Genomic DNA, 57,671 nt, shown 5'->3' on the forward strand with positions numbered 1-57,671 from the left:
ACAAACTTAGAAACATTTATGCATGCAGATCGTTATGTATTTGTAACTCCAATGTGGAACTTTAGCTATCCACCAGTAGTAAAAGCATACTTAGATAACTTAGCAATTGCAGGTAAAACATTCAAGTATACTGAAAATGGTCCAGTTGGCTTATTAGAAGGTAAAAAAGCACTTCACATTCAAGCGACAGGTGGCGTTTATTCTGAAGGAGCATACGCAGCTGTAGACTTCGGCCGCAATCACTTAAAAACAGTATTAGGATTTATTGGTGTAAATGAAACTGAATATATTGCAGTTGAAGGTATGAATGCAAACCCTGAAAAAGCACAAGAAATTAAAGAAGCAGCAATTGCTAATGCTCGTGAATTAGCAAAACGTTTCTAATATAGAATGGTTAAAAAGTCCAAACACTTGTTGTTTGGACTTTTTTTCTTCTTTTTCCTTCGTTTGTCTAGTATAATGAAGGTCGGAATGATAATAGGTGGGGGTTCTGTATGATTCAAACGTTTTTTAAAATCTTTTATTTAATTTTAATCGTAATTGCGATTACACCAAGAATGTGGCGTCTTAAAAGACAAGTAAATACGATGTCGCCACAAGAAAAAGATAACGCTGTGTACAAAACGACAAATTGGTTTGGTAAGAAAATGGTACGTGTAGCTGGGGGAACAGTAGAAGTTAAAGGACTTGAAAATGTTCCGAAAGATAAGCCGGTACTAGTTGTAAGTAATCACCAGAGTAATATGGATATCCCTGTTTTACTAGGTTATTTAAATAAACCAATTGGCTTCGTTTCAAAAGCGGAGATTAAAAAGTTTCCAGTTGTACCAACTTGGATGGAACTTATGAATTGTGTATTTATGGATCGTAGCGATCGTCGCCAATCACTTCAAGCGATTAAAGATGGAATTGAACTATTGAAGAATGGACATTCTATCGTAATTTTCCCTGAAGGAACGAGAAGTAAGGGTGGCGAAATTGGAGAGTTTAAGGCTGGGAGTTTTCATCTGGCTGTAAAATCTGGTGTAGCAATCTTACCTGTAACATTAGATGGGACATATAAAATGTTTGAAGCGAATGGAAATCGTATGAAGCGAGCTCGTGCAACAGTAACAATTTCTAAGCCGATTACACCTGAAGAGTATGCGACTATGGATATTAAAGAGTTAACGAAGTATACACAGGATGTTATCGCATCACAATTACATAAGTAATAAAAAAGGTTTCAGCTTACATTAAGCTGAAACCTTTTTTATGATGCTGTAGGTAGGACGTAAAAGAGTACGCAGAAGAACATCATCGCACTACCACCTAATACGAAAAGATGCCAAATGGCATGGTTGAAAGGTAACTTTTCCCAAAGAAAGAATATAGCTCCTACAGAATATAAAATTCCACCTGCTAAAAGTAGTGAAAAACCATGTCCAGTTAGATTTTCATAAAGTGGTTTAATAGCAACGATTATGAGCCATCCCATTATGATATAACATAGCGTCGATGCCTTAATAAAGCGACGTACAAAGAAAATTTTGAAGATGATACCTCCGATTGCTAGTGTCCATATAATTGCGAGTAACGTCCAACCTAATGGTCCACGAAGCGTAATAAGTAAAAAAGGAGTATATGTGCCAGCGATTAATAAATAAATGGCTGAGTGATCTAGTATAGTAAATAATTTTTCTACTTTTGGATGGTGAATGCTATGTAACAATGTCGAAAACAAGTACAGTAAGAACATGCTTACACCGTAAACCGTAAATGCAACAACAGCAGATGCGGTACCATGTTTAGAGGCATGAATAATCAATATGATTAAGGCAGGGATGCTTAAAATGGCACCGATACCATGTGTAATTGCATTTGCAATTTCTTCTTTCACAAATTGTGTCATTCGTGTCATTTTTTCAGTCATAATGGTAATCCTTTCTACTATCATAAAATAATATGTCTTTTCTCTTACCATATCATACACAAGGGCAATAGAAAATGAAATTTGTATAATTGATTATATTTTTGAATTTTTTTGACAAAAGTCAATGGATTTGTTGACGTTTTCAAACTTTTTTGACAAAATAAAATTATGTAATAGTAGGACAAGGAATCTACTAATAAAGGGGATGGGGAAATGTTTTCAAATATTGGCTTTCCAGGATTAATTTTAATTTTAGTAGCTGTACTTATTTTATTTGGGCCGAAAAAATTGCCGGAAATCGGAAAGGCTTTAGGGGAAACGTTAAAAGAATTCAAAAAATCAACGAAAGAATTGACTGATGATGCATTTCAAGAGAAGGAAAAGAAAGAAAAAATGTAATGAATTTTCTTCGAAATGGATAAATAAAGTGTGGTGAACGAGATGGAAGATCGGGAAATGAGTGTAGTAGAACATATAGTTGAGCTTCGCAAACGAGTAATATATACCGTGTTATCCTTTGTACTATTTTTAATTGTTGGGTTTACTTTTACGAAGGATATTTATTTTTGGCTTGTAAAAGACTTACCAATGAAATTAACTGTTCTCGGTCCAAGTGATGTATTGTGGATTTTTTTCTCGATTGCTACAGTATTTGCTATCGTTTGTACAATTCCTTTTGCTGCTATACAAATTTGGTTATTTGTAAAACCAGGTTTACATCCAAATGAACAAAAGATGACGTTAATGTATATACCGGTATTGTCTATATTATTTATTGCAGGTTTATGCTTTGGATATTTCGTTGTAATGCCGTTTTTATTTCATTTTTTAACTACTATAGGTAATGAAATGTTTAATACGATGTTTACGACAGAAAAGTATTTTCATTTTGTTCTTAATTTAACAGTTCCATTTGCTGTAATTTTTGAATTACCAGTAGTAGTAATGTTTTTAACGAGTATTGGACTATTGACGGCGGAATTTCTAATAAAAATAAGAAGGTATGCTTACGTAGCATTGATTATCATTGCATCGTGTATATCACCGCCAGATTTTTTATCACATAGTTTAGTTGCGGTACCGCTTATTTGTATTTATGAAATTAGTATCGCTTTATCAAAGATTGTTAATAAGCGAAAAAAGAAAAGAGAAGAAGAAATTCAGTCGAAAAGTGCCTCGTTATAAAGGCACTTTTTTTATTTATTTGTTATACTCTAGTTATAAACGTATACAATATAGAGAAGAAAAAAATTATAGAATCTCCAAAATTTAGACAAACTTTGCGCTTTTATAAGTTTATACTGAATATATTAAGCAATATACGGATAACGAGTCCTTGTCTTATTAGGAATTTAGGATGGGGGATGGATTAGGTGAAGATGAATAGAGTATAAATCTTTTAACCATAAGGACTACAGAGATTGTCTAAGGATACTTTTGTATTCATGGGAGTCGCCACTTTAAACAACGTGTTACAGCGTAAAGTAGAAGAAGTTCAAAAATCCAATGAAAAAGAGGATTGATATTGTGATTACGAAAAGTTTTTATTTCACTCATTCAACAGGGGAGTGTATTAAAATATTTGAAATCCCTGTCCTACAAGCGCAGCATCCATTATCGTTTCTAATACAGTCTCGTCTTCAATTATTTATTGCAAAAATTCAAAAACAAAAGCACCCAAGATTTTCGTATTCTTTCCGTGAATATTTACAAAATTGTTTGAAGTGGAATGATTATTTAAATGTATATAAAACAAATACTCTTGAAAAAAATGCATGATATAGAGTGGGGACAGGGTTAAGAGCTCTGTCTTTTTCATTTTAGATATAAAAATATAATTAATTTAATGAAATTTCGTTTCAAATTGTTGAAAGCAATGGGAATACTAGTATAATAACAAGGAGAGCGTATTGGAAAGGGAAGAATATAATATGCAAAAAATTAAAATTGTAACAGATTCAACGGCAGATTTATCACAAGAGGTAATTGAGAAATATGACATTCATGTTCTACCATTATCAATCTCTGTAAATGGACAAACATATTTAGATCGCGTTGATCTACAACCAGATGAATTTATTGAAGAAATGATTAAATCAGAGGAACTACCAAAAACATCACAACCAGCAATGGGTACATTTGTAGAAATGTATGACAAGTTAGGTGAAGATGGAAGTGAAGTACTTTCCATTCATATGACAAGTGGAATGAGTGGTACTGTGGCAACTGCAAATAGTGCTGCATCAATGACCGACACAAAAGTAACAGTTGTTGATTCGCAATTTATTACACATGCTTTAGCATATCAAGTAGTTGAAGCTGCGAAAATGGCAAATGAAGGACGCTCACTAGAAGAAATTTTAAAACGTGTAGATGAAGTAAGGAAGAATACTCGTTTATATGTAGTAGTAGATACATTAGAAAACTTAGTGAAGGGTGGGCGTATCGGTAAAGGAAAAGCGTTTATCGGTTCGTTGCTTAATATAAAACCAATTGCTAGCCTTGAAGATGGTGTTTATAACCCTGTAACGAAAGTGCGTAGCCAAGGTCAAATTGTAAAAACGTTAGCTAAGTTATTTGAGGAAGATACAGCTGGGAAAGTTATAAAAGCTGTGGCAATTCCGCATGCGAAAGCAATTCCTTTAGCTGAAAATGTAAAAGCGGCTGTTGAAAAAGTAAGTGGATTTGCTAAATCAGAAATTTTCTTTACAACGCCTATTATTAGTACTCATACAGGTCCGGGTGCAATCGGATTTATGTATTTAGCAGAGTAATAAAAAAGCTACTTGAAATTTATTTCAAGTAGCTTTTTTATGTGAATAGAAAGTAAGAAATAAGAAGGGCTATACAGGCACTCCCGCTAATGATATAGCGAGTCTGTAAATATTCATTCATAGAAAACACCCACTAATTAAAGTTTCACTTTATGATTTTCTATAGTATATGTTGGATATAGAAGATAAGTAGTTACGTTATACATGTAATGTGTTAATTTTTTCATTCACTTTCTTAGCATGTGTTTCGCCATTATAAGTGAAAGTTTGACCTAAAAAGAGTACATGCAGTTGTTCCCACGGTAACATACGTAAATTCCAATTATTTCGAAGTCTTGTTATTGCCTCACGAGGTGTTTCATCGGCGAGTGCAAAAGCTCCGTAATGCATTGGTATAAAGTGTGTAGCATTTAAATCTAAATAAGCTTGCACTGCTTCTTCAGGTGAAACGTGAGATATTTTCATAAACCATTCTGGTTCATAAGCTCCAATTGGCATAAGGGCAATATCAATTGAAAAGCGTTTGCCAATTTCTTTGAAACCTTGGAAATAGCCACTGTCTCCACAAAAATAAATGGTTTCCTCCACATTGTCATTTTTAATAATCCATCCACCCCAGTGAGATGTGTTCATATCAAATAATGATCTTCTCGTCCAGTGCTGAGCAGGTACGAAGTGAAAGGAAACATCATCAATAGTCGTACTTTCCCACCATTTATACTCTTCTACATTGTTGAATTTTTTACGAGTAAATAATTTTTTTAGCCCAATGGGTACTAAGTATAATACGTCATCATTAAGTTGGCGAAGTGTTGAAAAATCTAAATGATCATAATGACCATGTGAAATGAGGACAATATCAATTTTAGGTAGTTCTTGTATAGAAAGACCAGGTTTAGTAAGTCTTGGGACTAGCTTCAATTTATTGGCCCATACTGGATCCGTTAATATATTAAGTCCATTCGTTTGGATAAGAAAAGTGGAATGCCCAATCCATGTGACAGTCGTTTTTTCAACATTACTTTGCAAAAATGCACTTTGTTTAACGGGTGATTGTTCTACTAAGAAAGAAAAATCTTTTTTGTTTTGCTTTCGTTCTTTACGCCAGCGTATAAAAGAGCGAATTGATTTTTTTGTACTCACATTATCCATATTTTCATAGCGCTTTGCCATGAACATCACCTCATTTAAAATCGTTGTAATTGTATTGTACCGAAATGTTGTTAAGGAATACAGTGTATAACATGGATGAATGTTTAAGGAATTGTTAAAAAATAGGGGGATCTATTTACAAAAGTAACAATAAAATTAGTTTTGCAACTTCTATTTAGAGAAATAATAGTGAAAAAATATATTTTGTCTAGTAATTCGCTTGAAATAAAGAAGTAACATACGTAAATTCGTACGATTTCGTGAACAAATGTAGTAAACAATTTTCTCGTAGTGTTAACTTTTGTTATGATAAGCATAGCCTATTTAAATTTAGGATAGAGAAAAGAGGTTTATAAATGAAGCGTTATCAAAAAATAATTGGTCTTATGGTTGTATTTTGTCTCTTTGTACTTGCTGGATGTAGTGGATCAGGTTCAAAGCTTCGTAAACCATTAAATTGGGATTTAGAAACTTTCCAATTTACAAATCAAGATGGAAAGCCATTTGGTACAAAAGATTTAAAAGGGAAAGTTTGGGTTGCAGATTTTATGTTCACAAACTGTCAAACAGTTTGTCCGCCAATGACTGCTAATATGGCAAAATTACAGAAAATGGCGAAGGAAGAGAAATTAGATGTTCAGTTTGTATCATTTAGCGTAGATCCTGACCTTGATAAGCCAGAAAACTTGAAAGCTTTCATTCAAAAGTTTACAGAAGATACAAGTAACTGGAACCTGTTAACAGGTTATTCGTTAGAAGATATTACAAAGTTTTCAAAAGATAATTTCCAATCACTTGTAGATAAACCAGAGAATGGTCAAGTTATACATGGAACATCATTTTATTTAATTGATCAAAACGGAAAAGTAATGAAAAAGTATAATGGTATTAGCAATACGCCGTATGAAGACATTATACGTGATATGAAACGATTAGCAGAATAAAAAGAGGGGTGCAGATTAAAGCACCCTTCTTTTTTACATTAGTCTATGGATAAAATGTCATGTTGCTGTGGAAGTTTTGGTGCCCGAATTTCTAACACGCCATTTTGATATGAAGCTTTCGCTGCTTTTTTATTAATTGAATACGGCAACTTAATTAATCTTGATGCTTCTGAAATGGAACGTTCTCGGCGATAATAGTTATGGGATGTTTGCTCTTCTTCTTCCAGTATCTCTTCTTTTACAGAGACTTTTAAGTATTCATTTTGTATTTCAATTTGAATTTGTTCTTTTTGTATACCTGGTAGTTCAGCTGTAACAACGAGTTCTTCGCCAACTTCGTATAAATCTACAGGGAATGTTAATAAACGATTTCCTTTTTGGAAAAAATGATTTAAATCAGCAATTACATTGCGAAGTGGTGTTTGCTCGAAGAAATCATCAATTTGCTTTAAATAATTGCGAACCGGTGGGCGAGAAGAGTCTTTTTTTTCTTCACTCATGGTATTCCCTCCTAGAAATCAATTTGCAATATCATATGACAAAAGCGGAGAAAGGTGATTGCCTAATTTTCATGTTTTCATAAAAAATTGTTAAAAATGTGAAATGGAGTGATTTTTTTATAGTTTTTGGTCGCCATATTCAGTTGATTATGCTAGTATAAATAGGGTTGATATAGTAGTATAGAGACAGAATGAAAACTGAAAGAGGGTAAGAAGTATGTGTGGTTTTGTAGGATGTTTATGTGAAAACCCTAGAGAGTTTTCAGAAACAGAAAAACATCAATTTGAAAATATGAACACGATGATTTTCCACCGTGGTCCAGATGACGAAGGATATTTTCGTGATGAGCATGTACAATTTGGCTTCCGCCGTTTAAGTATCATTGACTTAGAGGCAGGACATCAGCCGCTAACTTATGAAAATGATCGATATGTAATTATTTTTAATGGTGAAATTTACAACTATGTAGAATTACGTGAAATGTTACTTGAAAAAGGTGCAACGTTTGCAACGCAATCTGATACAGAAGTTATCATTGCATTGTATGCACATATGAAAGAAAAATGTGTAGACTACCTTCGTGGTATGTTTGCATTTATGATTTGGGATCGTGAAGAAAAGAAACTTTTCGGTGCACGTGACCACTTCGGTATTAAACCTTTATACATCGCACAACAAGGTGATACTACATTCTTCGCATCTGAGAAGAAAAGTATTATGCATGTGATGGAAGATAAAGGCGTTAACCCAACGTCATTACAACATTATTTTACGTACCAATATGGTCCAGAGCCAGAAACATTAACAATTGATGTTAATAAAATCGAACCTGGTCATTATTTCGTAAAAGAAATCGGTAAAGAGATGGAAATCCATCGCTACTGGAAACCTTATTTCAATGCTTCAAGTGCAACGAAAGAGGAGCATATCCAAGCAATTCGTGATGTGTTATATGATTCAGTAAAAGTGCATATGCGCAGTGATGTACCAGTAGGTTCATTCTTATCTGGTGGTATCGATTCATCTATCATCGCTTCTATCGCAAGAGAAATGAATCCAAATCTTTTAACATTCTCTGTTGGGTTTGAGCAACGTGGTTTCAGTGAAGTTGATGTTGCGAAAGAAACTGCTGAGAAATTAGGCGTTAAAAACCATAACGTATTCATTTCAGCGAAAGAGTTTATGGATGAGTTCCCAAAAATCATTTGGCATATGGATGATCCTTTAGCAGATCCAGCAGCTGTACCGTTGTACTTCGTTGCTAAAGAAGCACGTAAGCATGTAACAGTTGTTCTTTCAGGCGAAGGTGCAGACGAGCTATTTGGTGGTTATAACATTTATCGTGAGCCAAACTCACTGAAAATGTTCTCTTACATTCCTAGCCCAGGTAAGAGCGTTCTAAAAGCACTAAGTGGTGCTCTTAAAGAAGGCTTTAAAGGAAAGAGCTTCCTAGAGCGTGGATGTACGCCAATTGAAGAGCGTTACTATGGAAACGCGAAAATCTTCCGTGAAGAAGAGAAAGCTGAATTAATGAAGTATTACAATGAAAGTGTTAACTATATGGATATCACGAAACCATTGTATAACGAAATTAAAGATTATGATGATGTAAGCAAAATGCAGTACATTGACATGTTCACATGGTTACGCGGTGACATTTTATTAAAAGCTGATAAAATGACAATGGCAAACTCATTAGAACTTCGTGTACCGTTCTTAGATAAAGAAGTATTCGATGTTGCATCTAAAATTCCAACTGAATTTAAGATTGCTAACGGAACTACGAAAGCTATTTTACGTGAAGCAGCACGCGGAATCGTTCCAGATCACGTATTAGATCGTAAAAAACTTGGATTCCCAGTACCAATTCGTCACTGGTTAAAAGACGAAATGCATGATTGGGCTATCAATATTATAAACGAGAGTAAGACAGAGCATTTAATCGACAAACAGTATGTATTAAACTTACTGGAAGCACATTGTGCAGATAAAGGCGATTATAGCCGTAAAATTTGGACTGTACTTGCGTTTATGGTATGGCATCAAATTTATGTTGAGCATAAATACGATACGAATAAGTTCCACGAAGAAACGAAACGTGCGTATAGCTTAGTTTAATTAGAAAAACCTTAAGATCGTATATGGTCTTAAGGTTTTTTTCATAAATAGGACGTATTATTGATACAATAATAGTAAAAGGATGGACAACATATGATTACGTTTGAAAAAGTAACTGTAGAAAATGAAAACGTTGTAAAAGAAATGTTTCGCTCACATAGTTTAAGTGAGAAACAGGTACAGTATTGTGTGAAAGTCGATGATACATATATTGGTGTAATAGATTATCGTGTTCAAGGGGAGACTGCGATTTTATCTCAGTTAATTATTCACTTTGACTATCAAAGTTACGGTTATGGGACAAATACATATTTCACATTTGAAATGATGATGAAAGAAAGAAATGTGAAAGAGATAAAGGTATTACAAACGGAATTAACAGAACCAGTGAAATCTTTCATAGAGAGCTTTGGATTTAATGTGGAAGACGGAATATATGTGAAGAAAATATAGCGATGAGTAGTTATGCGGGATAAATATAAGGCAGGTGGATGTATGACGATGACTTCTGGTCTTGTATTAATTGGAGGGTGTTTTTTAGTAGCGGAGCTAAGCCATATGTTTATTCGAAAAAGAATGAATAAGAAGAGAAAGCCGTATGAATTACAATATGCTCCAGTGTTTTTCCTTTTGTTTTGTATGCTACTTACATTACAAAACATAACGAACTTTCCACCTCTTTTAAATGTTTTTTTAAAGTTCGGTTTGCTGTATAGTACCACTGGCATAGCCCTTTTATTTCTTTTATTTTGCATACGTTATATTCACTATCAATCGTATATATTTATATTAAATTGGTTAAAGCAAAATGATAGAAACCGCCTTACATAAGGCGGTTTTTTTATTTACGTTATGTATTGACTGGAATTACAATTACTTTCTTATGCCCATTACTTTTTTACATGTTACGCTTAAAAAATTTGAGTAGTAAATAGGTACAAAAATATTTTGAATAAAAATGAGGGCGGAATTATATATATTGAAAAAGTTTTCTGATATATCTATTGACAATGTATGAGATATACATTAATCTTTAAGTGTAAATGATAATCAATTTCATCTAGGGGGGCTTATGACACGCACTAAAAATATTCTTATACTTTGCGTTATGTTACTAATGGTCGTAATCGCAGGGTGCGGTAAAGAAGAAGAGAAGAAAGATAAAGATACATTAGTAAAGGCAAAAGATTCTTATAGTATAAAGCATGCAATGGGCGAAACGACAGTAAATGGTACGCCAAAAAGAGTTGTTGTTTTAACAAATGAGGGTGCTGAGGCACTTTTAACTGTTGGAGTAACGCCGGTTGGAACGACGAAACCACGAGCTGGTGATGAATGGTATCCTCATTTAGCGAAAGAGTTAAAAAATACGAAAGTAGTAGGAACTGAGCGTGACATTAATTTAGAAGCAGTAATGAAGCTTCAGCCGGATTTAATTATCGGAAATAAAATGCGTCACGAAAAAATATACGAGCAGTTAAAAGAAATCGCGCCAACAGTATATGCTGAAACATTACGCGGTGATTGGAAAGAAAACTTCACACTTTATACAAAAGCTGTAAATAAAGAAAAAGAAGGGAAAAATGCTCTAAATGATTATAAAAAGCGTATTGCAGCAATAAAAGGACAATTAGGTGATAAAATTAATTCTAAAGTTTCAATTATTCGCTTCGTCCCTGGTGATGTTCGTATTTATCAAAAAAATTCATTCTCAGGTGTTGTATTAAATGATATTGGATTTAAACGACCACCATTACAAGATAAAGATGAATTTGCAATTAAAGGAATTACAAAAGAGCAAATTCCAAATATGGACGGGGATTATTTATTCTATTTCACATCTGATAAAGACGCGGATAAGAATAATGAAGGAAATACATTAGCAAAAGAATGGACAGAAGATCCACTATTTAAACAACTTCAGGCTTCTAAAGATAATAAAGTATTCCAAGTAGATGAAGTGATTTGGAATACAGCAGGTGGTATTGTAGCTGCAAATCTTATGTTAGATGATATTGAAAAATATTTTCTGAAGTAAATGAATAATCTAGTGCATCACTTTAAATAGGTGATGCACTTTTTATTTTGTTAAAATACAGAAAATTCCTTCTTTTGAGTGTGCATAAGTTGTACAATTAAAATAATCATGAAATAAAGGAGTGGGAATAAATGAAAGCTACTCATAAAGATTGGGTTTTATTTAACGGAAGAATTGTAAATACGAAGGAAGAACAGCCGATGATTCCATTAGAGGAGAGAGGCTTTCAATTTGGTGATGGTATATACGAGGTATTCAGACTATATGATGGGAAGCCACATTTATTAGATTTACATTTAGAACGATTCTTTCATTCTATGGAAGAAATAAAATTAATTCCACCGTTTACTAAGGAAGAGTTAGTGGAAGAGTTATATCAAATGATTGAAAAAAATCAATTTCAAGAAGATGGTAATGTATATTTGCAAATATCAAGAGGTGCTCAAGCACGTAATCATGTATATGAGTCAAATATGCAACCAACATATTTTGCAAACATTGTTTCTTTTCCAAGGCCAATCACGGCTATGGAACGAGGAATAAAAGTTACTGTAGAAGAGGATATACGCTGGAAGTTTTGTCATATAAAATCCTTAAATCTGCTACCTAATATTATGATTAAAAATAAAATAAACGAACAAGGCTATCAAGAAGCGATATTAGTACGAGAAGGAATTGTAACGGAAGGGTGTCATTCAAATTTCTTTATGGTGAAAAATAATAAATTGATTACACATCCGGCTGACAATTTCATTCTACACGGCATTACACGTCACTACGTTATTACATTAGCGAAAGAGTTACATATTGAAGTAGAAGAAAGAGAATTTTCACTTCAAGAAGTGTATGAGGCCGATGAATGCTTCTTCACAGCGACGCCACTTGAAATATTCCCAGTCGTTCAAATTGGTGACGAGCAGTTCGGAAAAGGCGAAAGAGGACCGATTACAAAGAAACTCCAAGTTGCATATGAAGAAAGTATTCGTTTGTTTAAAGTTACGAACTAATATTGAAGAAAAAAGCTGGTATTACTCCAGCTTTTTTTCATGATATAATTCAAGCATAGGACAAGATTTGAAAACGCTGTAAAAAGGGGATTTAATGTATGAATTATGAAGATTTTAAAGAAGTAATTCACGGTAGACGAAGTGTTAGAAAGTTCACGGAACAAGAAGTAGCCACTAGTGATATAAAAGATATTATTGATTGTGCTCGTTATGCACCGAGTGATACAAACTCACAAACTTGGGAGTTCTTGGTCATTATGAACCGAGAGAAAATTAAAGAAATTGAACAAATGACATGGGATGCATTACATAAACTTGCGGCAAAAGCGGCAAAAAACGGAGAAGAGAAAGCGGGGAAATTACTTACACGTTCTTTTGGACCATATGCAACAGCTTTCTCGGAGGCACCAGTATTAATCGTATGTTTGGCAACGCCATATGAATCAAAGTTTCGTGAAAAGATATTTGATCCGATTGCTTTTGTTCCAGATTCAGTTTGGGAAGAAGAAGGAATTAAGAGCAGTTGTTTAGCGGCACAAAACTTAATGTTGGCTGCACATGCGAAGGGGCTTGGTACATGCCCAATGACAGGACCGGTATTGTTAGCTCAAGATGAACTACGACAATATTTACAAATTGAGCCTGAAAAACAAATAAATATGGTTATATCGCTCGGTTTTCCGAAAGATAAGCCGAAGAAACTTCCAAGAAAAGAAGTCGATGAGATTACAACATTTGTTTTTTAAAGCTCAAAATAAAAAGACATTGAATAAACAATGTCTTTTTATTTTGGATAGGTATGCAATTAATCTGTTAGGCTAAAATGATAGATAAGAGGGAATTACTATTTATCCCAATTTATTTCATAAAAAAATTAATGTTCTATTAAGGAAAGTATGATACATTAATCGTGAGCAATATTCTATTTGTTCATGAAAGTGTTGAAAATAGTTTTAAAATTTAAAAGTTATTTTTGTATAATAAATTATAATGAAATGACAGGGGGGATGAATTTTGAAAAAATTCATAATCACTGGATTGTCTGTATTGTTATTAGCCGGTTGCGGCGCTCCACAAGAAAAAGAGGGTGCGCAATCAAAGCAGGAAGAAAGAGTTGTAAACGCAAGTAATGAGAATATAGTAGTATTTCCTGAAGGAGCAGTGCCAGTCGGAGAAGGAAAAGTAAAAGTTATTACACCAGACGGTACTTCTGAGAATGGTAATATACCAGCTGTATTCATTAAAAAGGATACTTTAATTCAACACGTTGAATTAGAGCTCTCTAATTTTCAAAATGATAAAGAAACATTCGTATTTGTAGATCGAGTGTTTGCAGATAAATATCAAGTAACTAGTACAACACAGACAACAGTACAATTAAAAGAAAAGACGCTTGAAACAGGTAGTCATACGATTACGGCAGTTCAGTATGAAAACAATGATCCGAAAGGAAAGGTTATTAGTTTTAATCAGGCAACATTCGAAACAAAACCAGCGTCATAAGAAGAATAAAAAGTACATTACTCAAAAAGTAGTGTACTTTTTTGTTTATACTAGAGGATGTAATAGTGAATCACTTGTTTCGTTTTCTAATATGATTAAATTAGGAAGAGATCACTCGTTACTACTATGACAGAAAAAGAGGTTGAAGAGGTGAATCGGTGTATTTGTATCTTCTTGATTAATATGATGATGTCAGTAATTTGGTTTATGATATAGGAGGTTATGCAAGTTACGCTCCATTATCAAATTCATGACTTATTAATAGGGGCTATTTATTTTACCCTTGTTTAGCTATTATATGATAAACTCGGAATAAGGTAAGTTTCAGAAGAAAAATGTAGGTATTTCATTTGAAATGTCGAATAGTACGTACGATGTCGTAATAACAAATTTTCTATTGTTTACTGTGAAACAGGAGAAGGAGAGATAGTTAATGAAACGAGCTCTTATAAATATTGATTATACATATGATTTTGTAGCTGAGAAAGGTGCTTTAACTTGCGGTAAGCCGGGCCAAGAAATTGAGAAAGAAATTGTACATATAACGAAGCAATATATTGAAAATGGAGATTACGTTGTCTTTGCGATCGATAAACATGAAGAAAATGATGTATATCATCCTGAATCAAAATTATTCCCGCCTCATAACATAACGGGTACAAATGGAAGAGATTTGTTTGGTGAATTACAAGATGTGTACGAAACATATAAAAATGCAGAGAATGTATATTACATGGATAAAACACGATATAGTGCATTTGCAGGAACAGACCTAGAGATGAAGTTACGAGAAAGAGGAATAGAAGAAGTGCATCTTGTAGGGGTTTGTACTGATATTTGTGTTCTTCACACAGCCGTAGACGCTTATAACAAAGGATTTAAAATTGTAGTTTATGAAAAGGCAGTTGCATCTTTTAGTGCGCAAGGGCATGAATTTGCACTTGGACATTTTAAATCTTGCTTAAACGCAGAAGTGAAGTGAAAAAAAGAGGCCTTTAAAAAAGGTCTCTTTTTACGTTTAAATTGAGACGAGGTTTTGCTCAATTAATTTTTTTATAAATGGGCTAATATTCTCTGGTAGCTTATCAAAATCAAAAAATTGTACACTTAATGATTCGATCCCATCAGCTTTTAGCAAGCCGCCTTTAATGTCTTTGCAAAGATATGCGATTGTTATAGGATAAAACTCATCCCCGTTTGGTAATTTTACAAAAAATTCTTTTCCAGAAAATACGCTTATTAACTGTAAGGTTCCTATTTCAATTCCTGTTTCTTCGAACACTTCTCGTCTCCCAGCTTCTTCTGTTGATTCACCAAGTTCAACGAATCCACCAGGGACACCCCAAATACCATTCTGCCTTTGTTGAAGTAATATTTGTCCTTGTTTATTGAAAACAGCTACAGCAACTCCTGCTAGATTGAGTGGTCTTGATCCGACAACTTTTCTAAGTTCTTCAATATATCCCATTGTATGTAACCTCCGTAAGAAAAAATAAGAGCAAATATACTATTCGTGGTTGTGTAAATATTTTCCTCTTTATAAGAGGGAGAGATGTCCTATAACTTATTTGTTTTATTTGGTAAAATATACATCAAAAAAGGTCAAACAAAATCTTTGACCTTTTTTGACCAAGTGTTATAATAAAGACAGAAAGAGATAATCTTTCATTCATAAATAATAAGGAGGAAAAAATATGCGTAATTTATTTCCAGAGATAACAAAACGTCAAAATGGTATTTTTGATTTTGGGCCTTCTTTATTAGAAGGGATGACAGATGCTTTCTTTAAACCGATGAACATGGATACTTTTAAAGTAGATGTTCATGAACAGTCTGATAAATATACAGTAAAAGCAGATTTACCTGGTTTTCAAAAAGAAAACATTCAAGTTGAATTTGAACAAGATGTATTAACGATTCAAGCAACTAATCATAATGAAGTAGAAGAAAAAAATGAGAATGGCATATATATTCGTAAAGAACGTTCTATAGGTTCTGTAACTCGACGCTTTAATTTTCAACAAGTTGAGGAAGAAAATGTTAAAGCAAATTATAAAGATGGCGTACTGACAATTGAATTGCCAAAATTGAAAGAAGAAAAAAACAGTAAAACAACAATTAATATCGAATAAAAGAGCTGATAAATTCAGCTCTTTTTTTATCTAGTTAATGAATAAATTAGTTGAAATCGTAATGAGTAGAATAAAGTTTTAACGTTTAAAAAATTTCACGATTAGCTCCCCTTAGGTTATTAAAAAGGGTATATTTAAAGGGAAAGGAAAAGAACAGCTAGACATACTGTTTAAAGTGAATTAGTAATAAAGTCAAAATACATAGTAAGGGTAGCAGCATTTTAGAGTAGATAATAGATTGTCCTAGAACAAACTGAGACGATTATGAATTTTTTTATTAGTAAGGAAGTGGTTAGATGAGTTTATTAACGTATACTGAAGAATTTTTTAATTATGTAAGAGAGTTTTTACTTTTAAGATTTTTACTATTTGCTTTCGTTCTAATCATTATTTCATTTGTCATAAACCGCATTATTGATTGGTTTTTTAGGAAATCAAGCTTTTTTGATGAAGAGGTAGAGCAAACGATTCAAAGTGTGATTCGATCTATTTTTAGATATATCATTATCATTAGTCTAATCATATATTTAATTAGCCAATTTGTAGATATAAAAAGTATCATTGCAGGCGCAGGGATAGCGGGGGTTGTTATCGGTTTTGCTGCACAACAGATGCTGAAAGATGTTATATTAGGCTTTGCGAGATTAGCGGACAAAGAGTTTCGTGTTGGCGATTTTGTTACTTTTAACGGAACAAACTCAGGAACGATTGAGGAAATTAGTATTCGTTTTATGCAAATTCGTGAATGGTCAGGAAAACTTCTTACCATACCACACGGAGAGATTAGAACGATACAAAATTTTAATAAAGGTTGGATGCGCGTAATTGAACGAATTACGGTAAGTTATCAGGAAGATCCGACAAGAGTTAAGGAATTGTTAGAGGAAGTTTGTGTGAATTGTAATGAAAAATTGGCCCCAAGTCTTTATAAAGTAGAGGATGAAGCTGTTGAACCTTTTAAATATGTAGGTGTTACAGATTTAAATCCGAATTTGAAATACGTTGGATATGAATTTTGTATTACAGGTTTAATAAAGCCAGAAGATTATTTTGAAACTTCTAGACAAGTAAGATTTGAATTAATGTCTATATTTCATAAGAATCGAGTACAAATGCCAGCAGCAAATATGGTCGTTACTACTGAAAGTTTACAGCATACCCATAGCGGACAATCTGTATCGGACAGCTAAAGTAGAATAGTTTGGTAACGGAAATGCTGCTTTCAACATTGGATAGAAAATTAATAATAAAATGATCGATATAAACAAAGAGCTGAAGAAATTCAGTTCTTTTTAATTTGTAGAATTTAGAAATTTCTTAATGTTATAATGATAGATGGTGATGAAAATGAACTTTGAAGAAAAAGAGATGCATCGTTTAGAGGCATTAAAAGCAATTGCTGAATTATTAAATGAAGCAACAGACTTACAAGACATGTTGGAAAAAGTGTTACATACATTGTTACAAGTTATGAATTTGCAAACAGGCTGGATCTTTTTTATTGATGAAAGTGGAAAGCACCGTATGCTTGTGGATGAAAACTTACCGCCAGCTCTTACGTGGCAAGAGAAGAAGCCGATGTGTGAAGGAGATTGTTGGTGTGTAGAGCGTTTTGTGAATGGAAGATTGGAAAAAGCGACAAATATTATTGAATGTAAGCGAATAGAGGATGCGATTGAATGTAATTGGGGAGATACCGAAAATGTTACGCACCATGCGACAATTCCCCTTAGGTCTGGATCGGAGAAGTTTGGTCTATTAAATGTCGCCTCTCCTCAAAAAACACATTTTTCAGAGGAAGAATTAGCATTATTAGAATCGATTGCATTTCAAATAGGAACAACTATACAACGTATTCAATTAGTAGAGAAAGAACGTAAATATGTAGTTGTAGCAGAACGAAATCGACTTGCACGTGATTTACATGATTCAGTAAAACAATTGTTATTTTCTATCATGTTAACCGCAAAAGGTACGCTAAATATGACGCAAGATAGAGACTTGCAAGAGATGTTGAGCTATATTGGAGAATTATCACAGGAAGCATTACAAGAGATGACACTCTTGATTTGGCAATTAAGACCGGAAGGATTAGAGAAAGGGTTAGCTGAAGCAATTAAAAATTACGGAAAGTTGTTAGGAATTCACGTGGAAGTTCGAATTGATGGAATGGTTTCAATTGGTGATGAAATAGAAGAAGTTTTATGGCGTATTAGTCAAGAAGCGATACATAATTGTAAAAAACATGCTTCGTGTAAAAAGGTACATGTTCTTTTAAAAATAGAAGATAACCAGTTATATTTTTGCATAGAGGATAACGGAATAGGATTTATACAAGATCAGGTACGAGAGTCAGCACTCGGTTTAAAAAGTATGAAGGAACGTATTCAGTTAATGAGGGGATCATTTCAAATAAAAACGGAGCTGAAAAAAGGTACGAAAATTGAAATTCAATTGCCAGTTTGAAGGGGAGAAGAAGGTTGAAAATTAAATTACTACTAGTTGAGGATCATCATATCGTTCGAAGAGGACTTGTATTCTTTTTGAAAACGAGAGAAGAATTTGAAATTGTTGGGGAAGCAGAAAATGGAGAAGATGCGTTAACATTCGTCCAAACAAAAAGGCCAGATGTAGTATTAATGGATCTATCAATGCCGAAGATGGATGGCATCGAAGCAACAAAACGAATAAAACAATATGATGAAACGATAAAGATACTAATATTAAGCAGTTTTTCAGAGCAAGATTATGTTTTACCAGCACTTGAAGCCGGAGCAGATGGTTATCAATTAAAAGAAGTACAACCTGAGCAACTTGTAGCTTCTATTATTGCAGTACATGAAGGAAATACGAATTTTCATCCGAAAGTAACACCAGCACTATTAGGACGATCAGTAGTCAAGAAAGAAAAAGAAAACCCTTTTTCTATGTTAACGAAAAGAGAACAAGAAGTACTTCGTGAAATTGCGCAAGGGCGAAGCAATAAAGAAATTGCAGCAGTGCTTCATATTACAGAACAAACTGTAAAAACACATGTTTCAAATGTTTTAGCTAAATTGGAAGTAGATGATCGTACGCAAGCTGCATTATATGCGGTGAAATATGGGGTTATTTAGGAGGAGTGTATGAAAGTAAGGACTACATTACAGCGGTACATGTCAAGTTTGTCTGAGGCTAGTTATTTTAATGGTACGGTACTGATTGCAAAAAATGATGAAATATTGTTAAGTGAAGCATTTGGAACAGCGAATTTCACATTTAACATTCCTCATACTATTGATACAAAATTTCGAATTGGTTCATTAACGAAAGGGTTTACCAGTACAGCAATTTTACAATTAGAAGAACGTGGATTGCTCTCGGTAGAAGACTCAATTTCAAAATATATAGAGGGATTCTCTTATGGAGAAGATGTTACAATTCACCACCTATTAACTCACACATCGGGTATTTCAAATTTTACAAGTTGGCCTAATTATTGGTCGGATATAATGAGAAAATCTGTATCTAAAGAAGACATTGTGCATGTATTAAAGACGTACCCGTTAGAGTTTAAACCAGGTGAGAGATATAGTTATACAAATTCTGGTTATATTTTATTAACAATTATAATCGAAAAGATTACTGGTTTATCATATAAAGAATATATACATAAATATATATGTCAACCACTTCAAATGCATAATACCGGATGTGAGGATGAGGGTAGAGAAATAGTAGAATCTTTATCAACAGGATATACGATATTTGGAGATATAAAACAACCTGAACATATTGATATGTCATTTCCATTAGGGGCATATGGAATGTATTCGACAGTTAAAGATTTGTTTAAATGGCATAAAGCATTGCGTAGTAGAGAGGTGATTTCAGAAAGTTCACTTCAAAAAATGTTTACTGCATATTCGGATCATTATGGATATGGTTGGGCTATTGAACAAGAAGAATATATTTCTACTAGTCATTTTGGTGATATAAATGGTTTTGTGAATTATTTGATTCGATATGAAAAAGATAATGTTTGTATTATTGTACTAAGTAATATAAATATTACACCGGTCATAGAGATTGCAAATAACATAGCTAAGATTATAAATGGGGAAGAGATTCAGATGCCGAGACCTATAAAGGTGTATGAGGTGAATTTTTTCGATAAATTAAAATGTGTGGGGAAATATATAACAGAAAACAATGAAGTAATTCAAGTTATAGAAAAACAAAATAAACTCTATGTTATAGTGCCGAAACGTTATGGTGTATTGTATAAACTTGAGCTGTATCTTTGTTCTTTTCAAGAGGAAGTTGCAATGTTTCGAACGAAATACGTTGATGAAAAAATAAAAATAAATACAAAAACAGGATCATTATCTTTTGAAGATGTTACGAAAAAATGCATAAAAGCTAATAAAATATATAGTGAAGCTGAATAAAGGTTTTTCTTCTTTCAATAATTAGGTACAATAAAGTGAAACTTTAATCAGTGGAGGGGCTATTCCCCACTGATTATTAGCGCATACCAATTGTGTTTTTACGGGATAAAGCTACGATGGAGGGAGAAGATATGCTATGCCTGGTACAAGAAGTGGGATTGGAAAGATTCAAGCTTCGTTAAACGGTTTATCACCGAAATTGCGAAGTATTGCTGAACATATTTTAAAACATCCACAAGATGTTGTACATAAATCTATTACTGAATTAGCAGAAGTTACGAATAGTTCCGAGGCTACGATATTTCGCTTATGTAAACACCTTGGTTTGCAAGGGTTCCAAGATTTAAAGATTACATTAGCTCGTGAAATTGTCCATACACCGATGCAAAATATTCATGAAGAAGTATCAGCAGAAGACAGTATGGTAACTGTTGCTAAAAAAGTTTTTCATTCACATATTACAGGACTACAAGATACATTGCATTTGTTAAATGATACGGCATTAGAGCAAGCTGTAAAAGCTTTGCAAGAAGCAAATCGAATCGAGTTTTACGGAAATGGTGGTTCTGGTATTATTGCGATGGATGCATATCATAAATTTATGAGAACGGGTATTTCATGTATTGCTCATACTGATTCGCATTTTCAAATTATGGGAGCAGGTTTACTCTCGAAAAATTCAGTTGTTATCGGCATTTCTCATTCTGGTAGCAATAAAGGGTTACTGGAAGCGTTAGAAGTAGCGAAAGCAAGAGGAGCTAAAATTATTGCGATTACGAGCTATCAGAAATCGGCATTAAGTCAACTGGCTGATATTACATTATACACTTCAACACGTGAAACGGAATTCCGCACAGAAGCAAGTTCATCAAGATTAGCGCAGTTAAGTTTATTAGATACTTTGTACGTTGGGTTATCGTTACAACGCCAAGAAGAAACGTTGCAAAATTTACAAAGTATCCGTGAAACAATTTCGATGAAACGAATATAAAAAAGAGGCTGTCCCAAAAGGTGCTTTTTAGCCAAAATCGAATAAAAAGTGAAAGGCAGAAATGTTGATTTTATAACGTTTCTGCCTTTTCAATTTCATGTGATCTTACTTCGAAAGAGACTTATGAGACAGCCCCTTTTTTATTAGTGAATAGTTTATTTATTTTCTTGTAGAAATATGTGACTTACTTATAGCCAGTGATGACTCTCATTTAAAAAAATAAAAAACGATTTATACAACAATTCAAACATTGTTCATAATTTCACAATTTGTTTTTGAAGTTTCATGTTATGATGAACATGTAATGATGATTGAACACTTAAACTTGGCACAATGATTAGCCAAACTAGTGAAGACAGAAGTTATGAGATGAACTCATGAAAAATTCTAAAACACTAAAGGGGAGATCACATATGAAAGCAGTAGTAGTTAATAAAAATAGTAAAGCAAACATTGAAATTATTGAAAAGGAATTACGTCCGTTACACTCAGGTGAAGCGCTAGTAGATGTAGAGTATTGTGGAGTTTGTCATACTGATTTACACGTTGCAAATCATGATTTTGGAAACACAGATGGCCGTATTCTTGGTCATGAGGGTATAGGTATTGTGACGAAAATTGCTGATGATGTTACTTCACTAAAGGTGGGGGACCGTGTAAGTATTGCATGGATGTTCCAATCTTGTGGGCGTTGTGAATATTGCATAACGGGTAGAGAAACATTTTGCCGTGAAGTGAAGAATGCTGGTTATTCAGTAGATGGTGGTATGGCTGAACAATGTATTGTTACAGCAGATTATGCGGTGAAAGTACCAGAAGGATTAGATCCTGCTCAAGCATCATCCATTACATGTGCGGGTGTAACTACATATAAAGCTATAAAAGTATCGGATATTAAACCTGGCCAACCTATCGTCATCTATGGTTGTGGTGGATTAGGTAACCTAGCTATTCAATATGCTAAAAACGTATTTGGTGCAAAGGTAATTGCAGTAGATATTAATGACGATAAATTAGCCTTAGCAAAAGAGGTTGGCGCTGATATGACTATCAATCCAATTTCTCAAGGTCCTGCTGATAAGATTGTTCAAGAAGAGTTTGGTGGTGCTTATGCAGCTGTAGTAACAGCCGTTTCTAAAGTAGCATTCAACTCAGCAGTAGATGCGGTACGTGCTTGTGGTAAAGTCGTTGCAGTAGGTTTACCAGTGGAAACGATGGATTTAAACATTCCACGACTTGTACTAGATGGAATTGAAGTAGTTGGTTCTTTAGTCGGTACTCGTAAAGACTTAGAAGAGGCATTCATGTTCGGTGCAGAAGGAAAAGTAGTGCCGGTCGTTCAAACTTGTTCTCTAGATAAAGTACAACATGTATTCGAAGAAATGGAACAAGGTAGAATTCAAGGACGTATGGTAATCGATTTTAAACACAATAATTGTGATTGCAATTCACTTTAAATATAAAAAGTATGAGTCTAGCTAAAGACATGTAAAAAGTTAGGCGACAGAAAGAAGATGATCCCTGTTAAATGCAGGGATCATCTTCTTTGCATTCCACTACTATCAATATCGAGTAATGGGAAAGGATTAAAGGTTCACTTTATCTACAAACGAAAAAGAATCTTTACTTTTAACAAATTTTTTACGATCTGGAACGCTTTGAATTGCTACAACTTGCGTATCTCTTGCTTTCAGTGCATCTTGAATCCCGATTGTCATAAGCTTAATAAATAGAATCGTAATAAAGAATGAAGCAAGGGTGTAAAAAATAATCCACCATGAAAGATTCATTTCATTACGATTTAATCCAATAAGTCCTGCCCAATCATTAGATAGAGAAACAGGTTTCAGCACTCCGTCATAGAGTTCCCGCATTTGTATCCCGCCAATTACAATGTTAAGCAACGCTAAATGGATAACGAGTATGAGTGTTTGGACGATATGTTCCATAAATAATACAAATAAGCGGTCAAGTAATAAGACTCGTAAGTGTTTTTTCATAATATGAAAACGGCTAGCACCCAATAATTGTGAACTTAAAATGTAATCTCGTTTCATAAATTCATCAACCTCTGAGGATATATATAAAGAAAGTGTAGGCAGAGCGACGAAAATAAGTACGAGTACTTGATAAAACGTAAATGAAATATTTGGATTTAACCCATCAGCATTTGATGTGATTACAATATTAACGGGTGTGATGAGTATGAATGCGATAAATAAAGTTGGAATATAATAAAAAACTTCTGAGCATGCCTGGAAAAATCTCTTGAGTTTTGGAGCAAATAAACTTAAGAGAATTCCTATACATGTTCCGCATAAAATTCGAAAGAAGCTAATTGCCACGGCTAATAAAATAGTGAATTTTGCTCCTTCTATAATTTGTAAGAAAACAGACTCACCAAAACGATCAGATCCAAAAGGCGGAATTAACGATGGTGGAAAGGGGGCCTTTCCAAGTAATTCGTTATTGTCATTGTAAAGTAACTGTGGAGGTTTTGGGATGTTATCTTTAAAGAACCAACTATAAATAAAACTAGCTGAAATAAGTATGAATAAATAAGTGAAGCCGATTAAAAAGCGTTTTGATTTCCAAATAGATTTCATAATGCTACTCCTTTCAAGTGCTTGTACCATCTATTCATCATGAATGAGGTTATTTGAAAAATAGTATAAAACGGTAAAATAATCATGACCAGTATGATAAATGCAGCGGGAGGTGAAATAAACGCCTTATTAAATAAAAATTGAATAATGCCATCCATATTAAAAACAAATTCTAAAATGAATAAATTAGAAAGTAAGAAAACAAAAATCGTTTTTAAATGGTGGAAGAAGTGGATAGATATATTTTTGAATAAATGAATGCATAGTATATAACTTGATGAAAGGCCTTTTCCATAGGCAACTTCTACATAATCTTTTCCATGTTCTTCTTTTATGTATAACACCATCATCCGAAACATTTGTAATGTAGGTAAGACCGCTAAAGATAAAATAGGGAGTAAATAAGCTCGATTTTCATTAAAAGAAATAATGGTGACAGGAGATTCCCCGAATTTCTTAAGTACCCATATGAAAAATATTTGTAAACAAATCATCATCATCATATCAGGGACAGCTTCTAATATGAACACAATTCGATTTATCCATTTTTTTATATAATCTTTTGCTAAAAAATAAAAAAATGCCATGCTAGATGATAGAAGGAGCGCAAGTAAAAAGGCTAAAAATAATACAGTAAATGAATATAGGTAAGGTTCTAAAACGGTTGGGAATAAGGGTGTTTTTTTGAAACTACCAAATTTCGGGTCTGATCCTATAACCACTAATGATTCAGGGGATAAAACATCCTTTAACATAGTAACAATCTGATTAAAAAAAAGAATTGGTTGAAAGGTAAATCCATTTTGAGTGATAAATAAATAAGGTAAATTTAATAATAGTAACAGTGATAAAAAAATGGATGAAAGCTTAATTGTGAATTGAGATATTTTACGTAACATTAAATCCCTCCGACATCTTTTTACAACATTATACAATAAAGTTCGGAATATTGTTTTATTTTTCTGAAAAATAAAAATATTATTAGATTTTATCCTTTTCGGCAAGAAAACTCCATCTAATTTGTGTTATGGGTGAAACCCAACAATTTAGGTGAGATTGTTTCTTCTTTTAGGTTATGTGTGGGGAATTAAAAAAACTCCTAGGGATCAATGAATACCTAGGAGGGCACCTGCGTCATATAACAAATTTACAATTATGTTGTGTTTTTGTTTGAAATGCATATTGTTTCATATACATTGTAATCAATATATTTAAGTTTATAAGAGTTATACTTTTATCTAAACTCGTAACCAAAATAACCACTAAATCCAAATAGTACTATTGCGGCTGATTTAGATATCCATTTAATTAAGATTGGATTTAGAAAAATTCTAGTAAAATGAACAAAGCCTAAAAGATACCAACAGCTATTATGATAAATGTAGATGTACTTGCATTATCTAATGAAGAGACTAGAACCAGACCGAAGACCCCTATCCAAAATACAATATTAGCCGGTGATAGAGCAATCATAAAAATTCTTCTATTTTATTCAATTACTATTCTTTTCAATTGTTTCAACAAAAAACAAGATTGTGGTGATTCTTTACATTACTTCTAGCGAGTTACAAAAGTATCTCTTTGTTGAAGTTCATTGCTTAAAACCCCATAAGATCCTTTACATGTTTAGCGTTCTGTTTAGATGTTAGTTTTTCAAGTAATAAAAATGCAACATCAAAAGCTGTACCTGGATTTGAAGATGTAATAATATTTCCATCTTGAACAATTAAATCATTTTGTACTTTTGCACCGAAATTCTTTAACTGCTCTTTTCGTTCACTCGTTGGATGACTGTATGTGGTAGCTTTTTTACCTATAAGAATTCCGCTTTTACCAAGTGCTAATGATGCAACACAAATACTTGCAATAGGTTTCTGTTTGACATGAAAATGTTGAATAACATGTAAGAATTCTTTACTGTATGCATCCCGATAAAAACCAGCTTCTTCAAACCCTCCTGGAATAGCTAGTGCATCAAACTCATCCAATTGAATATTATCAACCGTTTTTTCGGGTATGATAGTAAAATTCCAAGTACAAGTTAATTTATCCCGAAGACCAACTGTTATGACCTCGGTTGACCCGTCTCCCTCCCACTTATTCCAACCTAGTACGTCTGTAAATACACTAGCTTCTACTGCTTCAAATCCGTCAGCTAATAATAATAAAATCTTTTTCATATAGTAAATCGCCTCCTAATATCCTTATTTTATATGGATATAAAAAGCTGATGAATAAGTTAAATAAGGATATTTAATTGTTTGGCTTTATTATGTAAAGAATTTAGATTATTATATTTTATAAAAAAAGGTTGGGTACTTTATGGATCAAATTGATAAAAAAATCTTAGGGTTATTACAGTCAAATGCAAAAATTTCAATGAAGGATTTAGCTGAAGTAGTTCACTTATCTTCTCCGTCAGTAACTGAGCGAGTAAGAAAGCTAGAGGCGCAACAAATTATTGAAGGTTACCATGCACATATTTCCCTAAAAAAAATTAACCGCCCAATTTCGGCACTTATTCTGTTTAAATCAACGAATTGTAAAGCGTTATCTAACTTTTGTTATAATCATCCGGATGTAATTGAGTGTTACAGAGTAGCGGGGGAAATTAGCTATATTGTCAAATTAGCAACTGATTCTGTAGAAAGTTTAGAACAATTTATTGATGATTCAATGCAATATGGTACGCCATCAACAAATATTGTATTATCTTCTCATGAAAAAAAGATAATCGCTCCCTTTATTAGTGAAAAATAAAAATACATGCCTAATCAATTAACTATTACTTCCTTAATGTTTTTTTGAAAATAGCCCTTATTTTTCGGATTTGTATAAAAAATAAGGGTCTCTAATCATTTTTCTTATATTGTTTTTCAACACCTTTTTCATGCAAATGAGTAAAAAGTAAAGTTTGGAAGGACTATGTATGAATGTGTTGTTAATGAAAGAAAAATAGCGTGTTGTGTAACGAATATAACGTAACTTTACCGCCGGGGGAATTTAATTTTAGTATGTAAGTGAAATGTCATGAGGGGAATTATATTTTATTATGAAAAAAATTTTCTTTTTAAAACTTGATTAAAGAAAAAATATTTTATATACTAATTCATGTAAACGGTTTACTAGATTATATTTTGCTAGAAACGAAGGGAAGATTCGCATGGAAACAAGGGGGAGAGTAATCGGGATTGATATCGGTACCACAAGTACAAAAACGGTTGTGTTCACAGAAAAAGGAAAAGTCGTTGCATCACATGCAGTAGATTATCCAATTATTCAACCGAACGTCGGATGGGCTGAGCAAGATCCCGATGTAATATGTGCTGCTGTTTATAAAACTGTAAGCGTTGCCATAGAAAAAGGTGACGTGTTACCAGAAGATATTTCTTCAATTGGTATTAGTACAGCAATGCACGCATTAATTGCAGTAGATGAAAAGGGTGTGCCGTTAACGCGCTCTATCATTTGGGCAGATAATCGTAGTACGAAACAAGCGGAAAAATTATTACAACATATGAATGGACATGAAATTTATAGACGTACAGGCACACCAATTCATCCAATGTCGCCACTATCTAAATTACTATGGATGAAAGAAGAGGAACCAAAATTATATAAAAGTGCTTATAAATTTATTTCTATTAAAGAGTATGTTATTTACCAATTGTTTTCACGCTACGTAGTTGATTATTCCATTGCTTCTGCTACAGGGTTATTCAATTTAAAAACGTTAAATTGGGATGTTGATGTGCTGGAAATGTTAAATATTTCTTCAGAACAATTATCAACCCCAGTACCAACTACATATATTTTATCGGGTATGAAACCGGAATTAGCACAAAAGATGGGTATTCGTGAAGATACTCCAGTTGTTATTGGTGCAAGTGATGGTGTTCTTGCGAATGTAGGCGTTGGGGCCATATCGCCTGGATCAGCTGCAATTACGATTGGAACAAGTGGTGCAGTTCGAACAATTTCATCTAATGTTAATACAGATGAAAAAGGAAGAACGTTTTGTTATGCATTAACAGACGAGCACTGGGTGATTGGCGGACCAACGAATAATGGTGGCATATTACTGAGATGGTTACGTGATGAATTTGGTAGCCCAGAACAAGAAGTTGCAAGAAAACTTGGCATTGATCCGTATGATTTATTAATTAAATATGCGGAAAGTGTACCAGCTGGAGCAGGTGGATTGCTATTTTTACCTTTCTTATCTGGAGAACGTGCACCTTACTGGAATGCAAATGCTCGTGGTACATTCTTCGGAATTAATCTTCAGCATAAACGAGAACATTTTATTCGTGCAGTCATGGAAGGGGTTTGTATGAGCGTATATTCTGTTGCACTCGCAATCAGGGATTGTACAGGGCCACTTACTGAAATACGCGTTTCAGGAGGATTTGCGAAATCTGCATTTTGGAGACAAATGTTATCCGATATGATGGGAAAAGAATTGCTTGTTCCTGAAAGTCATGAAGCATCTGCGCTTGGGGCAGCGGCAGTTGCTTTATATGCTGTAGGAAAAATTGATTCTCTTGAAGAGGTTAAGGATTGGATTGATATTGTTCATCACCATGTACCGAATAAAGAAAATACGGCTATATATTTAGAAATGTTTTATATGTATGAACGACTTTATAATCGCTTGAAAGAAGAATTTGATTGTATAGCTGCTTTCCAACGTAAACAATAGGGGGATTGGGAGAAATGGTAGTTGGAATCGTACTAGCGGCAGTTGTCATACTACTTTTACTTATTACGGTAGTAAAATGGCATCCGTTTGTCGCGTTAATTTTAACAGCAATTGGTGTAGGGCTAGCAATGGGAATGCCATTGATTGGAACTTCACCAAAAGATCCAGGGATTATTGATTCTATTAAACTAGGGCTTGGTAATACGTTAGGGTTTTTAGCGATAGTTTTAGCATTAGGAACGATGCTTGGAAAAATGATGGCCGAATCTGGCGGTGCTGAACGAATTGCTAACACATTAATTGATCGTTTTGGGAAGAAACGTGTTCACTGGGCAATGATGTTTGTTGCATTTTTAGTAGGGATTCCGGTATTTTTCCAAGTTGGATTTGTACTACTAATTCCATTGGTATTTACAATTGCATTAGAAACAGGGGTATCACTTATTACAATCGGTATTCCACTAGTAGCAGGATTATCCGTTGTACACGGACTAGTGCCACCGCATCCAGCAGCGATGGCAGCGGTAGGTATTTTTAAAGCAGATGTAGGGAAGACAATTTTATATGCGTTAATTGTCGGACTTCCAACTGCAATTATTTCAGGTCCACTTTATGGAAAATGGATTGGTGCTCGTATACATAAGGAAGTACCATTAGAGATAGCAGAGCAATTTGTTGAAAAAGATAATAAAAAAGAGCTTCCTAGCTTTGGGAATACATTGTTTACAATTTTACTTCCAGTATTTCTTATGCTTGGTGCATCAATAGCGGAAGTTGCATTAAATAAAACGAGTCAACTAGCACAAGTATTACACTTTATTGGAGATCCGATTGTCGCTTTATTAATTGCAACCATTTACTCTTTCTTTAGTCTTGGATATGCAAAAGGTTTCTCAAAAGATAAAGTATTACAATTTACAAATGATTGCCTTGGGCCAATTGCAAACATATTGTTAGTGATTGGTGCAGGCGGAGCATTTAATAAAGTATTATTAGATTCTGGAATTGGAACGACAATTGCAGATATGGCGAAAGAATCGCATATTTCACCAATATTATTAGGGTGGGGAATTGCGGCACTAATCCGAATCGCAACTGGATCGGCAACTGTTTCTATGATGACAGCAGCTGGTATTGTTGCACCGATTGCAGCAAGTACACCAGGTGTAAATGTAGAATTATTAGCACTTTCAACAGGTGCAGGGTCATTAATTTTATCACATGTAAATGATTCTGGATTTTGGATGATTAAAGAATATTTCGGGATGACTGTGAAAGAAACATTATTAACATGGACGGCAATGGAGACAATATTATCTGTTGTAGCACTTGGACTCATTTCGTTATTAAATATATTTGTATAGAATGGGAGATTGGTTAATATGAAACTAGGTTTAATTGGATTAGGAAAAATGGGATTCCCATTAGCGGAACACTTATATGAAGACAAACATGAAGTTGTTGTATATGACGTAAATAAAGAGCTTGTTGAAAAGGCTGGGGCTTTAGGGATTACTGCTCGTCATACATTAAAAGAAATGATCGCTGAACTAGAAGCTCCTCGTACAATTTGGGTAATGGTACCTGCGGGGGAAGTTGTTGAGTCAGTATTAAAAGATGTATATCCATTATTAGAGGAAGGCGATATCGTTATTGAAGGCGGGAATTCATTCTATAAAGATACGTTACGTCGTGCTGAAGAAGCGAAAAGCTTTGGTTTACATTACGTAGATATCGGTACATCAGGAGGTGTAGAAGGAGCTAGATACGGTGCTTGCTTAATGGTTGGTGGAGAAAAAGAAATTTACGATCAATTAGAACCTTTATTTAAAGATTTAGCAGTAGAGAATGGGTATTCTTATGCTGGCCGTGTTGGTAGTGGTCATTTCTTAAAAATGGTTCATAACGGTATTGAGTACGGCATGATGCAAGCAATTGCTGAAGGATTTGAAGTGTTAGATAAAAGTGATTTTGATTTCAATTATGAAGATGTTGCAAAAGTATGGGCGAACGGATCAGTTATCCGTGGTTGGTTAATGGACTTAACTGAAAAAGCATTTGCAGAAGATCCGAAACTAGATGGCATTAAAGGTGTAATGAACTCTTCAGGAGAAGGAAAGTGGACTGTTGAAACTGCACTTGAACTGCAAGCTGCAGCACCAGTAATCGCAATGTCATTATTTATGCGTTACCGTTCTCAGGAAGATGATACATTCCACGGAAAAGTAGTTTCAGCCCTTCGTAATCAGTTCGGTGGACATGAGGTTGTGAAAAAATAAGAGGATGATTTTTGAAAAGAAACTTGTGCATAAGCGCAAGTTTCTTTTTTTTATAGTGTAAGAAATCTCTAATTTATAAATACCAATCAATCATTGTTTTTTTATCACATATGATGGCTTCAATATGTATTGATTGAACAATGTGTTCTATATTTTCGTCTTTCGCTAATAAAAAAGTTGTAAAGGAATCAAACATACTCATGAATGCATAATCCATGTTTTCATCAGTAATAATGAACTCACTACAGAAAAGGTTCCAAATATTTAAAGGGGTTGTATCATGTATCTGTAATGATTTGTTTGTAGCAAAGATTGGTTCAGAGAAATATAGATTTTTTGCACCTTTCGAACCAAGGAGTTTTAGTAAATTCTGTAATAAAAATATAGATGTATAATCTTCCGTTGGATAATAAAGGTCTTGTTTAAAGTTTGAATGTAGCTTTTTAGCTAAGTCATCTCTTTTATATTCTTCTGAAAAGGCATTACTGGAAGTTAACATGGCTATTGCTAGTTCTGTGTATGAATTTAGTCCACTATAAGACATTATTTCCTTCCAAGAAACGGATTTCCCATTTTGAATGATTTCTTCAGCACTTGGATATATGTGCTCGTAAGGTCTTTTTCTTACTGAGTTTTCCCACCCTAAAGGCATTTGGACAAAAGGATGAAGTAATATAGCAGCAGACTTAAAGTTGCTTGGTAGTTGTACTAAAATGGGTGATTTGTCATCTAGCCAAATGTAATCCAACAAAATAAAACCTCCTCTTAGACTTTGAAATGTACGGATTCCCGCATTATGTTTTTTGTATTGATTGTATCAAGTATAAAGCGCTGCATGAAATATGTCCCAACATAAAAATAAGAATAAATAAAATGAAGTTTTCATAAATAGTAAAAGGATGGTTATGTCATCAGTGTAGCTAAGAAATGATGTTACATATGAAAAGAGCGTGTTAATAAAATATGAGGTGGTTAAATGGGAAATGAGCAAGTGAAGTCTGTAAAGGAAGAAAAAAAGTTATGTCTTTGTATGATTGTTAAAAACGAGTCTAGGATTATGGAAAGATGTTTAAATGCTACGAAATCAATTGTAGATTTTGTTTCTATTTGTGATACTGGATCGACGGATAATACACCTGAAATTATTGAAAATTGGTGTAAGGAAAATGAGATACCTGGGACGGTTCATCATGAGCCGTTTCAAAACTTTGGTTATAACAGAAGCTTAGCTGTTTCGTTAGCGCAAAAAACATACCCAGAAGCAGATTATTTATTAATATTAGATGCGGATATGATTTTAGAGGTTGATCCGAATTTCGATAAAACGAGCTTAACGGAAGATCATTATCTTACATTGCAATATGATGTTCATATTAAATATTGGCTTACACGTCTGTTAAAAGCTTCTTTACCATGGAAATCTGTCGGTGTTACTCATGAGTATTGGGATATAGATCGTTCCAAAGTTGGAGAGAATTACAATACGAGAGTAGCTAGACTGGAGACGCTTGTCGTTAATGACCCTGGTGATGGTGGGAGTAAAGCGGATAAATTTGAAAGAGATGAGAGGCTGTTGTTACAAGGGTTGAGTGATCCAGAAACAACGCCAGATTTGCATATAAGATATTTATTTTATTTAGCCCAAACTTATTTTCATTTAAGTCAATTTGAAGATTCGATTAAATGGTATAAAAAACGAGTGGAAGTAGGAGGATGGGTTGAAGAGGTGTTCTATTCGTTGTTGCGAATAGGGTTTTGTTATGAACAATTAGCAAACCGTGCAGCAAATAAACAACATGAAGTAACAGAAGCAGATGAAATGGAAAATGCTAAGACGCAAGAAGAGCAATATTCAGCGCTAGCTATTTTTTATTTTCAAAAAGCGTGGGAATATAGACCAACTCGGGCTGAGCCATTATACCAACTTGCAAGAATGTATCGATTAAAATCTCAAAATAATATTGCTTTGATGTATGCCCTGCAAGGGAAGGAAATTCCTTTTCCAAAAGATGATCTTCTATTTGTAGATTATCATGTGTATGATTACTTATTTGACTATGAAATTTCTATAAGTGCATTTTATATACCACATAAAAAACATTTAGGTGCAGTATCACAAAAATTTTTGGAATCGAAAAAAGAAGAGCTACCGTTGCATATAGCAAATATGGTAGAAAGTAATGCGAAATTTTATTGAATACAATTTCGGTTAAAGGAGTAGTGGAGTAATAATGGAATTAATACGATGGGCGCTAGAGCTAGGAGAATCTGTGCATGGAAATACGTATGAAGAATTGTTGCCACTACTAGATTATTATTATGATCGTGATCATTTAAAAGCGTATTGTATCGCAAATCTTCTGTTAAACATGGACGTATCAGATGAACATCAGCAAAGAATCGAATTAAGAAGGTGCATTGCTGCTTATTATGCTGGACTATATAAAGTAGCAAAAAAACATGCGAAGGACCTTTTACTGAAATATCCGGATGTGGATTTATATAAGAATAATTTAAGGCTAATGGAAGCTTATTTGAATAAAGAATATGATTATTGTTTGTTTATATGCCCAAAGACGTATGGTAGTTTTATAGATGTTGCGCGAGCTTTGAAATGGCGATTGGAGCAAGAGGGAAATACAGCAATCATATCAGAAACAATACTCGAAAATGTGGGGAATACAATTGTTTTTGGAGCGCATACATATGCACATAGCCCACATCTCCTTCCGAAAAATGCAATTATTTATAATTTAGAACAGCTATATGAAGGAAGCCCTTATGCGCATCCTCTTTATTTAATGTTATTAAAAGATAAGGAAATTTGGGATTATAGTAAACAAAATATAGAATGGTTAAAACAAAGAGGAGTAGGAAAAGAAATAAAACATGTAGGCATGAACTATGCACCAACTTTAGAAATAAAAAAAGATGCATTTGATGAAGAATTAACTGAAGACATTGATATACTGTTTATAGGTGCTCTTAACCCAAGACGGCAAGCTATATTGGATCAATTAAAAGTCGTTGCCCCGAATTTAAATATTGTTTTTAAAAATAATGCGTGGGGAATTGTTAGAAATGAGTTAATTGCCAGATCTAAAATTATATTAAATATCCACTTTTACTTATCTGGTATTCTTGAAACTCCTCGAGTTTCTTATGCAGTGGCAAATAAGAAATTTATTATTTCGGAAAATAGCAACCCAGAGGACGAAATAGATTGGCCGGGAATTGTATTTACTCCGTATGAAAAAATAATAGAAAATATTATGAAATATGTAGAATTGCCAGAAGAACGTATCAAATTAGCAGAAAAAGCGTATAACCATTTTGAAGCTAAAAGAAGCAATGGCATACTGAGCAATAAAGAGAAAGAAAAGTAAATGTGAAAAACTCATACTTTCGTATGAGTTCTTTTTTCGTCTATCATACTATTTTATTAAGCTAGTTCCCTCTTTATATTGTGTTTTGTATAGAAATTTCTGATAATATATAAGTATAACTTGAAAACAAAGGGGAGAAATGATGATGAAACTAGTTGTTATTAACGGTACACCAAGAAAATTCGGTAGAACTCGTGTGGTGGCAAAATATATTGCTGACCAATTTGAAGGGGAGTTATTCGATTTAGCAGTAGAAGAACTACCTTTATATAATGGGGAAGAATCACAACGTGAATTAGAAGCGGTAAAAAAATTAAAGGCGTTAGTGAAAAATGCAGACGGCGTAGTGCTATGTACACCTGAATATCATAATGCAATGAGTGGGGCGTTGAAAAATTCGCTAGATTACTTAAGTAGTAGTGAATTTGTTCATAAACCTGTCGCATTACTTGCAGTTGCAGGAGGCGGTAAAGGTGGAATTAACGCATTAAATAGTATGCGTACTGTTGCTAGAGGGGTATACGCCAATGCCATCCCAAAACAAGTTGTGCTTGATGGACTTCATGTACAAGACGGTGAACTGGGTGAAGATGCAAAACCATTAATTCATGATTTAGTTAAAGAATTAAAAGCATATATGGGCGTATATAAAGAGGTGAAAAAGCAACTAGGGGTTGAGTGATATGTCATCTCTTTATAAAGATTCACGCTTGTATTTCATTCTAGGGGCCAATAGTCTATCAGCTATTGGTTCCGGTATTGTAATGATAACGATTCCATGGTTGTTAATTAAAGAGAGTGGAGGAGAGACAACGTTTGGTTATGTTTCCATCATCTCAACACTGATTATGTTTTTGTTAACTCCGTTTATCGGGCAAAGTATTGATCGTTTTTCAAGAAAATCTTTATTATTATGTAATGAAGGTATTGGGATAGCCGTAATCGGAATAATGGCTATATGGGGATTTGCTGGGCAACCTTATCATTCTATTCATTATATTCTAATATATATAGCAGGGTCATTTTACTATTTATTATTTTATCCTACAATATTTGCGTTCAACCAAGAGATATTTCAAGCAGAACATTATAAAAATTTAAGCGGAACAATGGAGATACAAGGACAGTTAACGCAAGTTATTTCAGGAGCCGCTGCTAGCTTCCTTATTGAAATCATTTCTTTAAGATGGATCTTGTTAGTAGATATGTTAACTTTTGCAGGTGCATTTTTCCTTTTCTTATGTATACCGTACGTAAAGAAAAAGGAAGTGAAAAGGAAAGTAACATTTAAGAAGCAATTGTTCGAAGGAATTCACTTTATGAAAAAATATCCTAAACTCTTTTGGTTCTTACTTGCTACTTATATGCCATTTATAGGTGTCATGATGGCAAATTATTTAATACCGGTTTATATTTCGGATATACTCAAAGCTAATGCCTCTGTATACGCAATAGAGGGCATGATGTACGGTGTCGGAGCGGTTGTTGCAGGGATCTGTATTCCACTCATAATGAAATATGTCAAAACAGAAGTTTCAATCGTTATGACGATGTGCATTTATGTAATTTCAATTACCGCAATGATTATTGAACCTTCCGTAATGTTGTTATATGGACTAGCGATTTTTCATGCGATTGGAAATGCGGGGACAAGAGTGGCGAGAAATGTATTGATGATGGAGGAAATCCCAAACGAAGTAATGGGACGTGTTGACAGCTTATTTCGATTAATTGGTACAGGAATAAGAATTGTATTATTAATGCTGTTTACAGCTGGTGTATCTAAAGCTGGGGTAATGCTGCCGTTTTACGTATTAAGCTGCATATTAATCTTCTCATTAGGTATCGCTATTTATTATGTACTATCACAACGTAAAGTAAGAACGAACATTTCTAATAAATCAATCATATAAAAAATACTTCTGCCTTCCTATCTTTTTCTATATAATTAAAAAGAAAGGGAGTGCAAACGTATATATGAACAAATGGATATTACTTATAATCTTATTATTACCACCACTATACATTCTTTATATGACCTTTCGAATGAAGAAAGTTGCTCGTGAAAAGTTGAGCCATCACTCTCCGTACGTTCTTATATTAGGTGCAAAGTTATTTGGAGATAGACCGTCTTTATCTCTTCAAAACCGTTTGGATGTAGCATTGGAATATTTAGTTTCTCATCCTGAAGCGAAAGTAATTGTTTCAGGTGGTCAAGGAGAAGATGAAGATATACCGGAAGCTCATAGTATGAGGAACTATTTAATGGTACATGGTATAGATGAGAGTCGTATTTTAATAGAAGATCAATCTACAAATACGTATGAGAATTTAAAGTTTAGTATAGATTTATATGATGTGAAACATGCGGTAGTTGTAAGCAATACGTATCATTTATATAGAACGAAAATAATTGCGAAGCGTTTAGGCATGAGGATGGAGGCACTAGCTGCTGAAACGCCAATGCGCTCTAAGAGAAAAATGTATGTCCGTGAATATGCCGCTATAATGAAAACAATATTGTTAGACCGTTAGAGCTCAAGTGTGAGCTCTTTTTTTGTTGAATAATGCGTATCATTTGAAATGAATTCCATATTCCATCAAAATAAAGGAAACAACGATAAAGGAGTTGTATTTGTGATTCAGTTTAATCAAGTGTCAAAATCATATGAAGGTGGCACAAAAGCAGTGGATTCATTGCATTTAGAAATTAAAAAGGGAGAATTTTTTGTCCTTATTGGTCCGAGTGGTTGTGGGAAAACAACGACAATGAAAATGATTAATCGTTTAATTGAAACGACAGAAGGCTCAATCTTAATCGATGGAAAAGATATTCAAGAATACAATATTAATGAATTACGCTGGGATATAGGGTACGTGTTGCAGCAAATCGCTTTGTTTCCGCATATGACAATTGCTGAAAATATTGCAGTTGTTCCTGAAATGAGAAAGTGGAGCAAAGAAAAAATAAAAGCTCGTGTCGATGAGTTGCTCCAGATGGTCGGGCTAGATCCAGACGTATATCGCGATCGCATGCCTGATGAATTATCAGGTGGGCAAAAGCAGCGTATTGGTGTTGTACGGGCATTAGCCGCAAATCCGAAAATCGTTCTTATGGATGAACCATTTAGTGCGCTAGATCCATTAAGTAGAGAACAGCTTCAGAAGGATATCGTACAATTGCAAAAGAAGATTCAAAAAACAATTGTATTCGTAACACATGATATGCAAGAAGCATTATCACTTGGAGATCGCATTTGTATTATGAAAGAGGGAAAAATTGTTCAATTAGATACGCCAGAAGAAATTATACATAACCCAAAAAATGAATTTGTAGAAGAGTTCATTGGAAATCGTGGGCGACCTTGGTATGAGGGGAAAAGTATAGAAGATGTATTGCCACTTGATGAAAGTATGCGGATAGAAGGGGAAGCACTATCATTACATTCTTCTTTACAAGAAGCATTAGTTCGCCTGCGAGCTGATGAAGTCGTTCTAGTTGAAGAAAATGGTCGATATGTTGGAGCTTTAACAAGTCGTCATATTGTCAATTATATTGTTGAACAAATGAAGGAAAGAGGCTAAACAGTGACTGATTTTATACAAACGTTTCAAGAACGAAAAATAGAATTACTAACTGCATTAAGTGAGCATTTACAAATATCGCTTATTTCATTATTTTTTGCAGTAATTATTGCGGTACCGCTTGGCATTTTATTAACGAGAAAAGAACGAATGGCTGAGTTTATTATAGGAACTTCTGCAGTTATGCAGACGGTGCCATCACTTGCATTACTCGGATTATTAATTCCGTTAGTAGGAATCGGAAAACTGCCAGCCATTATTGCATTAGTTGTGTATGCACTATTACCTATTTTACGCAATACATATACAGGAATACGGGAGTTAGATGAATCTTTAATCGAAGCAGCGAAAGCTATGGGGATGAATAGCTGGAGAAGACTGTGGAAGGTAGAGCTTCCTCTTGCTTTACCAATTATTATGGCCGGTATTCGTACGGCAATGGTATTAATTGTTGGAACGGCTACATTAGCAGCACTTATAGGTGCTGGTGGGCTCGGTAAACTCATATTACTCGGTATCGATCGGAATGATCATGGACTTATCATTTTAGGGGCCGTACCAGCCGCGTTACTCGCTTTATTCTTTGATGTAGTACTTCGAGTGCTTGAGAGGCCAAAACGCTCGTCTAAGCGTGTTATATTGACGATATGTATTGTTTGTATAATGGTTGCTTCTCCATTTCTTTGGAATACAGAAAAGAAAGATATTGTTATTGCGGGCAAACTTGGATCAGAACCTGAAATTTTAATTCAAATGTATAAGCAACTTATCGAACAAGATACCGATTTACACGTACAATTAAAACCAGGTCTTGGAAAAACAGCATTTGTATTTGAAGCGTTAAAATCAGGAGAAGTAGATATATACCCTGAGTTTTCGGGAACAGCTTTATCTACTTTTGTGAAAGAAGAGCCAAAAAGTACAAATCGGGATGAAGTATATGAACAGGCTCGCGTTGGAATGGAACAGAAATATAATATGGTTATGTTGAAGCCGATGGAGTATAACAATACATATGCACTAGCTATGCCGAAAAAAATAGCAGATCAAAATAATATAAGTACAATTTCTGATTTAGGAAAAATTGCACAGAATGCGAAAGTAGGATTCACATTAGAATTTGCTGATCGTGAAGATGGTTATAAAGGAATGCGAAAATTATATAACTATAAGTTTTCAAATGTGAAAACGATGGAACCAAAATTACGTTACAGTGCAATTCAATCAGGGGATGTGAATGTAATTGATGCATACTCAACAGATAGTGAATTGGAACAATATGGACTTAAAGTGCTAAAAGATGATAAAGGATTATTTCCACCATACCAAGGTGCACCTTTATTAAGAAAAGAGACGTTACAAAAATATCCTGAACTTGAAAAAGTATTAAATAAATTATCTGGAAAGATTACAGATGAAGAAATGCGAAAAATGAATTATGAAGTAAATGTAAATGGTAAAAGTAGTGAAGAAGTAGCGAAACAATTTTTACAAAAAGAGAACTTACTTCGTTAAATTTACAAGAAATATACAAATTTATATGTATGAAATGACCGTTCATTACAAAATGAACGGTTTTTTTGTGCATACTTATACATTTTTTCAAAAAAGTATTCCATTTTTCTTCATTTTCTTTTAGAATAAGTAATGTTTTCCTGAAAAAATATAAGAGAAGCGTCTATTAGAGAAAAAGGTGACTTTAATAGTTGAACGAACATAACACCTAGAATGACAGATGGGGTGGTACAAATAGAAAAGAAGTTAGGTTTTTTTCCATTAATTGCATTAGTAGTTGGAACAATGGTTGGTGGCGGTGTTTTTAGTTTACCGCATGATTTAGCAGTAGGAGCAAATAGTGGCTCTATAATAATTGGCTGGTGTATTACAGCGATGGGAATGATTCCACTCGCGCTCGTATATCAAACGTTAGCAAGAAAAAAACCAGAGCTTGAGGGCGGAATTTATAGTTATGCACGTGCTGGTTTCGGTGAATATATTGGATTTAACAGTGCTTGGGGATACTGGCTAGCAGGAATTTTAGGAAACGTTGCAACAATCATGTTACTGTTTAGTACATTAGGCTATTTCTTCCCAATTTTTAAAGGTGGAAATAGTGTTGCGTCTATCGTAGGAGCATCACTTTTATTATGGACACTTCATTTTCTAATTTTATTTGGAATTCGTGAAGCATCTATTATGAATGTGATTGCAACAATAGGGAAATTGGTACCAATCGTATTATTTATTGTTGTAATGGTAACAGCGTTTCGCTGGGATACATTTACACATGATTTTTGGGGAGAAGGAACTATTTCAGTTTCCTCTATACTTGGTCAAGTGAAGAATACAATGCTTGTAACTCTTTGGGTTTTCATCGGGGTTGAAGGAGCGGTAGTATTATCTGGAAGAGCGAAAAATAGTCGAGACGTCGGTAAAGCGACAGTATTAGGACTTATTTTAGTAATGTCTATTTATATTTTAATTTCTGTCTTGTCAATGGGAGCGATGACAAGAGGAGAGCTTTCTGTTTTAGAAACGCCGTCAATGGGACATGTATTAGAACATGTTGTTGGGACGTGGGGCGCAGTAGCGATTAACATCGGGTTAGTTGCTTCACTTGTAGGTACATTAATAGGTTGGTTTTTACTTGTTTCTGAAATTTCCCATGTAGCAGGAAAAGATGGCGTGTTTCCGAAAGTCTTTACGAAAACAAATAAAAAACAAACGCCGCATATGGCATTATGGATCTCAAATGGCGTTGCCCAAGTTATATTTATAATCGTTCTGTTTTCAGAGTCAACATATCAAATTATGTATTTCATAGCGTCAACATCAATTTTAGTACCATATTTATTATCAGCGTTATTCCAATTCAAATTAGTAATTACAAATGAACTAAAAGATGCAAAAGTGAAAAATGGTTCGCTAGCTTTAATTGCTTCACTTTACTCTATATGGCTTATTTATGCAGCTGGTTTGAAGAATTTATTGCTCGTTTCAATCGTATACGGGATTGGGATCATTGTTTATGTGTATGCAAGAAAAGAAAAAGGAAATCGTTGTTTTACTCGTATAGAGAGATATGTAATGTGTGCAATTGTCGTAGCAGCTGTTACATCTCTTTATATGTTATTGACTGGAAATATAAAAATGTAAAAGTCCTTTTCATTTAAAGGGCTTTTTCTTTGTCTATAGAATATTTAATACATAAGATATTCAGGAGGGATGAAAATGGAAGAAAAAGAACAGTTGAACAGAATTGTTGATTTAGCGAGTGAAGTAAGGAAAGTATTAGTGCAAGAATCTTTTTTTAATCATCATCCTGAACTGCGAGGAGTGATTGAAAATTTAGCGAGTGCGGTAGAGAATTTGGCGGAATTACAGCAACATAAAGATGAAAACGCTGAAGATCGTTTACGATATGTACTTGCTAAAATGAAAATTGCTCATAATGCCATCTTACAAGAGAAAAACGCATTTCCATCTCATTAATATACGATTTCATTTTGAACCTGGCGGATAACGTCAGGTTTTTTGTTTCTAGTTTTGCGTTTCTTTCATACACTAAGAATAGTATGAAAAAAAGAAGGTGACGAAGGTGAAATTACATAAAGCTCTTCAGCCAAGTTTTATAAAACGAATGTACTATATGAGGTTTATTGGGAAGTTTACAAAAGCAGAGAGTGAGAAGAGTGGAGAGAATTTCTTTGTACAATGCCTATCGCCAATACCATTCACATTGCAAGAGCAATTGAAAAATGAACCATATGTATTTGAAGGTTTATGTAGCAATAAAAAGAATGAAAAAGTCTTTTCGGAATTAAAGAAAAGAAAACTAGAAAAGCAATTGATTATGTTTCGTCTCTATTATGAAAGAGGACATATATACGTGGAGTTAATTTGTACAGAAGAAGCGCGAGAAATAGCAAACGGTTATAAAATGATTCCAGTACCTAAAGTTTCCGATTATAAAAAGGGAGAGTCTTTAGAAAGAAAACTTAGTAATGGTTATTTGTCATTTCTAATGCCAAAATATCCGAAAGACTTTGAGCCTCCTGAGTTATTGTGGCATGAGGGAAGGTTATATGGAAATATATCTTTAAAGTCATCGTCAATTAGTTCAATCGCATATTTTGAACAGCAGCGGGAATGTAAGTATATAGAACTTAATGACTGGATGAAGTATGTAGAAATAGCGGTAGAAGATCAATTATATTTTGTAAGCAATCATGTGTATGAGCAATTAAAAAAACGAATAACTGAAGAAGGTAAGCTTGTAGAGGTAGAGGAAATAAAAGTGCAAAAGGATGAATGGGAATGGGATGAGCGTGAATCCGTCTTTTTACAGTATGTGAAAAGTTTTGTACGTAATAAAGGGCTATATTTGGATGAAACAGATATTTATAACTTTCATATAAGTACAAAAACAAATATGTTGACGATTCTGGGTGGTATACCAGGCGCTGGAAAATCCCGTTTTGTGCAAGCTTATGCAGAAGCACTTGGATTACAATACGGGGAAGAATTGGTTTGGATCCCGATTTCACCATCATATCAAGAACCACATGATTTACTTGGTTACCTTCACCCAAATGGTACTTTTATTGAAAGTGAAACAAAATTAGTTAGGGCGTTAATGAAGGCAAAAGAAAATCAAAATCAGCTGTATATAATCGTTTTTGATGAAATGAATATGTCACATATTGAGCATTGGTTTACTCCATTTCTATCTGTTCTTCAACTTGAAAAGCAAAATCGTATTTTAAATTTATATGAAGGTGTGCAAGAAAAAGAAAATCCAATTCCGCCAACAATTGAAATTGGAGAAAATATTATATTTGTTGGTACTGTGAATTTTGATGAAACGACGAAGGAGCTCTCAGATCGATTATTAGATCGGACGAATGTAATAAATTTACGAAAGATTCCGTTTTGTGAGATGTGTATGGAGCAAGAGAAAGTTGTATTACAACCACCTCTGAAAGTAACTGCAGGAGAATTTCGCATAAATTGGGTCAGGAATAAAACGATGATTGAGGTGTTTTCTGAAGAAGAGTTAGAGCTATTAGATAAGTTACATGGTGTATTGTCATCACACGATACGTCAAAGGGAATTTCTTTTCGATGTGCAAATGCAATTGCTACTTATTTGCAAAATATACCGTTCCAAAATAATCATTCTTATATGATTAGTAGAGAGGAAGGATTTGATTTACAAATAAAGCAACGTGTATTGACGAAAATAAGAGGGACTGAAATGATGGTTGGGTCTTTACTTTCAGAGGAAGTAAAAAGGGGGGCAACATTAGTACCTCTTTTGCAATCTCCACTTGCAAACAGAGTATCTACATTTGAACACTCTTTAGCATATATAAGAGAAAAGCGTAGAGAACTGGAGTTGTATGGTTATGCAAAATGATGGACGATACGAAACAGAAATCGTTGATACGAAAGAAACGCTTCCTTTTGTATTAAAGTTAATTATTGGAACGGAGTCAAAAGGAGAATATATTTTATTAAATCGTCTTTGTACCTCTGCAACAGCATTAGCTCAATGTATTTATAAAGTGCAAGAATTAAAACCAATTAGATTGCAATACCATTATGAAAATCCAATGAATATTACTTTTATATGGAATAAAGTCTATGAGGGACAGAAGAATATAAAAGAGACAAAATATGAAATAAATGACCAAAAACAAAAGGTATTAATATATGAACATGGAAAAACGGAATTCTTTTATCCATGGCGTTGTGGTTTATATCATTTTGAAGTGAATATAGAAGATCGAACGTATTATGGCGCTTTTCAAGTCGTCCCCAAAAATTTTTTTGATGATCAATTTGAAATGATTCAAAACTATGTGAAGTCGATTTTAAATGAGTTGATTTTAGATAGAGGTTATTATAAAAAGACTTTCTCTGCACTTAGCGATATTGAAGATTCTTCTTATTTAGTGTTACTTAGAAAGTTGCCGCAAAAAATGAAAAAGATAAAGCAAATTTTTAAGAAAATAGAATCGAGTTCAAAATTTATACATGAATATAAATGGGAAGAAAAGGAGCGGAAAGCAACGAGGAAAGGAGCGGTAGTGGCGGAAAGAAAACCGTATGCAAAATATTATAATCGTAAGTTTATCGAACAAAAAAATAGTATGGAAAATGCATTTCTTAAATTTAAAGCGATGCAATTTTATCTTTATTTACTTGAAGCGGAAAATTTTTTGCGTCAAACAATTGAAATATTAGAAAGAGAAAAAAAGAAGAAATCAGAAGAATTTCAAGCTGTAAAAACGATTATACAAACAATTGAGCGTAATGGATCAGTGACCGATAGAGAGAAACAAAAATATAAAAATATACATTTACTAAAAGAGGCGGATTTACGAAAAAGTTCTATGAAGATACAAGAATATAAAATTTTAGCGCATTTTGTACATGATAGTGTACAATACTTTCAAACTTTAATGTATTCTCCATTTTGGAGAGAAGTTTCTGAAACGGGTAAGATGAACTCACATAATTTACCGATACCACATCAACAATTACTACAGCATTTAGATTTACTTCCACAATATACAGATCAATCTCCATCTTTATTATTTGTTTATAAACCAACTTTTTTAGTGTATGAATATTACGCTTTCTTTATCGTTATTTCCATGTTAGAGCAAATTGGTTTTGAAGCTAGAAATTCCATTAGTGAACAAATACAAGAACATTTTTATGTAGATGGATTACAAGATGGAACGACAGTAGTTTTACATCGAGATGATATGAAAGTCCATGTCGCATTTAATGATTTAATTGAAACACATCCTCTTATTGCATTAAGTAAAGGGAGTAATTTTTATAATGGAGAAGACACGAAGAAGCCAGATATTCGATTAGACTGTTATGTAAAGGAGGAAGAGAAATACGTATATCAATCTTCTATTATTATTGAAGTGAAGTATAGCCCAATGTACAATATTTTTCAGCACGTTGGGAATACGAAAGCAACTGAGCAAATGTATAAGTACTGGTCTATAAAATTTGTAGAAGAACAGGATGGAAAGCGAATCTATCATCGAAGGGCCATTTATGAAGTCATTTGTGTATACCCAGGAAGTCATATGCATAGTAAAAAAATTGAGTCTGGATGCGGTGTTTTCTTGCAATTATATCCATATAAAACGAAACAAGGAGAAGAGAAATTAGCGGGAAAACATGGAATGGTACAAATTTTTGAGAAGTGGTTAAAAAGCATGAAGAAGTAAAAGAAATCCTTTTTTATAAAGGATTTTTTTAGATTAAGAAGAATTATATGCAGTATGGGAGACAGCTTCATATGATATGAATTTGCAAGTGATAGAAATATATTTTGAGAAGAATGGTACATGAGGGATAAAAGGCGAATATGATGGAATTTAATTTATTTTGCAGAATATAATAAGGCGTAAATGTTTTTAGTTGCATACGAAGATTTGTTCTTATATGATAGATAGTGAAAGCGTTATCAAAAACAGAGCGGCGATGGGAAAGGCGGGGAAATATGTTCCAGCGTGTTCAAACAAAGGAAGAACATTTTTGGTTCGAGCAACTATGGGGAGATTTTTGTGAAGAAAGAAACTTAATGTTCGTAGAACGTAATTTAAATCCATCACGATTTTTATTAATAGAAGATGAACATCATATCGGTACAGTAGAATGTATTAAGTATACGGTACCAGAACAATCAAATTCTGAGTTTTTCTATCCGTTTTCTAAAAATGATTTAGTGAAAGATTTGCAAAATGTATATGAAATAGGCAAGTTAAGTATCGCGAAAACGTCCCGTGGGAGAGGACACTTCAAAAGACTAACAGCTATTTTATTTATGCATGCATTAGAAACAAAAGCAGAATGGTATATTGCAGCGGTTACAAAAAGAATGTATATGTATTTATTAACACTCGGTTTCCCAATTGAACCGATAGATAAGCCATTTCAATTTCATGATACTTTACAAGGTGTACCAGTACGAATTCATGCCCGAAAAGGGGCTACGCATTTGTATTCTTTAAAAGAATTTCGAGATGTAATTCAAGGAAATGCCCATGCACAGGCATTAATCGCAGAATACAGTAAGAATATTATGTTAACCAAATAAAACGAAATGAATATGTATAATAAAGAGAATGCGATTTTAAAATGAAATCATTCTTCATGAAAAAGACCCTTATTATTTTAATAAGGGTCTAAAAATTATAATCCAAATATACTAAAAATCATTTTACGGCGCTTCGGTTTCTTTTCACGTTCATATATTGGCTTTGTATCGGGAGTAATATAGATTGGTTCTTCTTTCTTGAGGGTAGCTTCTAGTTTTTGAATTCGCTCTAACATTTCCTCCATTTCACGGCGATGTTGTAAAAGTTGGTACGTAACAACATCATTTGCCTTATCTTGCATTTGTTCTTCCATTCGATCTAGTCTTCTCGTAATTGTGTTTAATTGAGCGGTTAATTGCTCAAAATCATGTGATGATATGTTTTGAACAATTGTATTTACTTGAGTTTTCAATTCTTCAACATCATTTGATGATGTTTTTTGAGTAGGGTGAGTGTTTTGGGACTTCTCTATTTGTGAAAGATGGTATTCTAACATTTGGTCTAAATCATCTTGTGTAAAAATAAAGTGACCATATTTATTTTTTTCTATAGTAAGATTTAATTGTTGTGCAATCCGGACAACAGCCTTTGGGCTAACACCTAATTTTTTTGCGATAAATGGTGTTTTATATTCCAAAATAATCCCTCCTATATATATCCTGTTGAATGATTTCGATCTATGAAGTAAGTTCCCTTCCAGTGTGACAAAAGAAGTGTGGAATCGGCAAAGAAAGTGTTTTTTCACGAAATGAAGTTAGGAAGAATATATCGTGAATATAAAAGTTTTTATCTTAAAATTTAGAATCATTTGACTGAGGGAAATTAATTAGATTATCATAATGATAAATATCTTTTTTATGTATGCATATAATATATAAAAAGGTGGTTGCTAATGTAGAATTTTGTTAGAGTATTAGAATGCTTACTTCACTTGAATAAAATTAAGTAGGAGGTGGCTTCCTTGCTTACAATGTAAGTAAGGAAAAGTATTTGGACATATATAGTATAAGTATAGTGATTGTTTTAATTGCCTTAACGGCATTTTTCGTTGCAGCAGAATTTGCAATTGTTAAAGTGCGAAGTTCAAGAATTGACTATTTAATTGCAGAAGGAAATAATCGCGCAACATCTGTCAAAACAGTCATTACAAACTTAGACGAATATTTATCTGCTTGTCAGCTAGGAATAACAGTTACAGCACTGGGAATTGGGTGGTTCGGTAAACCTGCGTTAAAGCAAATGTTTGACACATTTTTTGTGAATTTGAACATTTCTACTCAACTAGCAGATATTTTTGCTGTAATTTTAGTGTTTTTGTTTATTACATTTTTACATGTTGTAATAGGGGAATTGGCTCCAAAAACATTTGCGATTCAAAAAGCTGAACAGGTGAGTTTATTTGTTGCTAAACCGTTAACTTTCTTTTATCGTATGGCGTTTCCTTTTATTTGGCTATTAAATGGATCAGCCCGAATAATTACGAAGTTGCTAGGGCTGAAACCACCGAAAGGGCACGATGAAGTTCATTCAGAAGAAGAATTACGGTTATTAGTTTCAGAAAGTTACAAAAACGGAGAGATTAATCAGTCTGAATATAAATATGTAAATAAAATCTTTGAATTTGATGATCGTATAGCAAAAGAGATAATGGTACCCCGAACTGAGATGCATATTATAAGTAAAGAAATGCCTGCTGAAGAAGCGTTGCAAAAAATGTCTCGGGAAAAATATACGAGATATCCAGTTGTTGATGGCGACAAAGATCACGTAATAGGCTTTGTGAATTTTAAAGATATTTTCACAGATTTTGTGCAGCATAATGCGGTTAGTAATAAGAAAGTAGAGCAATATATTAGGCCGATTATTTTAGTTATCGACTCCATCCCAATACACGACTTATTTTTAAAAATGCAAAAAGAAAGAACACATATTGCTATATTGATAGATGAATATGGTGGTACGTCTGGACTTGTTACTGTTGAAGATATTTTAGAAGAAATAGTTGGAGATATTCAAGATGAGTTTGATACAGATGAACAGCCAGAAATCCAACAAGTTAGTGAAACGAAAACAATACTAGAGGGAAAAGTACTTGTTAGTGAAGTAAATACGTTATTAGGTTTAACGATTGATGATAATGGTGTTGACACAATAGGTGGATGGATTTTAACGAAGAATATAGAAATTGCTGAAGAGGATTTCATTGAAATCGAAAATTATAAGTTTTGCGTAAAAGAATTAGATGGACACTATATAAAGAGACTAGAAGTTACAAAAACTGTAGAATCAATTGTTATTTTAGAAGATGAAAAACAAATTTCATTGCAAGAACAAATTAGTTCGTAGACTCTGCTAGATGGCAGAGTTTTTTTGAGCATAATGTTTTTTGCAGAATAAGGGCTATGTTACAATGACATAAGTCAGACCTTTCACTAGGTGAAGTATTGTTGTATACATATATTTGAAAGGGGAAGAATTATGAAAAAGCATTTATATATAAATGGAGATTGGAAGTCTGTAAATACGTATAAGCCATTATATGCACCATATTCTGAAGAAACATTAGCGGAAATCGCGCAAGGAACGGAAGAAGATGTAAAAGAGGCTGTTATTGCTGCAAAGAATGCAATGAAAGAAATGAATAGATTATCTGCATATGATCGTGCGACTATTTTAGAGAAAGTCGCACAAAAAATGGATGAAAGAAGAGAAGAATTTGCAGAGATTATTGCAAAAGAGGCTGCAAAACCAATACGTGCTGCAAGGGGAGAAGTAGATCGTACCGTTCAGACATACAAATTTGCAGCTGAAGAAGCGAAGCGTATATACGGTGAGACACTGCCACTTGATGCAGCACCTGGTGCAGATGGGCGCATTGCATACACAATACGAAAACCGATTGGGGTTATAGGAGCTATTACACCATTTAATTTTCCATTAAATTTAGTGGCACATAAAGTGGGCCCTGCAATTGCTGCTGGAAATACAGTTGTGTTAAAACCAGCTGATCAAACGCCTCTATCATCTTATGCATTAGTTGAACTATTTGAAGAAGCAGGATTGCCAAAAGGGGCTTTAAATATTATTTCTGGTCCTGGTTCAACTGTAGGAGAAGCAATAGTTACAAATGATGATGTTGCTTCCATTACTTTTACGGGAAGTCCGAAAGTTGGACTTGGAATTAAGGCAAAGGCTGGGTTAAAGCGAGTTACGTTAGAACTAGGATCGAATGCTGCTGTTATTATTGATGAAGATGTTGAATTAACAGATGAATTAATTGAACGAGTAAAATGGGGAGCATTTGTTAATAATGGACAAGTTTGTATTTCGGTACAACGTGTTTTTGTACATGAAGAGAGAATGGATGAATTTTTATCTAAGTTACAGAAAGCGATGGAAACAGTTGTTGTTGGTGATCCGTTGCTTGAGGAAACGGATGTATCAGCTTTAATTTCGAAAAAAGATGTCGAGCGTATCGATAACTGGGTGCAAGAAGCAGTTAAAGAAGGAGCGAGCGTTTTGTATGGTGGTAACAAACGTGATGAAAGGATTTTTAAACCAACTGTATTAACGAATGTTCCAGAGCATGTATCTGTACAGTGCCAAGAAGTATTCGGTCCACTTATGACAGTAAATACATTTAAAGAATTTGATGAGGCCATAGAGCAAGTAAATCATTCGCGTTACGGTCTACAAGCAGGCGTATTTACAAATAATTTGTTTAAAGTAATGCGTGCAATTGATGAATTAGAAGTTGGTGGTGTCATGATAAATGATATTCCAACGTTCAGAGTAGACCATATGCCTTACGGTGGTGTGAAAGAAAGTGGTACGGGGCGTGAAGGAATTAAATATGCAATCGAAGAAATGACAGAAATGAAATTAGTGTGTATTAAAAAATAAAGTAACTAGAACTTAAACATCGCAAAAAAACGAGTAGGAAATGTTTACGATTCCATACTCGTTTTTTTGTTTATTTGACGTTTCTTAGAATGATTCCATTTAATCAAGTGTACCTTTTACTTCATTTCTTGTTTGAAAATAGCATCTTCTACATAAATTTGTTCTTTGTCGACAGCAGTGCTATGAGATAATACTAAACCGATTGGTGTTTCTATACCTTTATTTTGAACAATTGTAAAAGGAACATTTTTTTCATTCGCTAATTTAATGTATTTTGATAAATGTGGGTAAGCAATGCCACCATTTAGGAATATTTGTAATGATTGAGAAGAGCGCATGCTACTAGCTACTTCAGAATATACATTACTTTGCATTACTTGACCGATAGTTAAAGCGATTTCTACACGCTCACGTAATGTAGTTAAATACATATTACGTTCTTCTGGTTTGTTTTGCTTTTGGCCGTAAATGCCTTCTTGGAGATAATCTTCCACATTTTTATTTACCATATTTTTCACACCTTTCCTTTTCTATTGTACGAAAGAATGAAGCAGGATGCAAAAAAAGTCGCATCGAATATAAAAAATTTGAATGAAAGGAAGGAAAATGGAATGTAACAATCTAAACAATTAATAAAGTTATAAAAATTTTATCAACACATATTAACAAAATGTGACAATAATCTATTAACGAATCATGTTTTTTGTGTTAATATTCAAAATATAAAGGGTGTTCGTCGCATGGAAATGGAGGAATGGAGGTTTTTCCAATCGATAAGGATATTAAAGAAGTATTTTGTTCGCACTTGAAAAACAACAGGCACCAATTCGTTGAGAACTGGAAAAACAAAATGATAATTTCCGATAAAGATCCATTTAGACTAGAAGCAGTTCAAAATGGAGAGGATTTATTAGAGTTTATTATTGAACTTACTATGGAAGAAAAAGATATAAATTATCTTCAGCCATTATGCGAGAAAATTGCTATTGAACGTGCAGGAGCAGATGCGAATATAGGTGATTTTGTTTATAATGCAAATGTGGGAAGAAATGAGCTTTTCGAAGCGATGTGTGAATTAGATGTTAGTGCACGTGAATTGAAACCAATTATGGCCCAAATACATACTTGTTTTGACAAATTAATTTATTACACTGTTTTAAAATACTCGGAAATTATATCAAGAAATTTAGAGGAAAAACAGCAATATATTAACGAAACACATAAAGAAAGGCTGACGATTTTAGGGCAAATGTCAGCTAGTTTTGTACATGAATTTCGTAATCCACTTACTTCCATTATGGGGTTTGTCAAATTATTAAAGGCAGACCATCCTAGTTTATCGTATTTAGATATTATTTCTCATGAATTAGACCAATTAAATTTTCGCATTTCGCAATTTTTACTCGTATCGAAAAAAGAAATGTGGACTGAATCTGAACGGTTTTGGCTAAATGATTTGTTTCAAGACATTATACAGTTCTTATATCCAAGTTTGGTCAATGCAAATGTTTCTATTGAAAAGAATTTGCCATATCCAATTCCGCTTACTGGTTATCGGAGTGAAGTGAGACAAGTATTTTTAAATATATTAATGAACTCAATTGATGCTCTTGAATCAATGAAAGAAGAACGAAAAATTATCATTGATGTATTTGAAGAAGATCAATCGATTCGGATTGTAATAAAAAATAACGGGCCAATGATTCCAGCTGAAAATGTAGAAACGATTTTTGAACCATTTGTAACTACTAAAAAGTTAGGAACTGGTATTGGGTTATTTGTATGTAAACAAATTGTAGAAAAGCATAATGGGTCCATCATGTGTCGTTCAGATAATGATTGGACAGAATTTCAAATTGCATTTCAAAAATAAACAGTCTACACCAAATGAATGGTGTAGACTGTTTTAATTCGTAAGTATAACGGCTTCTAATTTAGGATCTTTCGTTGAATAACCTAAAATTGAAATTGTATAAATAATGTTCGGTTCGACTTTGAAATCCGGTATAGTTAGTAAGACACTTTGATGATCTGCGAGTGAAACTTCTATATCCGCTGTACCAGGGCTAACTTCTAAAAAATCTGTTATTTGTTTAAAGAGTACATTTTCAAATAAATGATCGCCACCTTTTAAACTTACATTTACAACAGGGGTATCGGGAGAAAAGTGCGCAAAGCGTATTTTTGCCTGGCCTGCTGGTAAATGAGTATTATCAAGCATAGGTTGTAATTGTAGATGATTATCACTATTTATTGCAGCAAAAGTATAAGTGTGATTTCCCATTATTGGTACTAAAGCTGAAAAGATGGGCGTTTCATTTCCGACAGGAACAATATCTATTCGGTACTTACCTTGTACTAATGTTAAATAGGGACTAAATTGTTTAAATGAAATATTTTTAATTACCTTTTGCCCGTTTACTAAAATGTCAACGGCAGGTGTATTTGAAGCAGAGTGAAAAAATCTTATGTGCGATGGTAAAGCAGCTTCTTGTGAATCTCTTTTTTCGTATGCCTGTACAAGATTCGTAAGCGCATCATAATATTTCATATATAGTTCTGCATATTTTTTTGGATTATGAAATTGATAGTAACGAGCGAGCTGTTCGTAACGTGCAGCTTCTTGTCCATATTTTTCGATTTCAGATTGAGACATGAACATTCCTCCTTTGTCATCATTAAAACTATATGCTTAGCAAGAATGAGGTTATGCGAAAAAAATTGTTTTTTAAAAGAGAAAGGTTGAAAATTAATAATAAGTATTTTTTAAGGATAAGTTAAGTTTAGGTGAACGAGAGTTATAATTTTCTAGAGGATACAAAAATATATCATCCATATTGGCTGAGGAAGTGTATATTTCGAAATGAAAAATTTGAGAGCATAATACGTGACATGTCGAAACCATGTCCTGAAACCCTTAGGAAACTAGGGATTTTTTAAATTATGGGCAAATACACATACAAAGTAATAATTGTCCTACATAAATTATAAAGGAAAGGTAGTTTGAAATTAAGGAAAGGAATGAAACCTTGGGATGGGGATATCCCGCAAGGAATTGTGAATGGAGTTATGGACGGTGTTGTGCTTTATACTGTAGGATGAATTGTGATTTTGTAATACTATTGTTTCTATTTACGTTAGCAAGTGACGGTATTAACTGATAAAAGAGCGTCGTGCCGAACTGATTAATGTGGTTAATCGGTTCTTTTTTTATCCGATTTTAATGGGCAGTAAGACCCACATCTCAAAATTCAGCGAAAACAAAGAAGTTAGGTGGGGGTCGGGCTGCCCATAAAAGTCCGATTGGTGAGGGCTGATTAAAGTTTCACTTTATTGTATAAATGGAGGAGAATGTATGTGAAATATTGGGTTCTATAAAAATAATTGCTATGCATTTAGTAGGATTAATTGTCGAGATTTGTTTGAAAATATGCAATATAAAGTAGGAGAACAGGAAGGAGTTTAAAGGGAGTTTCGTCGAAGTTTACACAATGTCGGCATTTGAGGGAAGCTGACATTATGTTGGGAAAATATTTAGTGAAGCGTTAATTTTATATAAGGGAGGGTTATTTGAGCGTATAGATAAGGGTTGGTCTTTAATTTAAGTTCTGAATTTTCTGTTTTTAAATTGATATTTAGCACTCATTTGTATATTTTATAATAGTTTTTTGATAAATTCACTGCTTTCGCAGAGGGTTCTTTTTTATGAAAGAAACGTCAATTTTCTTCATATATATATACAAATTGGAGAAATGGGGGAGCGCTATGCGCGATTACTTAATTAAACCACTTGTTGGTCAGCCGTATCCAATGATTTCACATGGAAAAGGTGTGTATTTGTATGATCAAAACGGAAATAAATATTTTGATGGCTCGTCAGGAGCAATTACGGCAGGTATTGGGCATGGCGTAAAGGAGATTGCGGACGTTATCAAAAAGCAAGCAGAGGAGATTGCTTTCGTTTATAGATCACAGTTTACGAGTGAACCAGCTGAAAAATTAGCTAAGAAATTAAGCGATTTAAGTGTAGGAGATTTGAACTGGAGCTTTTTTGTAAATAGTGGTACGGAAGCAAATGAAACAGCTATGAAAATTGCAATTCAACATTTTCAAGAGCGAGGTATTCAAGGGAAACATAAAATTTTGTCACGATGGATGAGTTATCACGGTATTACGATGGGCGCCTTATCAATGTCTGGGCATCCACTGCGTAGACAACGTTTCGTGTCAATTTTAGAAGATTATCCAACTATTCCAGCTCCATATTGTTTTAGATGTCCGGTGCAAAAAGTATATCCAACTTGTCAGCTTGCTTGTGCGACTGAACTAGAAAGATCAATCGAAAGAATTGGTGCAGAACATATCGCAGCTTTTATCGCTGAACCGATTATCGGAGCAGCTGGAGGCGCAGTCGTTCCGCCGAAAGAATATTATAAAGTTATTAAAGATATTTGTAGTCATTACGATATTTTATTTATTGCTGATGAAGTAATGACTGGGCTTGGTCGTACTGGCGCATGGTTTGCGATGGAGCATTGGGGTGTAGAACCGGATATTATGACCCTTGGTAAAGGTTTAGGAGCTGGATACACACCGATGGCAGCGACGGTTGTAAGTGACCGTGTAATGGAGCCAATTTTACGAGGATCGCGTTCTGTTATGAGTGGGCATACGTTAAGTGCAAATCCATTATCTGCAGCAACAGCTCTAGCTGTTATTGAATATATGGAGAAACATAATCTACCTGAAAAAACAGCTGAAAAGGGAGAGTATTTAATAAAGGGATTACAGAAAGTTCAGCAACAATCGACAATCATTGCTGATGTGCGCGGAAAAGGGTTGCTAATTGGAGTAGAATTGCAACCGTTTACAAAAGCGTCGGAACTTATTTCGGTTGCAGCTAAAAATGGTCTTCTTTTATACCAAGCTGTTTCAGGGCAAGCAGGAAAAGAAGATAGTGCACTGCTTGTAGCACCGCCAATGACAACTACATATTCCGAGTTAGATGAATTACTTTCAATTTTTGCAAAAAGTGTTGAAGAAATGATGCAAAAAGGAGGGCATAGTATCGCATGACAACTATTACGAATACATTCAGTAAATTAAAAGAGATCGAGGAAGTAATTTCTTTATTCCACGATGATATGACATTAATGTTTGGGGGATTTGGGGGGATTGGATCCCCTCCATCTTTAATACAGGCGATTTTAGAAAAAGGAGTTACAAATTTAAATTTAATTGGAAATGATACAGGATTTCCTGATGTAGGAATCGGTCGTCTCGTTACGAATGAAAGAGTAAAATCATTAATTACTTCTCATATTGGATCAAATCCAAATGCAGGAAGACAGTTAAACGAAGGAAGGTTACAAATTGAGTTTTCTCCTCAAGGAACATTAGCAGAGCGTATTCGCGCTGGTGGTGTAGGACTTGGTGGCATATTAGTTGATGTAGGTGTTGATACGATTGTAGAAGAAGGAAAACGTACTGTTGAAATGAATGGTAAAACATATTTAGTTGAAACAGCATTAACTGCTGAGGTTGCGATTGTATACGCGAAAAAGGCGGATCCATTCGGTAACCTTGTGTTTGATAAGAGCGCTCGTAACATGAACCCTCACGTAGCTATGGCCGGGGATATAACGATTGTAGAAGCAGAAGAAATTGTTCCACTTGGAAGTTTAGATCCAGAAGAAATTGTTGTCCCAGGAGTATTTGTAAATTATATCGTACCGTCGGAAGGAGTGAATTGGAAATGGGTATGGGCGTAGAAGTGAGAGATAAGATTGCTAGACGTGCGGCGAAAGAAATACAAAATGGTATGATTGTAAATTTGGGAATTGGTATACCATCGCTTGTACCGAATCATTTGCCTGACGATATAAACGTTATGTTTCATGCAGAAAATGGAATTGTAGGTATGGGACCTACGCCAAGTAAAGGAAATGAAGACGAAAATTTATGTAACGCAGCAGGTTTGCCAACTTCTCTTATTACAGGAGCAAGTTATTTTGATAGTTGCACAGCGTTTGGGATGATTCGAAAAGGTTTACTAGATATAACGATTCTTGGTTCATTACAAGTAAGTGAGAATGGTGATTTAGCAAACTGGATTGTTCCAGGGAAACGCGTTCCAGGTATTGGAGGAGCAATGGATTTAGCTCAAAAAGCGAAGCGGGTCGTTGTTGTGATGAATCATGTCGATAAATATGGAAATGCAAAAATTGTTTCGGAGTGTACATTACCATTAACTTCAAAAAAATGCGTAGATTTAATTATTACGGATATGGCAGTAATGGAAGTGACGCAGGATGGACTTATTTTGCAAGAATTAATGAGCCCATACACAGTAGAAGATATAAAACAACATACAGAAGCAAATTTTAAAATTGGTTCTAATTTACTAGTAATTGAATGAGGGGAGATGTAATATATGGAGCAATTAAAAAAACAAGTTTGTGATTATATTGAGAGTCATGAAGAAGAAAGCGTAAAATTTTTAAAACGATTAATTCAAGAAAAGAGCGTATCTGGTGAGGAAAGTGGTGCGCAGGCAATTGTAATTGAAAAATTACGTGAGCTAGGTTTAGATCTTGATATATGGGAGCCATCATTTTCTAAAATGAAAGATCATCCTTATTTTGTATCACCGCGTACAAGTTTTTCAGATAGCCCGAACATTGTGGCAACCCTTAAAGGAAGCGGCGACGGGAAATCTATGATATTAAATGGGCATATTGATGTCGTACCAGAAGGAGATGTGAATCAGTGGGATCATCATCCTTATAGTGGTGAGAAAATAGGAAATCGTATATATGGTCGTGGAACAACAGATATGAAGGGCGGCAATGTCGCATTAATGCTTGCGATGGAAGCAATTATTGAATCTCGTATTGAATTAAAAGGAGATATTTATTTTCAAAGTGTAATAGAAGAAGAAAGCGGCGGAGCAGGAACATTAGCAACTATATTACGAGGATATAAAGCAGATGGTGTTATTATTCCGGAGCCAACAAATATGAAGTTTTTCCCGAAACAACAAGGATCCATGTGGTTTCGTCTACATGTGAAAGGGAAAGCAGCACACGGTGGGACGCGTTATGAAGGAGTAAGTGCAATTGAAAAAAGTATGTTTGTTGTAGATCATTTGAGAAAGCTGGAAGAGAAGAGAAATGACCGAATTACAGATCCATTATTTAAAGGAATCCCGATCCCAATTCCAATTAATATTGGGAAAATTGAAGGCGGTAGCTGGCCAAGTTCTGTTCCTGATTCGTTAATTTTAGAAGGAAGATGCGGTATTGCGCCGAATGAGACTATAGAGGCAGCAAAAGAAGAGTTCGAGAATTGGATCGCTGAATTAAATGATGTGAACAATTGGTTTGTTGAAAATCCTGTAGAAGTGGAATGGTTTGGAGCAAGATGGGTTCCAGGTGAACTAGAAGAAAATCATGAGTTAATTACAACGCTCGAGCATAACTTCGTTGAAATCGAAGGGAATAAACCGATTATTGAAGCATCTCCGTGGGGGACTGATGGAGGCTTATTTACACAAATCGCCGGTGTACCAACGATA

Annotated in this window: 55 protein-coding genes and 3 pseudogenes (2 of these 58 cut by a window edge); 46 read left to right on the forward strand and 12 right to left on the reverse strand. The window is 34.0% G+C overall.

What is annotated here, in order from left to right:
- Both RTP99_RS04255 and RTP99_RS04260 read left to right on the forward strand, forming a co-directional pair.
- Positions 1-384, forward strand: the 3' portion of a protein-coding gene (locus RTP99_RS04255; RefSeq protein ID WP_000170016.1) for an FMN-dependent NADH-azoreductase. The gene continues 252 nt to the left of window position 1, outside the view; 384 of the gene's 636 nt are visible here — the last part of the coding sequence; the start codon falls outside the window, past its left edge; it ends in the stop codon at positions 382-384.
- A gap of 110 nt (positions 385-494) precedes the next feature.
- The gene (locus RTP99_RS04260) at positions 495-1,214 is read left to right on the forward strand and encodes a lysophospholipid acyltransferase family protein (RefSeq protein ID WP_000616585.1); all 720 of its coding nucleotides are present in this window, start codon (positions 495-497) and stop codon (positions 1,212-1,214) included.
- A gap of 38 nt (positions 1,215-1,252) precedes the next feature.
- On the opposite strand, the gene trhA is transcribed toward RTP99_RS04260, so the two are convergent.
- Complete coding sequence (gene trhA, locus RTP99_RS04265; protein WP_000136895.1) at positions 1,253-1,912, reverse strand: PAQR family membrane homeostasis protein TrhA; 660 nt, start codon at positions 1,910-1,912, stop codon at positions 1,253-1,255.
- Positions 1,913-2,125: 213 nt separating this feature from the next.
- On the opposite strand from trhA, the gene RTP99_RS04270 reads away from it, so the two are divergent.
- The 4 genes from RTP99_RS04270 (at position 2,126) to RTP99_RS04285 (ending at position 4,686) form a co-directional block, all read left to right on the forward strand.
- Positions 2,126-2,311: a twin-arginine translocase TatA/TatE family subunit gene (locus RTP99_RS04270; protein ID WP_000492443.1), complete on the forward strand. Its 186-nt coding sequence runs from the start codon at positions 2,126-2,128 to the stop codon at positions 2,309-2,311.
- A gap of 42 nt (positions 2,312-2,353) precedes the next feature.
- Entirely contained in the window at positions 2,354-3,097 is a 744-nt protein-coding gene (gene tatC, locus RTP99_RS04275) for a twin-arginine translocase subunit TatC (RefSeq protein WP_000390138.1), read from the forward strand.
- Between the two features lie 342 nt (positions 3,098-3,439).
- Entirely contained in the window at positions 3,440-3,691 is a 252-nt protein-coding gene (locus RTP99_RS04280) for a DUF2535 family protein (RefSeq protein ID WP_000629015.1), read from the forward strand.
- A gap of 152 nt (positions 3,692-3,843) precedes the next feature.
- Positions 3,844-4,686 carry a DegV family protein gene (locus RTP99_RS04285; protein ID WP_011040282.1) on the forward strand — a complete coding sequence of 281 codons (843 nt, stop codon included), beginning with the start codon at positions 3,844-3,846 and terminating at the stop codon, positions 4,684-4,686.
- 198 nt (positions 4,687-4,884) lie between these two features.
- Here RTP99_RS04285 and RTP99_RS04290 read toward each other — a convergent pair whose 3' ends face one another.
- Positions 4,885-5,859, reverse strand: a complete 975-nt coding sequence (locus RTP99_RS04290; RefSeq protein ID WP_001129621.1) for an MBL fold metallo-hydrolase — start codon at positions 5,857-5,859, stop codon at positions 4,885-4,887.
- A gap of 335 nt (positions 5,860-6,194) precedes the next feature.
- Here RTP99_RS04290 and RTP99_RS04295 point away from each other — a divergent pair, with 335 nt between their 5' ends.
- A complete protein-coding gene (locus tag RTP99_RS04295; protein ID WP_000833339.1) occupies positions 6,195-6,782 on the forward strand; it encodes an SCO family protein in 588 nt (195 codons plus the stop codon).
- 38 nt (positions 6,783-6,820) lie between these two features.
- Here the strand turns inward: RTP99_RS04295 and RTP99_RS04300 are convergent, their stop codons facing one another.
- Positions 6,821-7,282: an Hsp20/alpha crystallin family protein gene (locus tag RTP99_RS04300; RefSeq protein ID WP_001288082.1), complete on the reverse strand. Its 462-nt coding sequence runs from the start codon at positions 7,280-7,282 to the stop codon at positions 6,821-6,823.
- Between the two features lie 217 nt (positions 7,283-7,499).
- Between RTP99_RS04300 and asnB the strand changes: the two genes are divergently transcribed.
- The 9 genes and pseudogenes from asnB to RTP99_RS04340 all read left to right on the forward strand — a co-directional run bounded on the left by asnB (position 7,500) and on the right by RTP99_RS04340 (position 14,931).
- Entirely contained in the window at positions 7,500-9,401 is a 1,902-nt protein-coding gene (asnB, locus tag RTP99_RS04305) for an asparagine synthase (glutamine-hydrolyzing) (RefSeq protein WP_000333816.1), read from the forward strand.
- A 93-nt stretch (positions 9,402-9,494) separates the two neighbouring features.
- Entirely contained in the window at positions 9,495-9,854 is a 360-nt protein-coding gene (locus tag RTP99_RS04310; protein ID WP_000627505.1) for a GNAT family N-acetyltransferase, read from the forward strand.
- Between the two features lie 48 nt (positions 9,855-9,902).
- A complete protein-coding gene (locus RTP99_RS04315; protein ID WP_000200470.1) occupies positions 9,903-10,232 on the forward strand; it encodes a hypothetical protein in 330 nt (109 codons plus the stop codon).
- 8 nt (positions 10,233-10,240) lie between these two features.
- Positions 10,241-10,336, forward strand: a pseudogene (locus RTP99_RS27815) (phosphatase PAP2 family protein); the annotation flags it as partial.
- 137 nt (positions 10,337-10,473) lie between these two features.
- Complete coding sequence (locus RTP99_RS04320) at positions 10,474-11,439, forward strand: ABC transporter substrate-binding protein (RefSeq protein WP_000198715.1); 966 nt, start codon at positions 10,474-10,476, stop codon at positions 11,437-11,439.
- Positions 11,440-11,570: 131 nt separating this feature from the next.
- Complete coding sequence (gene dat, locus RTP99_RS04325) at positions 11,571-12,446, forward strand: D-amino-acid transaminase (protein WP_000648394.1); 876 nt, start codon at positions 11,571-11,573, stop codon at positions 12,444-12,446.
- Between the two features lie 98 nt (positions 12,447-12,544).
- Positions 12,545-13,192 carry a nitroreductase family protein gene (locus RTP99_RS04330; RefSeq protein WP_001105292.1) on the forward strand — a complete coding sequence of 216 codons (648 nt, stop codon included), beginning with the start codon at positions 12,545-12,547 and terminating at the stop codon, positions 13,190-13,192.
- 268 nt (positions 13,193-13,460) lie between these two features.
- Positions 13,461-13,949 (forward strand): putative periplasmic lipoprotein, encoded by a 489-nt coding sequence (locus RTP99_RS04335; protein ID WP_000713485.1) that lies wholly within the window; start codon positions 13,461-13,463, stop codon positions 13,947-13,949.
- 433 nt (positions 13,950-14,382) lie between these two features.
- On the forward strand, positions 14,383-14,931 hold the full coding sequence (locus RTP99_RS04340) for a cysteine hydrolase family protein (protein WP_000816765.1): 549 nt from the start codon (positions 14,383-14,385) through the stop codon (positions 14,929-14,931).
- A 36-nt stretch (positions 14,932-14,967) separates the two neighbouring features.
- Here the strand turns inward: RTP99_RS04340 and RTP99_RS04345 are convergent, their stop codons facing one another.
- Positions 14,968-15,417, reverse strand: coding sequence for an NUDIX hydrolase (locus RTP99_RS04345; RefSeq protein ID WP_000540519.1), 450 nt, complete (start codon positions 15,415-15,417; stop codon positions 14,968-14,970).
- Between the two features lie 226 nt (positions 15,418-15,643).
- Here RTP99_RS04345 and RTP99_RS04350 point away from each other — a divergent pair, with 226 nt between their 5' ends.
- From RTP99_RS04350 to adhP, 7 genes are all read left to right on the forward strand, one after another.
- Positions 15,644-16,081: an Hsp20/alpha crystallin family protein gene (locus RTP99_RS04350; RefSeq protein WP_001245060.1), complete on the forward strand. Its 438-nt coding sequence runs from the start codon at positions 15,644-15,646 to the stop codon at positions 16,079-16,081.
- A gap of 296 nt (positions 16,082-16,377) precedes the next feature.
- A complete protein-coding gene (locus RTP99_RS04355; RefSeq protein WP_000055417.1) occupies positions 16,378-17,271 on the forward strand; it encodes a mechanosensitive ion channel family protein in 894 nt (297 codons plus the stop codon).
- Positions 17,272-17,428: 157 nt separating this feature from the next.
- Complete coding sequence (locus tag RTP99_RS04360; RefSeq protein ID WP_001008445.1) at positions 17,429-18,547, forward strand: GAF domain-containing sensor histidine kinase; 1,119 nt, start codon at positions 17,429-17,431, stop codon at positions 18,545-18,547.
- 14 nt (positions 18,548-18,561) lie between these two features.
- Positions 18,562-19,197, forward strand: coding sequence for a response regulator (locus tag RTP99_RS04365; RefSeq protein ID WP_000694641.1), 636 nt, complete (start codon positions 18,562-18,564; stop codon positions 19,195-19,197).
- A 9-nt stretch (positions 19,198-19,206) separates the two neighbouring features.
- The gene (locus RTP99_RS04370) at positions 19,207-20,511 is read left to right on the forward strand and encodes a serine hydrolase domain-containing protein (RefSeq protein WP_000868429.1); all 1,305 of its coding nucleotides are present in this window, start codon (positions 19,207-19,209) and stop codon (positions 20,509-20,511) included.
- A 136-nt stretch (positions 20,512-20,647) separates the two neighbouring features.
- On the forward strand, positions 20,648-21,502 hold the full coding sequence (locus tag RTP99_RS04375; protein WP_001119639.1) for a MurR/RpiR family transcriptional regulator: 855 nt from the start codon (positions 20,648-20,650) through the stop codon (positions 21,500-21,502).
- Between the two features lie 413 nt (positions 21,503-21,915).
- Positions 21,916-22,959, forward strand: a complete 1,044-nt coding sequence (gene adhP / locus RTP99_RS04380; protein ID WP_000649101.1) for an alcohol dehydrogenase AdhP — start codon at positions 21,916-21,918, stop codon at positions 22,957-22,959.
- Positions 22,960-23,088: 129 nt separating this feature from the next.
- Here the strand turns inward: adhP and RTP99_RS04385 are convergent, their stop codons facing one another.
- From RTP99_RS04385 to RTP99_RS04400, 4 genes and pseudogenes are all read right to left on the reverse strand, one after another.
- A complete protein-coding gene (locus tag RTP99_RS04385; protein ID WP_000836562.1) occupies positions 23,089-24,108 on the reverse strand; it encodes an ABC transporter permease in 1,020 nt (339 codons plus the stop codon).
- A complete protein-coding gene (locus RTP99_RS04390) occupies positions 24,105-25,007 on the reverse strand; it encodes an ABC transporter permease subunit (protein ID WP_000944696.1) in 903 nt (300 codons plus the stop codon). Before RTP99_RS04390 ends, RTP99_RS04385 begins: the two co-directional genes overlap by 4 nt.
- A 335-nt stretch (positions 25,008-25,342) precedes the next feature.
- Positions 25,343-25,584, reverse strand: a pseudogene (locus tag RTP99_RS04395) (LysE family translocator); the annotation flags it as partial.
- Between the two features lie 122 nt (positions 25,585-25,706).
- Positions 25,707-26,288 (reverse strand): DJ-1/PfpI family protein, encoded by a 582-nt coding sequence (locus tag RTP99_RS04400; protein ID WP_000722331.1) that lies wholly within the window; start codon positions 26,286-26,288, stop codon positions 25,707-25,709.
- A gap of 142 nt (positions 26,289-26,430) precedes the next feature.
- Between RTP99_RS04400 and RTP99_RS04405 the strand changes: the two genes are divergently transcribed.
- From RTP99_RS04405 to gnd, 4 genes are all read left to right on the forward strand, one after another.
- Positions 26,431-26,868: an Lrp/AsnC family transcriptional regulator gene (locus RTP99_RS04405; protein ID WP_000372082.1), complete on the forward strand. Its 438-nt coding sequence runs from the start codon at positions 26,431-26,433 to the stop codon at positions 26,866-26,868.
- Between the two features lie 403 nt (positions 26,869-27,271).
- On the forward strand, positions 27,272-28,810 hold the full coding sequence (gene gntK, locus RTP99_RS04410) for a gluconokinase (protein WP_000450016.1): 1,539 nt from the start codon (positions 27,272-27,274) through the stop codon (positions 28,808-28,810).
- Between the two features lie 14 nt (positions 28,811-28,824).
- Positions 28,825-30,174, forward strand: coding sequence for a GntP family permease (locus RTP99_RS04415; protein WP_046646910.1), 1,350 nt, complete (start codon positions 28,825-28,827; stop codon positions 30,172-30,174).
- Positions 30,175-30,192: 18 nt separating this feature from the next.
- On the forward strand, positions 30,193-31,089 hold the full coding sequence (gene gnd / locus RTP99_RS04420) for a phosphogluconate dehydrogenase (NAD(+)-dependent, decarboxylating) (RefSeq protein ID WP_000765993.1): 897 nt from the start codon (positions 30,193-30,195) through the stop codon (positions 31,087-31,089).
- A 73-nt stretch (positions 31,090-31,162) separates the two neighbouring features.
- On the opposite strand, the pseudogene RTP99_RS04425 reads toward gnd, so the two are convergent.
- Positions 31,163-31,926 (reverse strand): annotated as a pseudogene (locus RTP99_RS04425) (DUF2711 family protein).
- A 139-nt stretch (positions 31,927-32,065) separates the two neighbouring features.
- Here RTP99_RS04425 and RTP99_RS04430 point away from each other — a divergent pair.
- The 12 genes from RTP99_RS04430 to RTP99_RS04485 all read left to right on the forward strand — a co-directional run bounded on the left by RTP99_RS04430 (position 32,066) and on the right by RTP99_RS04485 (position 46,191).
- Entirely contained in the window at positions 32,066-33,286 is a 1,221-nt protein-coding gene (locus RTP99_RS04430) for a tetratricopeptide repeat-containing glycosyltransferase (protein WP_000526228.1), read from the forward strand.
- 34 nt (positions 33,287-33,320) lie between these two features.
- On the forward strand, positions 33,321-34,475 hold the full coding sequence (locus RTP99_RS04435) for a CgeB family protein (protein WP_041184531.1): 1,155 nt from the start codon (positions 33,321-33,323) through the stop codon (positions 34,473-34,475).
- Positions 34,476-34,620: 145 nt separating this feature from the next.
- On the forward strand, positions 34,621-35,157 hold the full coding sequence (locus RTP99_RS04440; protein ID WP_014893779.1) for an NADPH-dependent FMN reductase: 537 nt from the start codon (positions 34,621-34,623) through the stop codon (positions 35,155-35,157).
- Position 35,158: 1 nt separating this feature from the next.
- The gene (locus RTP99_RS04445; RefSeq protein ID WP_000097176.1) at positions 35,159-36,388 is read left to right on the forward strand and encodes an MFS transporter; all 1,230 of its coding nucleotides are present in this window, start codon (positions 35,159-35,161) and stop codon (positions 36,386-36,388) included.
- A gap of 64 nt (positions 36,389-36,452) precedes the next feature.
- Positions 36,453-37,010 (forward strand): YdcF family protein, encoded by a 558-nt coding sequence (locus tag RTP99_RS04450; RefSeq protein WP_001045793.1) that lies wholly within the window; start codon positions 36,453-36,455, stop codon positions 37,008-37,010.
- A 102-nt stretch (positions 37,011-37,112) separates the two neighbouring features.
- Positions 37,113-38,060 carry an ABC transporter ATP-binding protein gene (locus RTP99_RS04455; RefSeq protein ID WP_000614103.1) on the forward strand — a complete coding sequence of 316 codons (948 nt, stop codon included), beginning with the start codon at positions 37,113-37,115 and terminating at the stop codon, positions 38,058-38,060.
- A gap of 3 nt (positions 38,061-38,063) precedes the next feature.
- Complete coding sequence (locus tag RTP99_RS04460; RefSeq protein ID WP_000129134.1) at positions 38,064-39,575, forward strand: ABC transporter permease/substrate-binding protein; 1,512 nt, start codon at positions 38,064-38,066, stop codon at positions 39,573-39,575.
- A 213-nt stretch (positions 39,576-39,788) separates the two neighbouring features.
- Positions 39,789-41,216: an arginine-ornithine antiporter gene (arcD, locus tag RTP99_RS04465; RefSeq protein ID WP_046646911.1), complete on the forward strand. Its 1,428-nt coding sequence runs from the start codon at positions 39,789-39,791 to the stop codon at positions 41,214-41,216.
- 75 nt (positions 41,217-41,291) lie between these two features.
- Entirely contained in the window at positions 41,292-41,552 is a 261-nt protein-coding gene (locus RTP99_RS04470) for a hypothetical protein (RefSeq protein ID WP_000391444.1), read from the forward strand.
- A 106-nt stretch (positions 41,553-41,658) separates the two neighbouring features.
- Complete coding sequence (locus RTP99_RS04475; RefSeq protein WP_046646912.1) at positions 41,659-43,479, forward strand: AAA family ATPase; 1,821 nt, start codon at positions 41,659-41,661, stop codon at positions 43,477-43,479.
- Complete coding sequence (locus tag RTP99_RS04480) at positions 43,469-45,319, forward strand: hypothetical protein (protein WP_001178631.1); 1,851 nt, start codon at positions 43,469-43,471, stop codon at positions 45,317-45,319. The genes RTP99_RS04475 and RTP99_RS04480 overlap by 11 nt, the downstream gene beginning before the upstream one ends.
- 275 nt (positions 45,320-45,594) lie before the next feature.
- Positions 45,595-46,191 (forward strand): hypothetical protein, encoded by a 597-nt coding sequence (locus tag RTP99_RS04485; RefSeq protein WP_000487803.1) that lies wholly within the window; start codon positions 45,595-45,597, stop codon positions 46,189-46,191.
- A gap of 95 nt (positions 46,192-46,286) precedes the next feature.
- Here the strand turns inward: RTP99_RS04485 and racA are convergent, their stop codons facing one another.
- Entirely contained in the window at positions 46,287-46,829 is a 543-nt protein-coding gene (gene racA / locus RTP99_RS04490) for a chromosome-anchoring protein RacA (RefSeq protein WP_000456007.1), read from the reverse strand.
- A 353-nt stretch (positions 46,830-47,182) separates the two neighbouring features.
- On the opposite strand from racA, the gene RTP99_RS04495 reads away from it, so the two are divergent.
- Both RTP99_RS04495 and RTP99_RS04500 read left to right on the forward strand, forming a co-directional pair.
- A complete protein-coding gene (locus RTP99_RS04495; RefSeq protein ID WP_002163665.1) occupies positions 47,183-48,538 on the forward strand; it encodes a hemolysin family protein in 1,356 nt (451 codons plus the stop codon).
- A 132-nt stretch (positions 48,539-48,670) separates the two neighbouring features.
- A complete protein-coding gene (locus RTP99_RS04500; protein ID WP_000716445.1) occupies positions 48,671-50,095 on the forward strand; it encodes an aldehyde dehydrogenase family protein in 1,425 nt (474 codons plus the stop codon).
- A 116-nt stretch (positions 50,096-50,211) separates the two neighbouring features.
- Here RTP99_RS04500 and RTP99_RS04505 read toward each other — a convergent pair whose 3' ends face one another.
- Positions 50,212-50,604 carry a YueI family protein gene (locus RTP99_RS04505; protein WP_000247570.1) on the reverse strand — a complete coding sequence of 131 codons (393 nt, stop codon included), beginning with the start codon at positions 50,602-50,604 and terminating at the stop codon, positions 50,212-50,214.
- A 245-nt stretch (positions 50,605-50,849) separates the two neighbouring features.
- Between RTP99_RS04505 and RTP99_RS04510 the strand changes: the two genes are divergently transcribed.
- Positions 50,850-51,968 (forward strand): BA2291 family sporulation histidine kinase, encoded by a 1,119-nt coding sequence (locus RTP99_RS04510; RefSeq protein ID WP_000451748.1) that lies wholly within the window; start codon positions 50,850-50,852, stop codon positions 51,966-51,968.
- 33 nt (positions 51,969-52,001) lie between these two features.
- Here the strand turns inward: RTP99_RS04510 and RTP99_RS04515 are convergent, their stop codons facing one another.
- Positions 52,002-52,751 (reverse strand): DUF4397 domain-containing protein, encoded by a 750-nt coding sequence (locus RTP99_RS04515; RefSeq protein WP_000083249.1) that lies wholly within the window; start codon positions 52,749-52,751, stop codon positions 52,002-52,004.
- A gap of 1,109 nt (positions 52,752-53,860) precedes the next feature.
- Between RTP99_RS04515 and RTP99_RS04520 the strand changes: the two genes are divergently transcribed.
- The 4 genes in view from RTP99_RS04520 to RTP99_RS04535 are tightly spaced (at most 15 nt apart) and all read left to right on the forward strand, a layout consistent with a single transcriptional unit that may run on beyond the window.
- The gene (locus RTP99_RS04520; protein ID WP_001205894.1) at positions 53,861-55,171 is read left to right on the forward strand and encodes an aspartate aminotransferase family protein; all 1,311 of its coding nucleotides are present in this window, start codon (positions 53,861-53,863) and stop codon (positions 55,169-55,171) included.
- The gene (atoD, locus tag RTP99_RS04525) at positions 55,168-55,866 is read left to right on the forward strand and encodes an acetate CoA-transferase subunit alpha (protein ID WP_000208117.1); all 699 of its coding nucleotides are present in this window, start codon (positions 55,168-55,170) and stop codon (positions 55,864-55,866) included. The genes RTP99_RS04520 and atoD overlap by 4 nt, the downstream gene beginning before the upstream one ends.
- A complete protein-coding gene (locus RTP99_RS04530; protein WP_000525281.1) occupies positions 55,851-56,513 on the forward strand; it encodes a CoA transferase subunit B in 663 nt (220 codons plus the stop codon). Before atoD ends, RTP99_RS04530 begins: the two co-directional genes overlap by 16 nt.
- Positions 56,514-56,528: 15 nt before the next feature.
- Positions 56,529-57,671: the 5' portion of a peptidase gene (locus tag RTP99_RS04535; protein WP_000436704.1), read on the forward strand. 126 nt of this gene lie beyond the right edge of the window; the window shows 1,143 of its 1,269 coding nt (coding positions 1-1,143); its start codon is at positions 56,529-56,531; its stop codon lies off the right edge, out of view.

This window comes from Bacillus sp. (in: firmicutes) (assembly GCF_031983925.1).
GTDB lineage: Bacteria > Bacillota > Bacilli > Bacillales > Bacillaceae_G > Bacillus_A > Bacillus_A pacificus.

Bases quoted from the DNA above. Each gene is read 5' to 3' on its own strand.
- RTP99_RS04400 (WP_000722331.1), bottom strand. From the start codon at position 26,288: ATGAAAAAGATTTTATTATTATTAGCTGACGGATTTGAAGCAGTAGAA.
- RTP99_RS04480 (WP_001178631.1), top strand. From the start codon at position 43,469: ATGCAAAATGATGGACGATACGAAACAGAAATCGTTGATACGAAAGAA.
- adhP (WP_000649101.1), top strand. From the start codon at position 21,916: ATGAAAGCAGTAGTAGTTAATAAAAATAGTAAAGCAAACATTGAAATT.
- RTP99_RS04470 (WP_000391444.1), top strand. From the start codon at position 41,292: ATGGAAGAAAAAGAACAGTTGAACAGAATTGTTGATTTAGCGAGTGAA.
- asnB (WP_000333816.1), top strand. From the start codon at position 7,500: ATGTGTGGTTTTGTAGGATGTTTATGTGAAAACCCTAGAGAGTTTTCA.
- RTP99_RS04270 (WP_000492443.1), top strand. From the start codon at position 2,126: ATGTTTTCAAATATTGGCTTTCCAGGATTAATTTTAATTTTAGTAGCT.
- RTP99_RS04355 (WP_000055417.1), top strand. From the start codon at position 16,378: ATGAGTTTATTAACGTATACTGAAGAATTTTTTAATTATGTAAGAGAG.
- RTP99_RS04500 (WP_000716445.1), top strand. From the start codon at position 48,671: ATGAAAAAGCATTTATATATAAATGGAGATTGGAAGTCTGTAAATACG.
- RTP99_RS04530 (WP_000525281.1), top strand. From the start codon at position 55,851: ATGGGTATGGGCGTAGAAGTGAGAGATAAGATTGCTAGACGTGCGGCG.
- RTP99_RS04435 (WP_041184531.1), top strand. From the start codon at position 33,321: ATGGAATTAATACGATGGGCGCTAGAGCTAGGAGAATCTGTGCATGGA.
- RTP99_RS04445 (WP_000097176.1), top strand. From the start codon at position 35,159: ATGTCATCTCTTTATAAAGATTCACGCTTGTATTTCATTCTAGGGGCC.
- RTP99_RS04260 (WP_000616585.1), top strand. From the start codon at position 495: ATGATTCAAACGTTTTTTAAAATCTTTTATTTAATTTTAATCGTAATT.
- RTP99_RS04330 (WP_001105292.1), top strand. From the start codon at position 12,545: ATGAATTATGAAGATTTTAAAGAAGTAATTCACGGTAGACGAAGTGTT.
- trhA (WP_000136895.1), bottom strand. From the start codon at position 1,912: ATGACTGAAAAAATGACACGAATGACACAATTTGTGAAAGAAGAAATT.
- RTP99_RS04290 (WP_001129621.1), bottom strand. From the start codon at position 5,859: ATGGCAAAGCGCTATGAAAATATGGATAATGTGAGTACAAAAAAATCA.
- gnd (WP_000765993.1), top strand. From the start codon at position 30,193: ATGAAACTAGGTTTAATTGGATTAGGAAAAATGGGATTCCCATTAGCG.
- RTP99_RS04375 (WP_001119639.1), top strand. From the start codon at position 20,648: ATGCCTGGTACAAGAAGTGGGATTGGAAAGATTCAAGCTTCGTTAAAC.
- RTP99_RS04345 (WP_000540519.1), bottom strand. From the start codon at position 15,417: ATGGGATATATTGAAGAACTTAGAAAAGTTGTCGGATCAAGACCACTC.
- RTP99_RS04510 (WP_000451748.1), top strand. From the start codon at position 50,850: ATGGAGGTTTTTCCAATCGATAAGGATATTAAAGAAGTATTTTGTTCG.
- RTP99_RS04505 (WP_000247570.1), bottom strand. From the start codon at position 50,604: ATGGTAAATAAAAATGTGGAAGATTATCTCCAAGAAGGCATTTACGGC.
- RTP99_RS04440 (WP_014893779.1), top strand. From the start codon at position 34,621: ATGAAACTAGTTGTTATTAACGGTACACCAAGAAAATTCGGTAGAACT.
- atoD (WP_000208117.1), top strand. From the start codon at position 55,168: ATGACAACTATTACGAATACATTCAGTAAATTAAAAGAGATCGAGGAA.
- RTP99_RS04285 (WP_011040282.1), top strand. From the start codon at position 3,844: ATGCAAAAAATTAAAATTGTAACAGATTCAACGGCAGATTTATCACAA.
- RTP99_RS04310 (WP_000627505.1), top strand. From the start codon at position 9,495: ATGATTACGTTTGAAAAAGTAACTGTAGAAAATGAAAACGTTGTAAAA.
- RTP99_RS04315 (WP_000200470.1), top strand. From the start codon at position 9,903: ATGACTTCTGGTCTTGTATTAATTGGAGGGTGTTTTTTAGTAGCGGAG.
- RTP99_RS04390 (WP_000944696.1), bottom strand. From the start codon at position 25,007: ATGTTACGTAAAATATCTCAATTCACAATTAAGCTTTCATCCATTTTT.
- RTP99_RS04320 (WP_000198715.1), top strand. From the start codon at position 10,474: ATGACACGCACTAAAAATATTCTTATACTTTGCGTTATGTTACTAATG.
- RTP99_RS04350 (WP_001245060.1), top strand. From the start codon at position 15,644: ATGCGTAATTTATTTCCAGAGATAACAAAACGTCAAAATGGTATTTTT.
- RTP99_RS04340 (WP_000816765.1), top strand. From the start codon at position 14,383: ATGAAACGAGCTCTTATAAATATTGATTATACATATGATTTTGTAGCT.
- RTP99_RS04485 (WP_000487803.1), top strand. From the start codon at position 45,595: ATGTTCCAGCGTGTTCAAACAAAGGAAGAACATTTTTGGTTCGAGCAA.
- RTP99_RS04385 (WP_000836562.1), bottom strand. From the start codon at position 24,108: ATGAAATCTATTTGGAAATCAAAACGCTTTTTAATCGGCTTCACTTAT.
- RTP99_RS04415 (WP_046646910.1), top strand. From the start codon at position 28,825: ATGGTAGTTGGAATCGTACTAGCGGCAGTTGTCATACTACTTTTACTT.
- RTP99_RS04370 (WP_000868429.1), top strand. From the start codon at position 19,207: ATGAAAGTAAGGACTACATTACAGCGGTACATGTCAAGTTTGTCTGAG.
- RTP99_RS04430 (WP_000526228.1), top strand. From the start codon at position 32,066: ATGGGAAATGAGCAAGTGAAGTCTGTAAAGGAAGAAAAAAAGTTATGT.
- RTP99_RS04520 (WP_001205894.1), top strand. From the start codon at position 53,861: ATGCGCGATTACTTAATTAAACCACTTGTTGGTCAGCCGTATCCAATG.
- RTP99_RS04295 (WP_000833339.1), top strand. From the start codon at position 6,195: ATGAAGCGTTATCAAAAAATAATTGGTCTTATGGTTGTATTTTGTCTC.
- RTP99_RS04515 (WP_000083249.1), bottom strand. From the start codon at position 52,751: ATGTCTCAATCTGAAATCGAAAAATATGGACAAGAAGCTGCACGTTAC.
- RTP99_RS04360 (WP_001008445.1), top strand. From the start codon at position 17,429: ATGAACTTTGAAGAAAAAGAGATGCATCGTTTAGAGGCATTAAAAGCA.
- RTP99_RS04450 (WP_001045793.1), top strand. From the start codon at position 36,453: ATGAACAAATGGATATTACTTATAATCTTATTATTACCACCACTATAC.
- gntK (WP_000450016.1), top strand. From the start codon at position 27,272: ATGGAAACAAGGGGGAGAGTAATCGGGATTGATATCGGTACCACAAGT.
- tatC (WP_000390138.1), top strand. From the start codon at position 2,354: ATGGAAGATCGGGAAATGAGTGTAGTAGAACATATAGTTGAGCTTCGC.
- arcD (WP_046646911.1), top strand. From the start codon at position 39,789: ATGACAGATGGGGTGGTACAAATAGAAAAGAAGTTAGGTTTTTTTCCA.
- dat (WP_000648394.1), top strand. From the start codon at position 11,571: ATGAAAGCTACTCATAAAGATTGGGTTTTATTTAACGGAAGAATTGTA.
- RTP99_RS04300 (WP_001288082.1), bottom strand. From the start codon at position 7,282: ATGAGTGAAGAAAAAAAAGACTCTTCTCGCCCACCGGTTCGCAATTAT.
- RTP99_RS04405 (WP_000372082.1), top strand. From the start codon at position 26,431: ATGGATCAAATTGATAAAAAAATCTTAGGGTTATTACAGTCAAATGCA.